At 73.3% G+C, this 54,932-nt stretch carries 54 protein-coding genes (2 of these 54 running past the window's edge); 27 read left to right on the plus strand and 27 right to left on the minus strand.

All coding sequences use genetic code 11. The features are described from left to right. Positions 1-294, plus strand: the final stretch of a protein-coding gene (locus AB0K28_RS37995; protein WP_364379940.1) for a SulP family inorganic anion transporter. 1,329 nt of this gene lie to the left of the window's left edge; only the last 294 of its 1,623 coding nucleotides appear in the window; the start codon falls outside the window, past its left edge; its stop codon occupies positions 292-294. 113 nt (positions 295-407) lie between these two features. Here AB0K28_RS37995 and AB0K28_RS38000 read toward each other — a convergent pair whose 3' ends face one another. Further along, positions 408-1,382: a WYL domain-containing protein gene (locus tag AB0K28_RS38000; RefSeq protein WP_364379677.1), complete on the minus strand. Its 975-nt coding sequence runs from the start codon at positions 1,380-1,382 to the stop codon at positions 408-410. Between the two features lie 126 nt (positions 1,383-1,508). Here AB0K28_RS38000 and AB0K28_RS38005 point away from each other — a divergent pair, with 126 nt between their 5' ends. Beyond that, entirely contained in the window at positions 1,509-1,904 is a 396-nt protein-coding gene (locus AB0K28_RS38005) for a RidA family protein (protein ID WP_364379680.1), read from the plus strand. A gap of 84 nt (positions 1,905-1,988) precedes the next feature. Here the strand turns inward: AB0K28_RS38005 and AB0K28_RS38010 are convergent, their stop codons facing one another. Both AB0K28_RS38010 and AB0K28_RS38015 read right to left on the minus strand, forming a co-directional pair. Next, positions 1,989-2,960 (minus strand): tyrosine-type recombinase/integrase, encoded by a 972-nt coding sequence (locus AB0K28_RS38010; protein ID WP_355423653.1) that lies wholly within the window; start codon positions 2,958-2,960, stop codon positions 1,989-1,991. Between the two features lie 10 nt (positions 2,961-2,970). Further along, a complete protein-coding gene (locus AB0K28_RS38015; protein WP_364379683.1) occupies positions 2,971-4,635 on the minus strand; it encodes an acetolactate synthase large subunit in 1,665 nt (554 codons plus the stop codon). 149 nt (positions 4,636-4,784) lie between these two features. Between AB0K28_RS38015 and AB0K28_RS38020 the strand changes: the two genes are divergently transcribed. Continuing rightward, entirely contained in the window at positions 4,785-5,789 is a 1,005-nt protein-coding gene (locus AB0K28_RS38020; protein ID WP_364379686.1) for an aldo/keto reductase, read from the plus strand. A 100-nt stretch (positions 5,790-5,889) separates the two neighbouring features. Here the strand turns inward: AB0K28_RS38020 and AB0K28_RS38025 are convergent, their stop codons facing one another. Continuing rightward, positions 5,890-6,924, minus strand: a complete 1,035-nt coding sequence (locus AB0K28_RS38025; protein ID WP_364379689.1) for an aldo/keto reductase — start codon at positions 6,922-6,924, stop codon at positions 5,890-5,892. 61 nt (positions 6,925-6,985) lie between these two features. Then, entirely contained in the window at positions 6,986-7,411 is a 426-nt protein-coding gene (locus tag AB0K28_RS38030; RefSeq protein WP_364379692.1) for a VOC family protein, read from the minus strand. Between the two features lie 198 nt (positions 7,412-7,609). Here AB0K28_RS38030 and AB0K28_RS38035 point away from each other — a divergent pair, with 198 nt between their 5' ends. Beyond that, on the plus strand, positions 7,610-7,993 hold the full coding sequence (locus tag AB0K28_RS38035) for a VOC family protein (protein ID WP_345385446.1): 384 nt from the start codon (positions 7,610-7,612) through the stop codon (positions 7,991-7,993). Positions 7,994-7,997: 4 nt separating this feature from the next. Here the strand turns inward: AB0K28_RS38035 and AB0K28_RS38040 are convergent, their stop codons facing one another. Next, positions 7,998-8,513: a hypothetical protein gene (locus tag AB0K28_RS38040; RefSeq protein ID WP_364379696.1), complete on the minus strand. Its 516-nt coding sequence runs from the start codon at positions 8,511-8,513 to the stop codon at positions 7,998-8,000. Between the two features lie 166 nt (positions 8,514-8,679). Here AB0K28_RS38040 and cseB point away from each other — a divergent pair, with 166 nt between their 5' ends. Together cseB and AB0K28_RS38050 are read left to right on the plus strand one after the other, a co-directional pair. After that, positions 8,680-9,366, plus strand: coding sequence for a two-component system response regulator CseB (gene cseB / locus AB0K28_RS38045; protein WP_345385444.1), 687 nt, complete (start codon positions 8,680-8,682; stop codon positions 9,364-9,366). After that, complete coding sequence (locus AB0K28_RS38050) at positions 9,363-10,625, plus strand: HAMP domain-containing sensor histidine kinase (protein ID WP_364379700.1); 1,263 nt, start codon at positions 9,363-9,365, stop codon at positions 10,623-10,625. Before cseB ends, AB0K28_RS38050 begins: the two co-directional genes overlap by 4 nt. Positions 10,626-10,638: 13 nt before the next feature. Here the strand turns inward: AB0K28_RS38050 and AB0K28_RS38055 are convergent, their stop codons facing one another. After that, positions 10,639-11,121, minus strand: coding sequence for a cation:proton antiporter regulatory subunit (locus AB0K28_RS38055; RefSeq protein WP_364379703.1), 483 nt, complete (start codon positions 11,119-11,121; stop codon positions 10,639-10,641). Between the two features lie 337 nt (positions 11,122-11,458). Here AB0K28_RS38055 and AB0K28_RS38060 point away from each other — a divergent pair, with 337 nt between their 5' ends. From AB0K28_RS38060 to AB0K28_RS38080, 5 genes are all read left to right on the plus strand, one after another. Further along, positions 11,459-13,165, plus strand: a complete 1,707-nt coding sequence (locus AB0K28_RS38060; protein WP_364379706.1) for a potassium/proton antiporter — start codon at positions 11,459-11,461, stop codon at positions 13,163-13,165. Positions 13,166-13,449: 284 nt separating this feature from the next. Further along, entirely contained in the window at positions 13,450-14,475 is a 1,026-nt protein-coding gene (locus tag AB0K28_RS38065) for a hypothetical protein (protein WP_364379709.1), read from the plus strand. Positions 14,476-14,510: 35 nt separating this feature from the next. After that, positions 14,511-14,843, plus strand: a complete 333-nt coding sequence (locus AB0K28_RS38070) for a YciI family protein (RefSeq protein WP_345385436.1) — start codon at positions 14,511-14,513, stop codon at positions 14,841-14,843. Beyond that, positions 14,840-16,120 (plus strand): sigma-70 family RNA polymerase sigma factor, encoded by a 1,281-nt coding sequence (locus tag AB0K28_RS38075; RefSeq protein ID WP_364379712.1) that lies wholly within the window; start codon positions 14,840-14,842, stop codon positions 16,118-16,120. Before AB0K28_RS38070 ends, AB0K28_RS38075 begins: the two co-directional genes overlap by 4 nt. 111 nt (positions 16,121-16,231) lie before the next feature. Further along, positions 16,232-17,002 (plus strand): alpha/beta fold hydrolase, encoded by a 771-nt coding sequence (locus AB0K28_RS38080; protein WP_364379715.1) that lies wholly within the window; start codon positions 16,232-16,234, stop codon positions 17,000-17,002. Positions 17,003-17,117: 115 nt separating this feature from the next. On the opposite strand, the gene AB0K28_RS38085 is transcribed toward AB0K28_RS38080, so the two are convergent. The 3 genes from AB0K28_RS38085 to AB0K28_RS38095 form a co-directional block, all read right to left on the minus strand. After that, positions 17,118-17,297 carry a hypothetical protein gene (locus AB0K28_RS38085; protein ID WP_364379718.1) on the minus strand — a complete coding sequence of 60 codons (180 nt, stop codon included), beginning with the start codon at positions 17,295-17,297 and terminating at the stop codon, positions 17,118-17,120. Positions 17,298-17,374: 77 nt separating this feature from the next. Then, a complete protein-coding gene (locus AB0K28_RS38090) occupies positions 17,375-18,529 on the minus strand; it encodes an alpha/beta hydrolase (protein WP_364379721.1) in 1,155 nt (384 codons plus the stop codon). A gap of 70 nt (positions 18,530-18,599) precedes the next feature. Beyond that, on the minus strand, positions 18,600-19,391 hold the full coding sequence (locus tag AB0K28_RS38095) for an aminoglycoside phosphotransferase family protein (protein WP_364379724.1): 792 nt from the start codon (positions 19,389-19,391) through the stop codon (positions 18,600-18,602). A 70-nt stretch (positions 19,392-19,461) separates the two neighbouring features. Between AB0K28_RS38095 and AB0K28_RS38100 the strand changes: the two genes are divergently transcribed. Then, positions 19,462-20,196, plus strand: a complete 735-nt coding sequence (locus AB0K28_RS38100) for an SDR family NAD(P)-dependent oxidoreductase (protein ID WP_364379726.1) — start codon at positions 19,462-19,464, stop codon at positions 20,194-20,196. Between the two features lie 29 nt (positions 20,197-20,225). Then, complete coding sequence (gene sigJ, locus AB0K28_RS38105; protein ID WP_364379729.1) at positions 20,226-21,167, plus strand: RNA polymerase sigma factor SigJ; 942 nt, start codon at positions 20,226-20,228, stop codon at positions 21,165-21,167. 4 nt (positions 21,168-21,171) lie between these two features. On the opposite strand, the gene AB0K28_RS38110 is transcribed toward sigJ, so the two are convergent. Beyond that, positions 21,172-21,891 (minus strand): helix-turn-helix domain-containing protein, encoded by a 720-nt coding sequence (locus AB0K28_RS38110; protein ID WP_364379732.1) that lies wholly within the window; start codon positions 21,889-21,891, stop codon positions 21,172-21,174. Continuing rightward, positions 21,885-23,087 carry a cytochrome P450 gene (locus AB0K28_RS38115; protein ID WP_364379735.1) on the minus strand — a complete coding sequence of 401 codons (1,203 nt, stop codon included), beginning with the start codon at positions 23,085-23,087 and terminating at the stop codon, positions 21,885-21,887. Before AB0K28_RS38115 ends, AB0K28_RS38110 begins: the two co-directional genes overlap by 7 nt. A gap of 129 nt (positions 23,088-23,216) precedes the next feature. On the opposite strand from AB0K28_RS38115, the gene AB0K28_RS38120 reads away from it, so the two are divergent. Continuing rightward, positions 23,217-23,846, plus strand: a complete 630-nt coding sequence (locus AB0K28_RS38120) for a TetR/AcrR family transcriptional regulator (RefSeq protein ID WP_345385420.1) — start codon at positions 23,217-23,219, stop codon at positions 23,844-23,846. 40 nt (positions 23,847-23,886) lie between these two features. On the opposite strand, the gene AB0K28_RS38125 is transcribed toward AB0K28_RS38120, so the two are convergent. The 7 genes from AB0K28_RS38125 to paaA form a co-directional block, all read right to left on the minus strand. After that, the gene (locus AB0K28_RS38125; RefSeq protein WP_364379738.1) at positions 23,887-24,813 is read right to left on the minus strand and encodes a 3-hydroxyacyl-CoA dehydrogenase NAD-binding domain-containing protein; all 927 of its coding nucleotides are present in this window, start codon (positions 24,811-24,813) and stop codon (positions 23,887-23,889) included. Continuing rightward, positions 24,810-25,565 (minus strand): enoyl-CoA hydratase/isomerase family protein, encoded by a 756-nt coding sequence (locus tag AB0K28_RS38130; protein WP_345385416.1) that lies wholly within the window; start codon positions 25,563-25,565, stop codon positions 24,810-24,812. Before AB0K28_RS38130 ends, AB0K28_RS38125 begins: the two co-directional genes overlap by 4 nt. A 41-nt stretch (positions 25,566-25,606) precedes the next feature. After that, entirely contained in the window at positions 25,607-26,683 is a 1,077-nt protein-coding gene (gene paaE, locus AB0K28_RS38135; RefSeq protein ID WP_364379943.1) for a 1,2-phenylacetyl-CoA epoxidase subunit PaaE, read from the minus strand. 8 nt (positions 26,684-26,691) lie between these two features. Continuing rightward, positions 26,692-27,183 carry a 1,2-phenylacetyl-CoA epoxidase subunit PaaD gene (paaD, locus tag AB0K28_RS38140; protein WP_345409217.1) on the minus strand — a complete coding sequence of 164 codons (492 nt, stop codon included), beginning with the start codon at positions 27,181-27,183 and terminating at the stop codon, positions 26,692-26,694. 146 nt (positions 27,184-27,329) lie between these two features. Beyond that, the gene (gene paaC, locus AB0K28_RS38145; RefSeq protein ID WP_364379741.1) at positions 27,330-28,310 is read right to left on the minus strand and encodes a 1,2-phenylacetyl-CoA epoxidase subunit PaaC; all 981 of its coding nucleotides are present in this window, start codon (positions 28,308-28,310) and stop codon (positions 27,330-27,332) included. Positions 28,311-28,322: 12 nt separating this feature from the next. Then, positions 28,323-28,616: a 1,2-phenylacetyl-CoA epoxidase subunit PaaB gene (gene paaB, locus AB0K28_RS38150; protein WP_364379744.1), complete on the minus strand. Its 294-nt coding sequence runs from the start codon at positions 28,614-28,616 to the stop codon at positions 28,323-28,325. Beyond that, complete coding sequence (gene paaA, locus AB0K28_RS38155) at positions 28,613-29,575, minus strand: 1,2-phenylacetyl-CoA epoxidase subunit PaaA (protein ID WP_345385411.1); 963 nt, start codon at positions 29,573-29,575, stop codon at positions 28,613-28,615. Before paaA ends, paaB begins: the two co-directional genes overlap by 4 nt. Positions 29,576-29,679: 104 nt before the next feature. Between paaA and paaZ the strand changes: the two genes are divergently transcribed. The 6 genes from paaZ (at position 29,680) to AB0K28_RS38185 (ending at position 37,311) form a co-directional block, all read left to right on the plus strand. After that, positions 29,680-31,725 (plus strand): phenylacetic acid degradation bifunctional protein PaaZ, encoded by a 2,046-nt coding sequence (paaZ, locus tag AB0K28_RS38160; RefSeq protein ID WP_364379747.1) that lies wholly within the window; start codon positions 29,680-29,682, stop codon positions 31,723-31,725. Next, positions 31,722-32,513, plus strand: coding sequence for an enoyl-CoA hydratase-related protein (locus AB0K28_RS38165; protein WP_364379750.1), 792 nt, complete (start codon positions 31,722-31,724; stop codon positions 32,511-32,513). Before paaZ ends, AB0K28_RS38165 begins: the two co-directional genes overlap by 4 nt. Positions 32,514-32,633: 120 nt before the next feature. After that, positions 32,634-33,161: an Lrp/AsnC family transcriptional regulator gene (locus AB0K28_RS38170; protein ID WP_364379752.1), complete on the plus strand. Its 528-nt coding sequence runs from the start codon at positions 32,634-32,636 to the stop codon at positions 33,159-33,161. A 214-nt stretch (positions 33,162-33,375) separates the two neighbouring features. Then, the gene (gene pdhA, locus AB0K28_RS38175) at positions 33,376-34,473 is read left to right on the plus strand and encodes a pyruvate dehydrogenase (acetyl-transferring) E1 component subunit alpha (protein ID WP_364379755.1); all 1,098 of its coding nucleotides are present in this window, start codon (positions 33,376-33,378) and stop codon (positions 34,471-34,473) included. Positions 34,474-34,484: 11 nt separating this feature from the next. Beyond that, a complete protein-coding gene (locus tag AB0K28_RS38180) occupies positions 34,485-35,534 on the plus strand; it encodes an alpha-ketoacid dehydrogenase subunit beta (protein WP_364379947.1) in 1,050 nt (349 codons plus the stop codon). Between the two features lie 358 nt (positions 35,535-35,892). Next, positions 35,893-37,311 carry a dihydrolipoamide acetyltransferase family protein gene (locus tag AB0K28_RS38185; RefSeq protein ID WP_364379758.1) on the plus strand — a complete coding sequence of 473 codons (1,419 nt, stop codon included), beginning with the start codon at positions 35,893-35,895 and terminating at the stop codon, positions 37,309-37,311. A gap of 21 nt (positions 37,312-37,332) precedes the next feature. Here the strand turns inward: AB0K28_RS38185 and AB0K28_RS38190 are convergent, their stop codons facing one another. Together AB0K28_RS38190 and AB0K28_RS38195 are read right to left on the minus strand one after the other, a co-directional pair. Further along, complete coding sequence (locus tag AB0K28_RS38190; RefSeq protein WP_364379761.1) at positions 37,333-38,523, minus strand: hypothetical protein; 1,191 nt, start codon at positions 38,521-38,523, stop codon at positions 37,333-37,335. Then, positions 38,520-39,620: a ThiF family adenylyltransferase gene (locus AB0K28_RS38195; protein WP_345385405.1), complete on the minus strand. Its 1,101-nt coding sequence runs from the start codon at positions 39,618-39,620 to the stop codon at positions 38,520-38,522. The genes AB0K28_RS38190 and AB0K28_RS38195 overlap by 4 nt, the downstream gene beginning before the upstream one ends. A 309-nt stretch (positions 39,621-39,929) precedes the next feature. On the opposite strand from AB0K28_RS38195, the gene AB0K28_RS38200 reads away from it, so the two are divergent. Beyond that, positions 39,930-42,965 carry a BTAD domain-containing putative transcriptional regulator gene (locus AB0K28_RS38200; protein ID WP_364379765.1) on the plus strand — a complete coding sequence of 1,012 codons (3,036 nt, stop codon included), beginning with the start codon at positions 39,930-39,932 and terminating at the stop codon, positions 42,963-42,965. On the opposite strand, the gene AB0K28_RS38205 is transcribed toward AB0K28_RS38200, so the two are convergent. Continuing rightward, on the minus strand, positions 42,962-43,663 hold the full coding sequence (locus AB0K28_RS38205; protein WP_345409216.1) for an aspartate/glutamate racemase family protein: 702 nt from the start codon (positions 43,661-43,663) through the stop codon (positions 42,962-42,964). The genes AB0K28_RS38200 and AB0K28_RS38205 overlap by 4 nt on opposite strands. Before the next feature lie 80 nt (positions 43,664-43,743). Here AB0K28_RS38205 and AB0K28_RS38210 point away from each other — a divergent pair, with 80 nt between their 5' ends. Continuing rightward, positions 43,744-44,664 carry a LysR substrate-binding domain-containing protein gene (locus AB0K28_RS38210; protein WP_364379768.1) on the plus strand — a complete coding sequence of 307 codons (921 nt, stop codon included), beginning with the start codon at positions 43,744-43,746 and terminating at the stop codon, positions 44,662-44,664. Between the two features lie 2 nt (positions 44,665-44,666). Here AB0K28_RS38210 and AB0K28_RS38215 read toward each other — a convergent pair whose 3' ends face one another. Further along, complete coding sequence (locus AB0K28_RS38215) at positions 44,667-46,859, minus strand: transglycosylase domain-containing protein (protein WP_364379771.1); 2,193 nt, start codon at positions 46,857-46,859, stop codon at positions 44,667-44,669. A 480-nt stretch (positions 46,860-47,339) separates the two neighbouring features. Here AB0K28_RS38215 and AB0K28_RS38220 point away from each other — a divergent pair, with 480 nt between their 5' ends. The 5 genes from AB0K28_RS38220 to AB0K28_RS38240 are packed head-to-tail and all read left to right on the plus strand — an operon-like array spanning position 47,340 to position 51,037. Beyond that, positions 47,340-48,053: an ABC transporter ATP-binding protein gene (locus AB0K28_RS38220; protein ID WP_364379774.1), complete on the plus strand. Its 714-nt coding sequence runs from the start codon at positions 47,340-47,342 to the stop codon at positions 48,051-48,053. Then, positions 48,050-48,739 carry an ABC transporter permease gene (locus tag AB0K28_RS38225; RefSeq protein WP_364379777.1) on the plus strand — a complete coding sequence of 230 codons (690 nt, stop codon included), beginning with the start codon at positions 48,050-48,052 and terminating at the stop codon, positions 48,737-48,739. The genes AB0K28_RS38220 and AB0K28_RS38225 overlap by 4 nt, the downstream gene beginning before the upstream one ends. A 4-nt stretch (positions 48,740-48,743) precedes the next feature. After that, entirely contained in the window at positions 48,744-49,838 is a 1,095-nt protein-coding gene (locus tag AB0K28_RS38230) for a sensor histidine kinase (RefSeq protein WP_364379780.1), read from the plus strand. After that, the gene (locus AB0K28_RS38235; RefSeq protein ID WP_364379950.1) at positions 49,838-50,446 is read left to right on the plus strand and encodes a response regulator transcription factor; all 609 of its coding nucleotides are present in this window, start codon (positions 49,838-49,840) and stop codon (positions 50,444-50,446) included. Before AB0K28_RS38230 ends, AB0K28_RS38235 begins: the two co-directional genes overlap by 1 nt. A gap of 33 nt (positions 50,447-50,479) precedes the next feature. Next, entirely contained in the window at positions 50,480-51,037 is a 558-nt protein-coding gene (locus AB0K28_RS38240; RefSeq protein WP_364379783.1) for a DUF488 domain-containing protein, read from the plus strand. On the opposite strand, the gene AB0K28_RS38245 is transcribed toward AB0K28_RS38240, so the two are convergent. The 4 genes in view from AB0K28_RS38245 to AB0K28_RS38260 are tightly spaced (each overlapping or abutting the next) and all read right to left on the minus strand, a layout consistent with a single transcriptional unit that may run on beyond the window. Continuing rightward, the gene (locus tag AB0K28_RS38245; RefSeq protein ID WP_364379786.1) at positions 51,007-51,327 is read right to left on the minus strand and encodes a DUF4387 domain-containing protein; all 321 of its coding nucleotides are present in this window, start codon (positions 51,325-51,327) and stop codon (positions 51,007-51,009) included. The genes AB0K28_RS38240 and AB0K28_RS38245 overlap by 31 nt on opposite strands. Then, a complete protein-coding gene (locus tag AB0K28_RS38250; protein WP_364379789.1) occupies positions 51,324-52,697 on the minus strand; it encodes an acyclic terpene utilization AtuA family protein in 1,374 nt (457 codons plus the stop codon). The genes AB0K28_RS38245 and AB0K28_RS38250 overlap by 4 nt, the downstream gene beginning before the upstream one ends. Further along, positions 52,694-53,659, minus strand: a complete 966-nt coding sequence (locus AB0K28_RS38255; RefSeq protein WP_364379792.1) for an NAD(P)-dependent oxidoreductase — start codon at positions 53,657-53,659, stop codon at positions 52,694-52,696. Before AB0K28_RS38255 ends, AB0K28_RS38250 begins: the two co-directional genes overlap by 4 nt. After that, positions 53,656-54,932 carry the 3' portion of an MFS transporter gene (locus AB0K28_RS38260; protein WP_364379795.1) on the minus strand. It continues 49 nt past the right edge of the window, so only the last 1,277 of its 1,326 coding nucleotides appear in the window; its start codon lies beyond the right edge, outside the window; the stop codon is at positions 53,656-53,658. The genes AB0K28_RS38255 and AB0K28_RS38260 overlap by 4 nt, the downstream gene beginning before the upstream one ends.

The raw sequence follows: 54,932 nt of genomic DNA on the forward strand, positions 1-54,932 counted from the left end.
GAGGTGTCGGCGGTGACCGGCGTGTCGGTGGTGGTGCTGCGCATGAGCCGGGTCACCACCATCGACGCCAGCGGCGCGCTCGTGCTCGGTGACGCCGTCGCCCGGCTGGAGCAGCGCGGCATCGCCGTGTACGTGTCCGGCATCCCCGACGGGCACCACCGGCCGCTCGAGGCGCTCGGCGTGATCGCCCGGCTGCACCAGGCGAGCCGCGTGTTCGCCACCACCGACGTGGCCATCGCAGCCGCCCGCGAACGCCTCCACACCACCGGCATCGTCCCCCGCCTGGCCGGCTGACTCCCTGCGGCCCGCGCCGGGCGATGTTCAGCCGGTGTGGCCAGCGGGTGTCCAGGCGGCCTGGCGCAGTCGGGCTTCGGCTGTCCAGGGCGGCGGGTTCGGTGCGGGGTGGTTCAGGCGCGGGGCTGGTAGCGGGTGGCGATGGCGGTGGCGCGGGCGTGGAGGAGGTCCCGCAGCCATTGCGGCTCCAGGGCCTCCGCCCCGGCCGCGAGCTGCCACAGCGCCCAGACGGCGTGCCTGCGGTCCTGAAAGGACGCCTCCAGCCGCAGCCACCCGTCCTCGCCGGTCTCCTCGCTGCGTACGGACAGGGCGGTGCCCACCAGCTCCTCGCGCCGCTCGGGATGCACCCGTACGACCACGCCGACCTGGTCGTCGCCATGCCGGAACCGGGTGCTGCGCTCCTGCCACGCCCGGTCCAGGTCCACCCGGTCGGGCCGCTGCGCGGGCTCGGCCAGCTCCTCGACGGCCAGCACCCGCGACAGCCGGTACGTACGGTCCTCGCCCGACCGGGTCGCCAGCAGGTAGCCTCGCCCGCGCACGGTGACCAGCCCGATCGGGTCCACCGTGCGCCACGACGGCTCCCGGTCGGGCGGCGCGTAGCGCAGGCGCAGCCGTCGCCCGCCGAACACCGCCCGCAGCACCGTCGCCACCACCGCGTCAGGCACCTCGTCGGAGGGCTGACGGCGCGCGAGCAGGTCGGTCTCCGGCTCGATGAGCAGGCGTTCCGCCGCGCCCGCCGCGGTGTCGCGGTAGCTGTCGGGCAGCGCGTCCACCACCTTGAGCATCGCCGAGGCGAGCGCCGAGCCCAGCCCGAACGCCTGTGCGCCGCGCCGCGACCCGGCGACCAGCAGGGCCAGGGCCTCGTCATGATTCAGGCCGGTCAGCTCGGTACGGAAGCCGGGCAGCAGCGCGAAGCCGCCGTGCCGGCCGCGTTCGGCATAGACGGGGACGCCGGCGGCGGACAGCGCCTCGATGTCCCGCAGCACCGTACGCGTGGACACCTCCAGCTCGCGGGCCAGCGCGGCGGCGGACATCCGGCCGTGCTGCCGCAGCAGCAACACCAGGGAGACCAAGCGGTCGGCACGCACGCCGAAACCCTACAGAGATACACGACACAAGATGTCGTGATTTGCCGGAAAGCTGATCACTGACGCGAACAACCGCGCCGGCGCTCACCCGCGTCGGCCGATCTTGTAGAAGGAGCTGACTCCACGATGGAACGCACGGCGGTCAACCCGTGGCCGTGGTCGCTGAACCTGGGCTACAACCAGGGCGAGATCGTCTCGGGGGAGACCAGGACGCTGTACTGCTCCGGGCAGACCGCGATGGACGCCGACGGCAAGCCGCAGCACGCCGATGACATGGGCGCGCAGCTCGCGCTCAGCCTCGACAACCTGGAGGCGGTGCTCGCCGAGGCCGGCATGTCGCTGGCGGACGTCGTCCGGTTGAACGTCTACACCACCGACGTCGACCGCCTCTTCGAGCACTACGGCGTCCTGGCGGGCCGCCTCGGCGCGGCGGGCGTGGCTCCGGCCACCACGATGCTCGGCGTCACCCGCCTGGCCCTCCCCGGCCTGCTGGTCGAACTGGAGGCCACCGCCGTCTCCTGACCCTCCCGCGCCCGCCCAGCCCCGGCGGACGCGCGCTTTCGACCGCCCCCGAGCCACCTGACCCGTTCAGGGGGAAAGCGCGGTTCAGGCCAGGGGGCGGGGTTTGGGGAGGTTGAGGCGGTCGACGGCTTCGCGGCGGGTGCGCTCCGGGCGGCGGTCGTAGCGGGCCGTGGTGGCGGGGCTGGCGTGGCCGACCAGGGCCTGGGCGGTGGCGAGGTCGACGCCGGCGTCCAGCAGCTCGCCGATGAACGTGCGGCGGAAGTCGTGCGGCGTGCGGCGAGCCGCACCGGCCGCCCCGAACCGGCGGGTCAGGATGTCGGAGATGCCCTGCCCGGTCAGCCCCACCGGCCGCCCGTCGCGCATCCGCAGCCGCCCGGCGGTGCTGATCGGGCTGAACAGCGCCCCCGGCGCGGTGCCGCGCACCGCCAGCCACCGCTCCACCAGCCCGATCGCGTCGGCGGTCAGGTAGACCAGGCGCTCCTTGTCGCGCTTGCCGCGCACCCGCAGCGAGCGCGCGCCCGGGTCGTAGTCGGCCAGCGACAGCCCGCCCAGCTCGGCGCGGCGGCACCCGGTCGAGTAGAGCACCGCGATCAGCGCCGCGTCGCGCTTGCCGGCCGGGGAGTCGTCGCACGCCGCCAGCGCCGCCCCCACCACCTCGGGCGGCACGTGGTGCCCGGCGGGCAGTCGGCTCTGCCGCACCGGAGCCAGGTCGGAGGCGCGCGCCAGGTCCTCGGCGCTGGTCTGCCCGAGCCGCCACGCCTCCTTCAGCACCCGGCGCAGCGCCACCAGGTGCTTGTTGACGTAAGCCGCCGACCAGCCCTGATCGGTGAGCATCGTCCGGATGCGCACGGTGTGCTCGTAGCGCAGCAGATGCCACGGCTGGCCCGCGCCCGTGGCGTGCTCGTCGCCGGTCAGCATGCGGGCCAGCCGGTCGAGGCAGCCGCGCATCGTGCGGCGCGACTCGGGGCTGGTCAGGGAGTCGAGATAGACGTGGTACGGGTCGCGCGCCGGCTCGACCGGCGGCGCCCCCGCGGCGGATACGGCGGGCAGGCTCACCCGGACGATCTTAGAAGGGTCCGGTCAGCTCGCCCAGCTTGTCGGTCAGCCCGAGGTTCGCCGAGTAGTCGACGGGCACCGCGATCACCGACACCACGTCGTCGGCCAGCGCCTTGCGCAGCGTCGGCAGCAGCTCGCCCGCACTGGAGATCCGGTAGCCGCGGGCGCCGAAGCTCTCGGCGTACTTGACGAAGTCGGGGTTGCCGAAGGCCACATGGGAGTCGCGGCCCAGCTCGAGGTCCATCTTCCACTCGATCAGCCCGTACGCGCCGTCCTCCCACACCAGCACCACGAACGGGATGCGCTCGCGCACGGCGGTCTCCAGCTCCTGCGAGTTCATCAGGAACGCCCCGTCGCCGGTCGCCGCCAGCACCTTGCGCCGCGGGTGGGCCAGCTTGGCGGCCAGCGCGCCGGGGACCGAGAACCCCATCGACGACAGCCCGTTGGAGACCAGCATCGTGTTCGGCTCGTACGTCGGGTACATGCGCGCCATCCACATCTTCACCGCGCCCGTGTCGGCCAGCACGATGTCCTCGCGGCCCATGGCCGCGCGGATGTCGCTCACCACGCGGCGGGGCGACAGCGGGAACCCGTTCTCCTCGCGCCCCTGCTCCAGCTCCTCGCGCAGCATGCGGCGGATCTTCTCGCCGGTGCCGTTCATGGTGAAGCGGCGGTGGACGGCGTCGCCGAGCGCGTGCAGCGAGCGGGAGATGTCGCCGTGCACGCCGACCGCCACCGGGTAGTGGTCGTCCACCTCGGCGGGGAAGCGGTGCACGTGGATGATCTTCTTGTCGCGGGCCGGGTTGATCTTGACCGGGTCGAACTCCTGCAGCTCGTAGCCGACCGTGATGAGCACGTCGGCCTCGTCGAAGCCGAAGTTCACGTAGTCGTGGCGCATGAAGCCGACCGCGCCGAGCGCGTGCCGGTGGTCGTCGGGGAAGACGCCCTTGCCGTTGAACGTGGTCGCCACCGGCAGCCCCAGCTTCTCCGAGAACCGCACCAGCGCGTCGGACGCGCCCGCCCTGGTGGCGCCGTGGCCGGCCAGCACGATCGGGCGGCGCGCGGTGGCGAGGATCTCGGCGGCGCGGGCGACCTGCGAAGGTGAGGGGTCCTGGGGGCGTACGACGTTGAGCGGCAGCGGCGCGAGCCCCTCGGGCAGCGGCGCCGACTCGACGTCCTCGGGGATGGCCAGGTAGACGGCGCCCGGCCGCTCGGTCTGCGCGGTCTTGAACGCCTTGCGGATCAGCTCGGGCAGCGCCTGCGGCGACGGCGCCAGCTCCGACCACTTCGTGATCGGCCTGAACAGCGAGACCAGGTCCACCACCTGGTGCGACTCCTTGTAGATGCGGTCGAGCCCCACCTGCGCCGTGATCGCCACCACCGGCGTGCTGTTGGTCGTGGCGTCGGCCACGCCGAGCTGCAGGTTGATCGCGCCGGGGCCGAGCGTGGCCGACGCGACGCCGGCCTTGCCGGTCAGCCTGCCGTAGATCTCCGCCATGAACGCCGCGCCCTGCTCGTGGCGGACGAGGACGTAACGGATGGAGGAGTCGTTGAGCGCGTCGACGAAATGGATGTTCTCCTCGCCCGGGATGCCGAAGACGTATTCGACGCCCTCGGCCTCCAGAGCCTGCACGATGAGCTGGGCCGCCGTCCGTTGCGTGGCCTGCGCTGACATGCGAAACGCCTTCTTTCCTCTGTGGCTGCACCCGTCACAGCACGCCTCGCCGCCGGTTCATTCCGCCCCCTCCGGCCGGGCCTGTGACCGGCCGTCATGGCATTGACAGTGCCTGGAACGCGCTTCTCGCCCGGGAGGACAGTGGAGGCATGACGACGACTCACCTCGGTACGCGCCGGCTCGGCCGTACCGGTCCTACTGTCACCTCGCCGGGGCTCGGCTGCATGGGGTTGTCCGGCTCTTACGGTCCTGTGGACGACCGCCAAGGCGTCCGGGTCGTGCACGCGTACCTGGACGCCGGCGGCACGCTGCTCGACACCGGCGACTTCTACGGCTCCGGACACAACGAGCTGCTCATCCGGCGGGCGCTCGGAGAGCGGGACCGCGACGACGTCGTGCTGTCGGTCAAGTTCGGCGGTATGCGCGACCCGTCCGGGCAGATGAGCGGCATCGACGGGCGTCCTGCCGCCGTGGGCAACTTCCTGGCCTACTCGTTGCAGCGGCTCGGCACCGATCACGTGGACGTGTACCGTCCCGCCCGGCTCGACCCGTCCGTCCCGATCGAGGAGACGGTGGGGGCGATCGCCGAGCTGGTCCAGAAGGGATACGTGCGGCACATCGGGCTCAGCGAGGTCGGCGCCGGGACCATCCGCAGGGCCGCCGCCGTCGCGCCGATCTGCGACGTCCAGATCGAGTACTCGCTGTTCAGCCGGGGCGTCGAGGACGAGATCCTGGCCGTCTGCCGCGAGCTCGGCATCGGCGTCACCGCGTACGGCGTGCTGTCGCGCGGCCTGATCGGCGGCAGCGGCACCGTCGCGGGCCTCCGGGCCGGCTCGCCCCGCTTCCAGGGCGCCAACCTCGACCACAACGCCGCTCTCGCCGGCCGCCTCCAGGACCTGGCCGCCGCCAAGGGCGTCTCCGTCGCGCAGCTCGCCATCGCCTGGGTCGCCGCGCAGGGCGACGACATCGTCCCCATCGTCGGCTCCCGCACCCCGGACCAGGTCACCACCATGATCGCCGCCGACGCGGTGACGTTCACCGCCCAGGAACTCGCCCTGATCGAGGACCTCGTCCCCCGCAACGCCGCCAAGGGCGACCGCTACCCCACAGCCCTCATGGCCGCCCTGGACAGCGAACGCCCCAACCCGAACTGACCCGCCCCTCCGGGGACCGCGGGCGGGTTCAGCGGCGAGCGAATCCAAGACGCGCCGGCTCAGGGCGGGAGTTCCGGGCGCTCCCCTCCTTTCACGTGCCTCAGGCGGCTGGGCGGTCGGCTTCGGGGCGGCGGCGGAGGGTGGCGTCGGTGAGTGCGGGTGGGGGATGGGCGACGTCGATGGGGCCGAGGTCGGTGCCCGGGGGGACGATCTCGTCGATGCGGTCCAGCAGGTCGTCGCCCAGGGTGACCGAGGCGCCGGCCAGGAGGTCGTCGAGCTGCTCCATGGTCCGGGGGCCGATGATCGCCGAGCTGACCCCGGGGTGGGCGATCGCGAACGCCATCGCCAGATGCGTCAGCGGCAGCCCGGCCTCCTCGGCGAGCGGGATGAGCCGCTCGACGGCGTCGAGCTTGCGCTCGTCGGTCATGTGCCGGGGCACCCAGCGCAGCCGCGCCCCCGAAGGGCCGGAACCGCCCTTGCGGTAGCGGCCGGTGAGCAGCCCCATCGCGAGCGGGCTCCACACCAGCGCCCCCATCCCGTGGCGGCGGCACGCGGGCAGCACCTCGCGCTCGATGCCGCGGTTGAGGATGGAGTACGTGGCCTGCTCCGTACGCGGCCGGTGCAGCCCGCGCCGCTCCGCCGTCCACTGCGCCTCGACGATCTCCGACGCGGGCGTGTTGGACAGGCCGATCGCCCGCACCTTCCCGGCCCGCACCAGATCCGTCAGAGCGGACAGCGTCTCCTCGATGTCGGTGTCAGGGTCGGGGTGGTGGATCTGGTAGAGGTCGATGTGGTCGGTACGCAGCCGCCGCAGCGACTCCTCGACCTCGGCCACGATCCACCGCCGCGAGCTCCCGCCCCGGTTGGGCCCCTCGCCCATGACGCCGTTGACCTTCGTGGCCAGCACGACGCCGGCCCGCCTGCCCTGCAGCGCCCTGCCGACGATCTCCTCGGACTCGCCGCCGGGCCCGTACACGTCGGCGGTGTCGATGACGTTCACGCCCGCGTCCAGCGCCCGGTGGATCATGCGGACGCACGCGTCGTGATCGGGGTTGCCCGTCTGCCCGAACATCATCGTGCCCAGCGCGTACGGCGAGACCTGGATGCCGGTACGGCCGAGGGGTCGCGTTCTCATCACTTGTGTCCTTCGTGAAGAAGGGCGGGGGGGGGGACGCCCGCCGCCCTGGAAGCCGTGGTCAGGAGGGGATGTAAGGGGGGAGGACGTCCAGCACCCACGTGACGCCGAAGCGGTCCTTCACCATCCCGTAGACCGTCGCCCACTGGGCGGGCCCCAGCGGCTGCACGACGGTGGCGCCCTCGGCGAGCTTCTCCCAGAAGCCGGTGATCTCCTCGACGTCCCCGCCCCTGACCGAGACGAAGAACGGCTTCTCACCCGGCTCGTACGGCAGGTGCCCCGGCACGTCGTAGGCCATCACGCGGAACCCGTTGCCCGCGCTCACCTGCCCCCACATCACCTGGTCGGCCTCGGCCTCCTCCGTCACGTTCCCGGCGTCCTTGTAGGTGATCACGGCCAGGTCGCCGCCGAACACCGACTGGTAGAAGGTGAGCGCCGCGCCGGCGTCGCCCCGGAAGTTCAGGTGGGTCACAACATCGATGGACATGGACGTTCCTTCGTCGCTCGTTCCTGCTGGTGTGACCACCGTTCCAGGGGTAGCGGACAAGGTGTGGCCGCTACTTCCGCCGCAATTCCGGTCGCGTCCGCGCGGGCCGCTCCGCTACGATCCCCGGACCGTTGTGACGCCCGAAGGCCAGGAAACGGACTGTTCGGGGGTCTCTGACCGAAGGTGGGGTGTTGTCGCGTGGCGTCACGGATCAGCGAACTGGTGCTCGCGTGCCGCGATCCCGAGCTGCTGGCGCGGTTCTGGTGCGAGGTGCTGGACTTCGTGGTGCTCGACCGGGAGGACGACGGCGCCATCGAGATCGGGCCGCGTGAGGGGTTCGGCGGGGCGCAGCCGACGATCATCCTCAGCCCTCAGGAGGACCTGTCGCCGGCGCACACGTACCGGCTGCACATCGACGTCAACGCCACCGACCGCGATCAGGACGCCGAGCTCGAACGCCTGCTGAAGCTCGGCGCCCGCCGCGCCGACGTGGGCCAGAGCGGCGAGGAGCCGTGGCACGTGCTCGCCGACCCGGAGGGCAACGTCTTCTGCCTGCTCAGGCGCCGCCTCGACCCGCTCTGACGGCTCAGCGGACGGGCCGGTGACGGCGCTGGTAGGAGAAGGCCACCGCGTACGTCAGCGGCCCCCACGCCAGCAGCGGCAGGTAACAGACGATCAGGATCGCGTGCCCGGTGGCCGACAGGAACGGGAAACCCGAGCCGAGCCCCAGGATCGCGGCCAGTGCCGCGTACCCGCAGAAGAGCGTGATCAGCGTGGCCCCGGTGTAGGCGGCGGCGAGCACGGCGCGCGGGCGCATGCGCCGGCCGCCCACCAGCGGCACCCACCGGGGCGGCACGTCGCCCCAGGGCTTCACCAGCCCGATCGTCAGCAGGGCGGCCAGCTCGCTGACGACGCTGAGGCCGATGATGTACGCGGACTCGCCTGCGGGGATGGGGGGCCGGCCGGCGACGTACCCGATGGGCAGCCCTGTCACCAGGGCGACCCGCCACAGTCCTGACGGCAAGGTGACGAGGGCGATCGCGTGCGCGGCCCGTGCCGCCCAGTGCGGCACCGGGCGGATCGCCGTGGAGGTCATGGTCATGAGGACAGGCTCCTGGGCGCGGAGCGGGTGGCGCCTCCCCCTGCCGGGGGAGCATGGCCGCCCGGGCGGGGGAGGCCGCTGATACACGGCCGATACACCGCCGATACGGGGCCGAGCGGCAGCCGATGCTGAGAACAGTGCACTTCGCTGGATATCGTGCTTTTTCATGACATCCCTGCTGCTCGTCGAGGACGACGCCGTCATCCGCGAGTCGGTCGGCCTGGCCCTTGAGCGCTACGGCTACCGCGTGAGCACCGCCGCCGACGGGCTGAGCGGCCTGGAGGCGGCCCTGGCGGGCGGCCACGACCTGCTGCTGCTGGACGTCATGCTGCCCGGGCTCGACGGCATCAGCCTGTGCCGCAGGGTCAGGGAGTCCAGCCAGGTGCCGATCCTCATGCTGTCGGCCCGCGGCGACGGCCTCGACATCGTGGCCGGGCTGGAGGGCGGCGCCGACGACTACGTGGTCAAGCCGATCGACCTGCCGGTGCTGGTGGCCAGGATCCGCTCGCTGCTGCGCCGGGCCGCGGCCGCCCGGCCGGAGCCCGAGCCCGCCGGTGGGCGGCCTGCCCCGCTCAGCTTCGGTGACCTGACCGTCGACACCGCCGCGCTGGAGGTCAGGCGCGCCGGCGAGCGGGTCGAGCTGACGCCGACCGAGCTGCGGCTGCTGCTGGAGTTCGCCGCGCATCCGGGGATCGTGCTGGAACGGGCCACCCTGCTGCGCACGGTCTGGGACTACGGCTGGGACGGCGACAGCCGCGTGGTCGACCTGTGCGTCCAGCGGCTGCGCAGGAAGATCGGCACGGACCGCATCGAGACCGTACGCGGGTTCGGCTACAAGCTGAGCGCCACGTGAACCGGGCCGCGCTGACCTGGCGGATCGCCAACCCCGCCTCGCTGCGCTGGAAGATCGCCGCCCTCGTCACGCTCGCCTGCGCCGTCGTCGCCCTCGTGGTCGGGCTGCTGGTGCACCAGGCCACCTGGGACCGCTCCCTGGCGACGGGACGCGGCGAGGCCGAGATCGCGCTCGACCAGGCGCTGGCCGACCCGGCGGCGAACCTGGTGAGCGTCGCCGGGCTGCCCCGCGAACTCGCCGCCCAGGTGCGGCCCGGCCGGCGCGTCACCTGGTACGGCACCGACCATCGCGACGAGCCCTGGATGTGGGCCGTCCAGCCGTACGGCGACGGCGAGAACGCCGTGCTGGCGCAGATCTCGATGGGCTCCGACCTGCTCAGCCTGCACGCGCTCGACCGCGACATGATCAAGGCCGCGCTGCTCGCCCTGACCGGGGTGGTGCCGGTCTCGGTGGGCCTCGCCGAGCTGGCCAACCGGCGGCTGCGGCGCGTCGCGCGTACCGCACGGCGCATCGCCGACGGCGACCTGGACGCCCGCATCACCGCCGGCCCGCCGCGCCGGTCCGGCCGGGACGAGATCGCCGACATCTCGGCCGCCGTGGACTCCATGGCGGCCGCGCTCCAGCACCGGCTCCAGGCCGAGCAGCGCTTCACCGCCGACGTCGCCCACGACCTGCGCACCCCGCTGATGGGGCTGGTCGCCGCCGCCGGGCTGCTGGAGGAGGGCCAGGCGGCCGATCTGGTACGCGACCGCGTCCAGGTGCTGCGCTCGCTGGTGGAGGACCTGCTGGAGGTCTCCCGCCTGGACACCGGCGCGGAGGTCGCCGACCGCGTCCGCGTGCCGCTGGCCGAGCTGGCCGCCGAGTCGGCCGCCCGGGTGGGCGTGGAGGCGCGGGTGCTGGCCGAGGGGCGGCCCGAGGCGAGGACCGACCCGCGCCGGCTCGACCGCATCCTCGCCAACCTCGCGCTCAACGCCCACCGCCACGGCGCCCCGCCGGTCGAGATCGTCGCGGGGGACCACGTCATCGAGGTCCGCGACCGGGGGCCGGGGTTCCCGCCCGAACTCCTGGCCGAGGGGCCGCGCCGCTTTCGTACGGGCGCCGCGGAGCGCGGGCACGGCCACGGGCTCGGGCTGGAGATCGCCGCCGGCCAGGCCCGCGTGATCGGCGCCGAGCTGACCCTGACCAACGCCGCCGACGGCGGCGCCGTCGCCACCCTGCGCCTGCCTGCGTCCGAGGAACACCACCCGCCCGAAGGCTGACGCCTTGGCGCGCTCAGCCCCCGGCGAGGATGCCGGCGACCGCCTGGACGCTGTCGGCGCTGCCCACCACGACCACCACGTCGCCCGTGTCCAGCACGAAGCCCGGTGCCGGGCTGGCGACGATCTGCGCCTTGCGCACCACCGCCACGATGGAGGCCCCCGTGCGGGTGCGCACCTGCGCGTCGCCCATCGGCCGCCCCACGTAGGGCGATTCGGTGCCGATCGGCAGCTTCTCGCTGACCAGCCCCTCCACTTCCCGGTGCAGGTCGTCGAGCCGCCGGATGATGCGCGGCGCGCCGAGCAGCCCGGCCAGCGCGTCGGCCTCGTCGTCGTTGAGCGTGACGGTCTCGCACGCCTGGTCGGGGTCGTGTGGATCGTAGATCACCAGGTCGCGGCGGCCGGTGCGGTGGGAGACGACGGCGACGCGCCGCCCTGAGCTCGTCGTGAACTCGTGCCGCAGTCCGATTCCTGGCAACGCTGTCTGTTCGATCTCCACCGGTCACCTCACGTCCGTCCTGCGCCGCACCGTTCGGGAGCGCTCCGGCGCGTGGCGCGGGCGTCCCAGAACGATCCTTTCCGAGGATGACAGATTCGCGTAAGTGGACGGCAGGTGCGATTTCCGGAGCTTCGGACGTCTTTTCGGGGTACGACAGACCCCGCGCCCATCGACACGCGAATGCACCGGCCGCGCCGCACCCCCACCGGCCGGTCCGCCCGTGAAGATGGAGGAGCCGTCCCTGCGACAGGAGGAGTCCGCCGATTCAGCATGATTTGCGTGCAATGAGTAATGATCGCCACATAACTGCTCCAACGATGCCATGTGGGGGTTCACGATGAGTCTGCAGCAGCTCTACGGGGTTTTACTGGCCGGTGGCCTGGTGTTGCTGGCGAGCATCGCCGCGGCGCGCACGGCCAGCCGGCTCGGTCTGCCCGGCCTGCTGCTGTTCCTCGCGCTCGGGGTGCTGCTCGGCGAAGACGTGCTGGGCATCGACTTCGACGACGCGCAGCTCGCGCAGACCCTGGGGACGTCGGCGCTGGGCGTCATCCTGGTCGAGGGCGGTCTGAGCACCCGGTGGTCCGACATCAAACGGCTGATGGTGCCCGCCGGACTGCTGGCCACGCTCGGCGTGGCGGTCAGCGTGACGATCACCGCCGCGGGCGCGCACTTCCTGCTCGGCCTCAACTGGCAGCTCTCGCTGCTGCTGGGCGCGATCGTGTCCTCCACGGACGCCGCCGCCGTGTTCTCCGTGCTGCGCGCGCTGCCGCTGCCGCGCCGCGTGGCCGGGATGGTGGAGGCCGAGTCGGGCTTCAACGACGCGCCGACGGTCATCCTGGTGCTGGTGTTCTCGACGGCGTTCACCGACCTGCCCGACCCCGCCTCGATCGCCACGCAGATCTCGTACGAGCTGGCGGTCGGCGCCGCGATCGGGCTCGCTTGCGCCTGGGCGGGCACGCTCGCCCTGCGCTACGTCGCGCTGCCCGCCACCGGCCTGTACCCGCTGGCCACCGTGGGCATGGGCATCATCGCCTTCGCCGCGGCCGGGGCCGTGCACGCCTCCGGGTTCATCGCCGCGTACCTGGCCGGGCTCGTCCTCGGCAACGCCGTACTGCCGCACCGCGCCGCCACCCGGTCGTTCGCCGACGGCATCGGCTGGCTGGCGCAGATCGGCCTGTTCGTCATGCTCGGCCTGCTGGTCACCCCGCACGAGCTGGCGAGCGCGCTGATCCCCGCCGTCCTCATCGGCCTGGTGCTGATGCTGGTCGCCAGGCCGGTGTCCGTGGCCGCGTGCCTGACCTTCTTCCGTACGGGCTGGCGGCATCAGGCGTTCATCGCCTGGGCCGGGATGCGCGGCGCGGTGCCCATCGTGCTGGCCACCTACCCGATCGTGGCCGAGGTGCCGGGCAGCCGGCACCTGCTGAACATCGTGTTCGTCCTGGTCATCCTCTACACCCTGGTGCAGGGCCCCACGCTGCCGCTGGTGGCCAGGCTGCTCAAGGTCATCCAGCCGCACCAGGCCAAGGAGGTCGAGATCGAGGCCGCGCCGCTCGACGTCCTCGCGGCCGAGCTGCTCACGCTGACCGTCCCGCCGGGCTCGAAGCTGCACGGCGTGGAGATCTTCGAGCTACGGCTGCCGAAGCCGTCGATCGTCACCCTCGTCATCCGGGGCGGCGACACGCTCGTCCCCGAGCCGGACACCCGGCTGCGGGAGGGCGACGAAGTGCTCATCGTCACCACGCCCGCCACCCGTACCGAGGTCGAGCGGCGGCTGCGCGCCGTCGGCAGGGGCGGCCGCCTCGCCCACTGGCACGGCGAGGACGGCGAGCCCGACAACGGCCACGCACCCGCGACGTCCCCGGAATCGCGTCCCGCCCCCGCCGCCACACCGGCGCCCGGCCGGCGGCGGGCGGGCCTGCGCTGGCGTACCCGCCTCGCCGGCGGCCGCCGGCGCCACGTCCGCCCGGTCGCGCCCCCGCCCCCGGAACCGGGCGACGACCTGCTCCCCGGCACGGAATCGGAGTCCGACCCCGCCGTCACATGACACCACCCCGCGCCCGCCTGCCTGGGGCGAGGGGCACGCTCGCCCGAGACGCCGGCTATGCGCAGGCCCGTCCGTGGCGCCGGCTATGCGCAGGCCCGTCCGTGGCGCCGGGTATGGGGCCGTCGCCCACCCCCACCCCCGCCCCCCGCCCTCGCAGCGGGCGGGCGGGAGCTGGGGAGGTGACGAGCGGGACTTGTGGCGGTGTTTCGATGACATATCCGGTCCAGGCCTATTACCGTGTCGTGCTGAGCCGGACACGCCTTGTAACCCCCCGGAGACGCCACATGCGCATCGCAGCCGCGATCCTCACCTTCTTGCTCGGCCTCACCCTTCTCCCCTCCGGCCCGGCGGCCGCCGCCACGGCGCTGCCGGGCGGCAAGTCGACGTTCGTGGTCTCGCAGGGCCATCTCAAGGCCGCCTCCCAGCAGAACTGGCTACGCCTGGGCAACTACACCTTCGCCAGGAACGGCACCGTGAACGCCGGCTTCTACCTGTGGTGGCAGCGGAGCCCGAAGGCCAGGCAGAGCACCGGCACCGCCCCCGACGCGAGCTGCAGCACCAAGGCCGGCGGCAAGTCCACCCGGGTGCGCGGGTGCAAGGTGCTCACCGCCGGCGGCTTCACCGGCGGCCCGAGCGAGCGGCGCACCGGGACGTACTCGGTGGCGGGCGACGTGCTCACCATCAAGTGGAAGATCGCCCAGACCTGGACCGAGCAGTGGTACGTCCGCAAGTCGCCCGACGGCAAGCTCGCCCGCCTCGACCTCAAGCGCAGCACGCTCGCCACGCACGGCTACGGCTACGGCAGCAACGCCTCCTACGCCACCCGCCGCGCGATGAGCTCGGTGAAGGCGTTCCCCAGCTCGCTCAGGCAGGACCTGACGAGCTGGGCGGGCGGCAAGCTGGTCAGGTCGGCCAACCAGCCGTTCGGGCTCTCGTCGTTCCGCCAGTGCTCCGGCACGACCTCGTGCCTGACGTACCTGCAGCCCTCGTCCAACAGCGCCTGCCAGAAGGAGGGCGGCTGCCCCAGGTACGGCGGCGGGACGAAGGCCAACATCTCCTCCATCCAGTACTACCTGACGATGATCTCCAAGACCGACCGCCGCGACACGCTCTGGCACTGGTGCACCTGCCTGGCGATGGAGCGGGGCCAGTTCTGCTACACCGGGAACTCGCACGTCAAGCCGCTCATGCAGATCATCGACGACTCGGGGGCGTTCCGCGGCTGGGTCGGCGCCGAGGCGTCCTTCTCGACGGACGGCTCCCGCGCCAAGGACATGCTGGCGGTGCTGCGCATCTCCGACTTCCGCTGACCCCGGCGGGCGGCCGGGGGTTTTAGGCTGACCGGATGAAGTACCTGCTGCTGGTCTGCGGGGACGAAGAGTCCTACCAGGCGATGCTGGCCGATCCGGGCTTCCTGCCCGACTGCAAGGCGTGGGCCGCGGCGCGCGGCGACGGGCTGATCGCGACCGGAGGCCTCGAACCCCCGGCCGACGCCACCACGGTGCGGGTGCGCGACGGCGAGGTGCTGATGACCGACGGTCCCTTCGTCGAGTCGAAGGAGGTCGTCGCCGGGTTCAGCCTGATCGAGTGCGCGTCGCGCGAGGAGGCCATGGAGGCCGCGCGGACCCACCCGGTGGCCCGCCACGGCACGATAGAACTCCGCGCCCTCCAACCGTGACGCCACAGGAACCGGCGTCGGCGGGCGTCCAAGAGACGGTGGCGGCCCTGTTCCGCGAGGAGTGGGGCCGCGTCGTGGCGACCCTGATCCGGCAGACCGGCGACTGGGACCTCGCCGAGGAGTGCGCCCAGGACGCCTTCACCCAGGCGCTGACCCGCTGGCCGGCGGACGGCGTGCCGCCGGCCCCCGGCGCCTGGCTCACCACGACGGCCCGCAACAAGGCGATCGACCGCCTCCGCCGCGCCTCGACAGGCGCCGCGAAGCTCCGCGAACTGGCCGCCCTGCACGCCACCACCCTGCTCGATTCCGGCGGACCCGCCGGTTCGCGCGGCGGCGGCCCGGGGACCGTCGTCGAGGACGATCGGTTGCGGTTGATCTTCACGTGTTGTCATCCGCGCCTGCCGTTCGAGGCGCGGGTGGCGCTCACCCTGCGGACGCTGGCCGGGCTCACGACGGCGGAGATCGCGCGGGCGTTTCTCGTGTCCGAGGGCACGATGTCCAAGCGGATCACCCGCGCCAAGCGTGCTGTCCGCGACGCGGGGCTGCCCTTTCAGGTGCCGCCGGCCGAGGAACTGACGGAGCGGCTGCCGGCCGTGCTCGGCGTGCTCTACCTGCTCTTCTCCGAGGGGTATGCGGCCGGCGCGGGCGACGAGTCGATCAGGCGGTCGCTCACGGACGAGGCGATCCGGCTGGCGCGGCTGGTGCACGGGCTGCTGCCGGGCGAGCCTGAGGCGGGCGGGCTGCTGGCGCTGATGCTCCTGCACGACGCCAGGAGCGCGGCCCGCGAGGACGGCGGGGAACTGGTGCCGCTGGAGGAGCAGGACCGTTCACGGTGGCGGCGCGAGCAGATCGACGAGGGCGTGGCGCTGCTCGACGAGGTGCTGCGGCAAGGCGGCGCGGGCGCGGGGCCGTACCGGATCCAGGCCGCCATCGCCGCCTGCCACGCGACCGCGCCGTCGTTCGCCGAGACGCCCTGGACGGAGATCGCCGCCCTGTACGGCGCGCTCGAACGCCACGTCCCCTCCGACATCGTCCGCCTCAACAGGGCCATCGCCGCCGGCATGGCCGACCCCGCCCGTGGCCTGGCCATGACCGAGCCGCTCGGAGCCCGCCTCGACGGCCACCACGTGCTCCACGCCGCCCGCGCCGACCTCCTGCGCCGCCTGGGCCGTGCGGAGGAGGCCGCCGAGCACTACCGGCGGGCCGTGGAGCTGGCCCCCGACGGCCCCGAGCGACGGCACCTGACCCGTCGGCTCGGGGAGGTCGCGCACGTCTGAGCGGCACGCGATCCGCCGCCTGCACGAACCTTTTCCGGGAGGGATGTCCGTCTGGGCGGTTCCCGTTCGTAGGCAGGGCGGAAACAGTCGTCCTCTACGAAAGGCATGACCATGAAGACCACCCGTTCGGCCGACGGCACCCCCATCGCGTTCGACGTCATGGGCGACGGGGAGCCCGTCGTGCTGGTGAGCGGGGCGTCCTGCACGAGGGGCGTCCACGAGCCGCTGGCCCGGCTGCTGGCCGGCGAGCGTACGGTGATCAACTATGACCGGCGGGGCCGGGGCGACAGCGGCGACACCTCGCCCTACGCGGTGGAGCGCGAGGTCGAGGACCTCGCGGCGGTCATCAAGGCGGCAGGGGGCGCGGCGGCGGTGTTCGGGAACTCGTCGGGCGCGGTGCTGGCGGTGCGTGCCGCCGCGGCCGGCCTGCCGATCACGAGGCTCGCGCTGTGGGAGCCGCCGTTCCAGCTCGACCCCGGCGCGCCCGCCCGCGCCCGCGCGTACGCGGACGAGCTGGCGGCCTGCCTGGACGGCGGGCGGCCGGGGGACGCCATGGCGCTGTTCCTGCGCTCGGTCGGGATGCCGGCCGAGGCGATCGAGGGTATGCGTCGCGCTCCCATGTGGCCGTCCATGGAACAGATCGCGCCCACGCTCGCGTACGACGCAGCCGTCCTCGGCGACGGCGGCCTGCCGCCGGGCCTCGCCGCCGTCACCGCGCCCGTCCTGGTGCTGACCGGCTCCCGCACCGGCCCCTGGGCGGTCGCCGCCGCCCGCGCCCTGCTGGACGCGCTGCCCGAGGCGCGGCACACGGTGCTCGACGGTCAGGACCACAACGTCTCCTGGGAGGTCCTGGCACCCCATCTGATCGGCTTCCTCGGCTGACCCGGCTCGGGCGGGGGCGGTGCCTGAAGGGGCTGCCCGCGCCGGCTCAGATCACCTGCACCGGATGGGACACGATCGCGCCGAACAGATACCCCAAGGTATTGAAGGGCGTGGTTTACGGGCTGCACGGCGCCGGTCGAGTCAGCGGCGCGGGCCAGCAGCTCCGTGCGGCCTGGACGCGGGTGATCCGGCCGCGGCCCGACCACGACCTGCCGTGCAGCCGGTACGCCGCCGGTGCGGGGAGCGGGCGGAGCAGGGCGCGCCTGCCCGGCAGGTCCTCTGGTCCGTACGGCATGCGACCACACTTCCTAATTCCAGGTGGCCCTATCAGTAGACATGGAAAGTGTTCCGGTCAGGGAAAACGAGCGGAGATCACGGGTTCTGGAAGGTGACCTCGGGATTGGCGGCGGTCGGCCCGTCGAGCAGCGGCCGCTTCGCGCCCTGCAGATGACGGTCGAAGAAGGCGCCCACGTACGAGGTGGTGATCTCGCCCGACCGCTTGCCAGGCAGCGGCGCCTCCGGGTCGGTGATCCCGGCCTGAGCGCCCAGCACGGGCACGTCGATGAAGGTGAAGTGGCCGGAGTCGGCCACGGTCAGCCAGCGCTTCCAGCCGTCCAGCCGCCGCCAGTCGCGCGGCCAGGACGTGTCGGTGGAGCCGGGGGAGTGCCCCGCCTTCGTGCCGAGCATGAGGAACGGCCGCTTGGCGAGCCCGCTCTTGGGGACGGGCGCGAAGAACGTGCCGTCCATGTTCACCCCGGCGCGCACCCGGCGGTCGGCGGCCATGAGGGCGGCGGCGGCGTTGCCGCCGATCGAGTGTCCTGCCGCGCCGATGCGCTTCCCGTCGATCATCGCCGCGCGCTTCCACCCGGAGGCGCGGGTGACCCGGTCGATCACGAACGACAGGTCGGCCGCCCGGCCGGTGGCGACCTTGGCCATCATGCGCCTGCTCGCCGCGTCGGACGGGGCCTGCTCGACCGCGTCGCACGCGGCGCAGGTCAGGGTGCGGCCGCCGGGGAACGTCGTGCCGAACGACTCGTAGGCGTGGTCCACCAGCGCGACCACGTTGCCGCGCGAGGCCAGCTCTTCGGCGAGCATGGTCAGCGTTGCCCGGTTGAGCGAGAATCCGGGCGACAGCACCACCAGGGGGTGCCGTCCGGCGGCCGGCCGGGCGCCGGTCCGCGCGTTGGTGCGCACGCCGGTGACCTGCTCCGGCTTGAACACCTGGTCCAGCTTCTGTGACTTGAGCAGCGCCGCGGCTTCCGCGGTCGTCATGTAAGGGGCCGCGCCGCCGCCGGAACGTGCCGGGTAGTACATCGAGACCATCAGCTCGCGCGAGCGGGCCGACGGCATCCAGGGGTCGCGCCGCCCGGTGTCCTTCAGGTGCAGGACGTCCCGCCCGACCTGGTACGCGCCGGTCGGCCGGGGAATCGCGAAGGTCACCTCGGCGGTGCCGGCGGCCTGCGCGGGGAGCGCCGACGCGGTGAGGGGCAGGGTGAGCGCGAGCAGGGCAACGGTGGTTCTGTTCATGGCGAGTACGGTACGGACGGGCCCAGGCCGCTCGACATGCTCGAAAGACGGGCACGCACCCTTACTTTCGTCAGGGTCTGAGCCGCCCGGCCACCTCCAGCCACCGCGTCACCTCGGAGGCGCTGAAGTGGCGGATCGCCCAGTCCACCAGGCGCAGGCTCATGTGCGCCCAGCAGCGCAGCGCCACCCGCTCGGGCACGTCCACGTGCAGGCCGGGGGCGCGGTGCGCGAGGTCGAAGCGGAGCGTGAACAGGTCGAAGCCGGCGTCGCCGCGCGTCGCGCCGTCCCAGTCGATCACGCCGGTGATGGCGCCGTCCGCGTCGACCAGGACGTTCTCCGGGTGGAAGTCGGTGTGCACGAGGTCGTCGCCGTCGAGGACGTCGCCGGGGAACGCCCTGCCGACCTCTTCGATCTGGTCGAGCAGGCGGCGGGTGCGGCCGTCGTAGGAGCGCAGCGAGCCGTGCAGGCAGAAGCCGGGCCCGTCCTCCAGCAGGAACAACCGTAGCGGCGGCAGGTCGGAGCGGCCCGCGAGCACCCCACGGCACCGCCGGTTGATCTCGATCATCTGCTCGACCAGTTCCGCCGTGGCCTTCTCCGGGACACGGCCCGGCAGCAGCTCCTGGACCAGGAGGGGCGGGTGGACCAGCTCGTACGCGGGCGCCGGCACCCCCGCCGCCCGCGCCATCTCAAGCAGCGGGCCGACGTCGGGCCCCCGGGTCAGGACCGACCGGCGGCCGTCGGGCCAGCGGACGTAGGCCGCGCCTACCTGCCCGCCGGGACACGGCCCCTCGTAGGCGAGCGGCACGGGCAGGTCGCGCAGGGCCTGCTGGACGTCGAGCTTCGGTACGGGCGGCAGCGTCACGATCTCTCCTCAGCCGGGTGACCTCACTCACAGCCGTCACAACCGGGCGGGCCATCTCGTCTTTGAGTGCATGGAACGAACGAGTGTAGTGATCACCGGTGCGAACAAGGGGCTCGGCCTGGAGACGGCCAGGCGGCTCGGCGAGATGGGCTGGCAGGTCTTCCTCGGCTCCCGCGACGCAGGACGGGGCCGCGCGGCCGCCGAGAAACTGGCCGCCGACGGCATCGAGGTCGTCGTGATTCCCTTGGACGTGACCTCCGACGAGTCGGTCGCGGCGGCCGTGAGCCTGGTCCGTGAGCACACCGATCACTTGGACGTGCTGGTCAACAACGCGGGCGCGCCGGGCAACGTGCTGCCGCCCGCCCAGGCCACGGCCGATGAGCTGCACGCCGTCTACGACACCAACGTCTACGGGCCGGTCCGCGTCACCCACGCCTTCCTGCCCCTGCTGGAGGCGTCGGACAACCCGCGCGTGGTGAACGTCGGCAGCGGCGGCGGCTCCTTCGGCGTGGTCACCGACCCCGGCCAGCCGGTCTCGAAGATGCACGAGCTGGCGTACAGCTCGTCGAAGGCCGCCCTCAACATGATCACCGTCCGGTACGCGCAGGCGCTGCCGCACATCAAGTTCAACGTGCTCACCCCCGGCGAGATCGTCAACCGGGCCTACACCGCCACCGACATGAACCACCACACCGGCACGCTCACCGTCACCCAGGGCAGCGACCCGATCATCAGGCTCGCCACCCTCGACGCCGACGGGCCGAGCGGCGTCTTCATCGACCGCCTGGGACCGGTGGCCTGGTGAGCACCGGACATTTCGGGAAGGGTACGGATATGTCGCGAGCGGACGATGAGGGCTACCGGCCCCTGCTGTTCTCCATCGCGTACGGGATGACCGGATCCGTCGGCGACGCCGAGGACATCGTCCAGGACGCCTACCTCCGACTCACCAGGGCCCGCCAGGCGGGCACCACGGTCGCCGAGCCGAAGGCGTACCTGACGACGGCCGTGACCCGGCTCGGCATTGACCACCTGCGGTCGGCGCGGGTACGGCGGGAGACGTACGTGGGGGACTGGCTGCCCGAGCCGGTCGTCGTCCCCGGCCTCGGTGCGGGGCTCACCTCAGGCCCCGCCTCTGGGCCCGCCGAGCACGCCGAACTGTCCGACTCGCTGTCGATGGCGTTCCTCGTGCTGCTGGAGGCGCTCTCGCCGGTGGAGCGGGCGGTCTTCATGCTGCGCGAGGTCTTCGGGTACGGCTACCCCGACGTGGCCCGCGTCACCGGCAAGACCGAGGCGAACTGCCGGCAGATCTTCGCCCGCGCCCGCCGCAGGATCGCCGAGGGGGCACGGGAACCCGGCGGGCCGCTCGCCCCCGCGCGGCGGGCGGAGGGCGCCGAGCTGGCCCAGCGCTTCTTCGAGGCCGCGTCAGGCGGCGACCTCGACGCGCTGCTCGACATGCTGGCCCCCGACGTGGTGCTGCACGGGGACGGCGGCGGCAAGGTGCCCGCGCTCTCGTGGCCCGCGACCGACCGCCTGCGGGTCGCGCGGCTGCTCCTCGGCGGCCTGCGCCGGTTCAGGGCGCTCGGCGTCACGCTCAGTCTCGCCTGGGTCAACGGCCGCCCGGGAGCGGTCCTGCACGACTCCGAGGGACGGGTGGCGAGCGTGGTCGAGCTGTCGATCGCGGACGGGTACGTGCAGGCGATCCACTCGGTCGCCAACCCCGACAAGCTGCACCACCTCGGCCCGGTCTCCGACGTGGGCCTCCGGAACCGCTGACGCCTCACGGGTCAGGCGGGTCAGCGGGGCCGGTGGGGCCGGTGGCCTCCATGGCGGCGGGTGGGGCCGGAGCGGTGGCGGGAGCCGTCCAGAGGCCAGTCAGGGCGTCGATGAGGCTGGTCGCGGTGGCGTCCCAGGTGGGGCTGAGCGGGTCGCCCTCGTTGAGCGCCCGCTCCCGCTCGGCCAGCGCGTGCACCAGGAGGAGGCGGCTCATGTCGGCGCGGTGGCGGCGCGTCCCCTCCGGGACCCCGGGCAACAGCCGGAACATGCCGGCCAGGCTCGTCCGCATGGACGGCGTGGAGACGGCCTCGTCGATGACGATCTGCCGCATCGGAGGCACGGTGTTGATCTGCGCCATGCACTGGGCTCGCACGCTCGGCACGCCCAGCGCCGCCAGGTGGTCGGTGGCCGGGCGGACCAGGCACGAGATCCAGTCGCGCAGCTCACCCGACTCGCCCATCTCGGCCAGCAGCCGCAGCCGCCGCCGCTCCAGGTCGTGGGTGTAGCGGCGGACGATCGCGCGGACCAAACCGGCCTTCGACCCGAAGTGGTAGCCGACCGCGAAGTTGTTGGCCTGGCCCGCCGCCTCGCTGATCTGCCGGTTGGACACCTCGCCGACGCCGCGCTCGGCGAACAGCCGCTCCGCCGTGTCGAGCAGCGCCTCGCGCGTGTCCCTGGCCCGCACCCCGCGGCGCTCGGGCGCGGGCCCCGAGGACGTCACCATCGCACCGGTACCTCCTCCAGCCCCCCGACCACCAGCCCCTCGCGACGGCGCAGCTCGGCGGCGGGGACGGCCGGCTCCAAGCCGGGCAGCCGGTCCAGCAGCACCTTGAGCACGGCCTGCAGCTCCGTGCGGGCCAGCGCCTGCCCGAGGCAGGAGTGCGGGCCGGCGCGGAAGGCGACGTGGGGGTTGGGTGAGCGGTCGAGCCGCATCTCGTCCGCCTCGTCGAACTGCCGCTCGTCACGGTTGGCCGCGGCCATGCTGCACACGACGGTGGTGCCCTTCGGCAGCGTCTGGCCGCTCACGGAGACCTCTTCCGTGAGGTAGCGGGGCATGCCGAAGCCGGGGTTGGCGTCGAAGCGCAACGCCTCCTCCACGGCGGAGCGGATCAGTGTGCGGTCGGCCAGCAGCGCCTCCCAGCGCCCGCGGTCGGCCAGCAGCATCGACATCATCTTGCCGATCATATTGGCGGTCGTCTCGTGCCCGGCCACCAGCAGGCCCCTGGCGGTGCCGATCAGCAGCTGCTCGGTCAGCCTGCCGTCCAGGCCCTCGACGATCGCGAGCAGCTCGCTGATCAGGTCGTCGCCCGGCTCCTTCCGCTTGGCGTCCACCAGCGCCACCAGGTACGCGTCGAACTCGGCCTGTGCGGCGTCGATCTCCTCCTGGGTGAACCTGGTCATGCTGAGCATCGTGTCCGACCAGTACGCGAACCTGTCGCGGTCGCCGTCGGGCACCCCGAGCAGGTCGCAGATGGCCCACACCGGCAGCGGGAACCCCAGCGCGGACACCAGGTCCGCCGGCGCGCCGCCCGCGATCATCTCCTCGACCAGGTGCTCGGCCATCGCCTCGATGCGCGGCCGCATCGCGGTGACCCGCTTGGCGGTGAACGCCTTGCCGACCAACTGCCGCCAGGCGCGGTGCTCATCGCCCGTCATGCTCCTGCCCCGGTTGCCGAACACGCCGCCCGACTCGTTGGCGGTCACCCTGGCGGCGTCCGGCGCGTCGAGCTGGCGGGTGAAGCGCGGGTCCGACAGGACCTGCTTGACGTCGTCGTACCTGGTCAGCAGCAGCGCCTGGTCGCCGCTCGCGAGCCTGATCGGGGCGACGGGGCAGCCCGAGCGCAGCTCCGCCCATTCGGGCGGCGGCTCCAGGGCGGTGGGGTTGGCGAACGGGTAGTCGGGAACCTGCTGCGCGCTCACACGTCCTCCCAGAGGTGCTTGTGAGGCCCAGCTAAGTCAATCCGCTTAAGTAAATCAAGTGATTGAGAACGGTGTCCGTACGTGGCGGTCCCGGCGATGCGTGGGGCGGACGCGTGAGATGCTGCATTTGTGACCACGACTGAGCAGGCCGAACCGGCCCCACGCCGCCGGCGGGGCCGTCCCGGCTATGACCAGTCCGCGATCCTGCGCGCCGCCGTCGAGATGTTCAACCGCCGCGGCTACGACGCCACCAGCATGGGCGACCTGGCCAAGGAACTCGGGCTGACCAAGCCGGCCATCTACCACCACGTGACCAGCAAGGAGCAGCTGCTCGGCCAGGCGCTCGACGACGCGCTCGACGAGCTGACCGCCGTGGTGACCGAGGCGTCCCGTGAGCCGGGCGGGCGCAGCGCGTACGAGCGGCTGCGCGAGGTCGTGCGGCGCAGCGTCGAGGTGCTCGTCGCGCACCAGCCGTCGGTCACGCTGCTGCTGCGCGTCCGGGGCAACAGCGAGGTCGAGCTGGCCGCGCTCGAACGGCGCCGCTGGCTCGACGACCGGCTCGCCGCCCTGGTGGCCGACGCGGTCGCCGAGGGCGCGCTGCGCGACGACGTACCGCCCGCGCTGGTCAGCCGCCTGCTGTTCGGCATGGTCAACTCGCTCGCCGAGTGGTACCGCCCCGACGGCGCCTACGACCAGGCGATGGTCGCCGCCGCCATCACCTCCATCGCCTTCGACGGCCTGGCCAAGCACGAAACGTGACCGGCCGGCCTGATCAGGGGAGTGGCCTGGTCAGGCGGTGTCACCAGGTGTAGAAGCCCTGGCCGGTCTTGCGGCCGAGGTGGCCTGCGGCGACCAGGTCGCGCAGGATCCGGGGCGGCTCGAAGCGCGGGCCCAGCTCGCGGGCCAGGTGTTCGGCGATGGCCAGCCGCACGTCGAGCCCCACGATGTCCGTCGTGCGCAGGGGCCCCACCGGGTGGCGGTAGCCGAGGGTCATCGCGGTGTCGATGTCGGCCGCGCTCGCCACGCCCTCTTCGAGCATCCGCATGGCCTCCAGCGCCAGGCTCACCCCGAGCCGGCTGCTGGCGAAGCCCGGCGAGTCGGTCACGGTGATGGGCGTCTTGCCGAGCGCCGCCACCCAGCCCTGAGCCCGGGTCAGCAACCCGGACTCGGTCGTGGGCGCGGCGACGATCTCGACGAGGTCGCTCACCGGGACCGGGTTGAAGAAGTGCAGGCCGAGGAAGCGTTCCGGGGCGGCCAGCCCGGCGGCGAGCCCGGTCAGTGACAGGCTGCTGGTGTTCGTGGCGAGCACCGCGCCGGGCGCCCGCTTCTCGGCGACGGCCAGCACCTCCGCCTTGAGCGCGGCATCCTCGGGCACGGCCTCGATGACCAGCTGACAGCCCGCCAGGTCGCCCGGGTCGGTCGTGATCCGCAGCCGGGCCAGCACGGCCTCCTGCGGCTCACCGAGCGTGCCCTTGGCGGCGGCCTTGCCCACGCTGCCCTCGACCCTGGCACGAGCGGCGGCGGCCGTCTCCTCGCCGCTCTCCACGACGACGACGGCGCTGCCCGCGACGAGGAACGCATGCGCGATGCCCGCTCCCATGCGGCCCCCGCCGAAGACACCGACGTCACCCGGCAAGGCGCCGGGCCGGTCGGTCGGCCGGTCGGTGGGCTGGTCGGTGGGCCGGTCGGTGGGCGGGTGGGCGTGGTCCGGGTGGTCGGTGGTCATGGGCGCGGTCCCTTCCGCTCGCGGCGTTCCAGGAACGCCGTCATGCGCGCGTACTTCTCCTCGGTCTCGAACAGCACCGCCTGCGCCACGTCGTCCACGAACGGGTGCGCCTGGCGCGGCGCGTGGAAGACGGCCTTCATCAGGCGGGTCGCGAGCGGGGCCTGGGCGGCGATGCGGTCGGCCAGGCGGTGCCCGGCGGCGAGCAGGTCGTCCGGCTCGGCGACCTCGTGCAGCAGCCGCACGTCCCTGGCCTCCTCGGCCGTCAGTACGCGGCCGGCGAGCAGGATCTCCTTGGCCAGCGGCTCGCCCACCAGCTCGGCCAGCCGCCAGGCAGCGCCGGCGGCGGCGAGGATGCCGAGGCCGGTCTCCGGGTTGCCGATCCTGGTGCGGGGCGTGCCGATGCGGAAGTCGCAGGCGTAGGCCAGCTCGGCGCCGCCGCCCAGCGCGTACCCGTCGAGGAGGGCGATGGTGGGCATCGGCAGCCGGTGGACCCGGTCGAAGATCTTCGAGTTGATGCCGCGCAGCGCGTCCTCGCGGCCACGTTCACGCAGCTGGGCGATGTCGGCGCCGGCCGCGAACGTCCCGCCCTCGCCGACGAGCAGCACGACCTTCGGGTCCGCCTCGACGGCGGCGCACGCCTCGTGCAGCGCGGCCACCAGCTCGCGGTCGATGGCGTTGCGCACCTCGGGCCGGTTGAGCCGCCACACCACCCGGTCCGCGCCCTCCTCGATGAGAAGACTCGGCCCGCTCATGCCCGCTCCCCGCAGCTGGAAGTTGTCACGTGGGCTCCTGTTCAGGCGTCGTAGTCGACGGTGACGTGCTCGCCCACCGGATACGTCTGACAGGTCAGGACGAATCCGGCGGCCAGCTCGGACGGTTCGAGCGCGTAGTTGCGCCGCATGTCCACCTCGCCCGACCGTACGACGGCCCGGCACGTCCCGCACACGCCGCCCTTGCAGGCGAACGGCAGGTCCGCCCGGGTGGCCTGGGCGCCGTCGAGCAGCGTCGTCTCCCGGGAGACGGTCGAGGTGGTGCGCAGCCCGTCGAGCACGGTCGTCAGCTCGGTGGTGGCGCCGGGCGGGGCCGAGTCGTCCCTGTGCGGCGGGGGCGGCGGCGCGTCGGCGTAGAACAGCTCGACGTGCACCCGCTCGGCGGGCACGCCCAGCTCGGCGAGCACCGGCCTGGCCTGCTCGATCATCTCCAGCGGCCCGCAGAGCCACACGTGGTCGAACACCTCGACCGGGACGAGCGAGGTGAGCAGGCGGCGCAGCCGGTCGCCGTCGAGCCTTCCTGACAGCAGCTCGACGTCGCGCGGCTCGCGGGAGAGCGCGTGCACGACCTGGAGGCGGGGGCCGTAGCGGTTCTTCAGGTCGCCCAGCTCCTCGGCGAACATGACCGTGCGGCTGGTGCGGTTGCCGTACAGGAGGGAGACCTGGGCGCGGGGGTGGGTGAGGACGGTCGAGGCGATCGACAGCAGCGGCGTGATGCCCGAGCCGGCCGCCACGCACAGGTGGCGCTCGCCGCCGTCCGGGTCGGCCTGCCAGGAGCCGGTGGGCGGCTGCACCTCGATGACCGTGCCCGGCCGTACGTCGTGGACCAGCCAGGAGGAGAACAGGCCGCCGGGGATCTCCCTGACCCCGATGCGCGGCGCGGCGCCCGCCGGGGCGCAGATCGAGTACGAGCGCCGCTCCTCGCGTCCGTCGGCCATCCGGCGCAGGGTGAGCGACTGGCCGGCCTTGAACGCGTACGTGTCGCGCAGCTCGGGCGGCACCTCGAAGGTGATCGCGGCGGCGTCGTCGCACAGCCGGTCCACCGCCGCCACGGTCAGCGGGTGGAAGACGGCGGCCCTGGACGGCGCGGTCGCCGGCATGGTCATCGTTAAATCTCCTTGACGTGCTCGAACGGTTCGAGGCAGCCCGTGCAGCGGTAGAGGGCTTTGCAGGCGGTGGCGCCGAACTCGGAGGTGAGCCGGGTGTCCGCCGAGCCGCAGCGCGGGCAGCGCGGTGCCGCGCGCTTGGGGCCGAGGGTCAGCAGCACCGGCCCGGTACGCCGGGGCGCGGGGCCGGGCGGCGACAGCCCGGCGTCGCGCAGGGCGGCCCGGCCGCGTTCGGAGATCCAGTCGCTCGACCACGGCGGATCCAGCACCACCCGCACCTCCACCCGTTCGAACCCGGCGTCCTTGAGCCGGTGGACGAGGTCGTCGCGCATGGTCGCCATGGCCGGGCAGCCGGTGTAGGTCGGCGTGATCGAGGCGACCACCACCTCGCCGCCGCCGCCACCGGCGTCCCGCGTCACCTCGACACCGCGCAACACGCCCAGGTCGGCGAGGGTCAGCATCGGCATCTCAGGATCCCGCACCTGCCTCGCCACCTCGACCGCCGCGTCCGCCCGCGCGGCCGCGCCGTCACGCGCTCGCTCGGCCGTCTCGGCAGGCTGCCGCGTGGCCGCATCCTCGCGCGCCCGCCCAGCGGGCGGCCCGTCGCCCGGCGTGGACCCCGCGCGGGGCCGAGCGGGGGTCACCAGCGCCCCATCGGGTGGGCGCGGGCGACCACCTGCATCTCGGTGAGCAGTCTGCTCAGGGCCTCGGTGTGCAGGCCGTGTCTGCCGGTGCGTCCGGCGACGCCGGCCAGCGGCGCCCGCTCGGGACGGTCGACGCCGCTCACCGCGAGCACCTGGTCCAGGACGGCGTCCACCTCGCCCGCCAGGGACGACGGGTCCACGCCCACCCCGGCGTCGGCCAGAACCCGTTCGAGCGGGTGGGCGGTGACCAGCTCGGCCCGCAGCGGCCACAGCGCGTCGAGCGCGGCCAGCAGCCTGCGGTGCGACTCCTCGGTGCCGCGCGCCAGCGTGAGGAACCAGCGCCCGGCCCAGTCGCGGTGGTAGGCGACCTCCTTGACGCCCTTCCCCGCGACGGCGGCGAGCACCTGGTCCCGGCTGGCGCGCAGCCGTTCGAACAGGGCGAGCCGAGCCGCGGAGAACAGCAGCAGCCGCACCACCACGTGCGCGAAGTCCCCGTTCGGCACCTCACAAAGCCGCACGTTGCGAAAGTCGCGGTCGTCGCGGAAGAACGCCAGCGCGTCCTCGGCCGGCACCGGCGAGCCGTCGGGCAGCGCCGGCACCACGCCGGGGTCGGCCGCCGCCGCCCGCGCCAGCAGCAGCCGCGCCTGCCCGAGCAGGTCGAGCGCCATGTTGGCGAGCGCGATGTCCTCCTCCAGGTCGGGCGCGCGGCTGCACCACTCCGACAGCCGCTGCGACAGGACCAGGGCGTCGTCGCCGAGCATGAGGCAGTACGCGGCCAGCGCGGCCGGGTCCACCCCCTCGGGCACGGTGGTGTCGACCCCGGCCAGCGGGTCCTCGAAGTCGGTGCCGAAAGCCCACTGAGCGGAGTCACCGCCCTCGATCAGGCCGTCGAAGATGCTGCCGTGTTCGCTGCCGTGTTCGCTGCCGTGTCCGCTGCTGTGTTCACCGCTGTGTCCGCTGCGGGGTTCGTCGCTCATGAGCAGGTCCGATCAGATGTGCGGGACGTCGCCCGGGATCTTGTAGAACGTCGGATGCCGGTAGACCTTGTCGCCGCTGGGCGCGAAGAGCGGGTCCTTCTCGTCGGGGGACGAGGCGGTGATGGCGTCGGCCCGTACGACCCAGATGCTGACGCCCTCGTTGCGGCGGGTGTAGACGTCGCGGGCGTGCCGCAGCGCCATCTGGTCGTCAGGGGCGTGCAGCGAGCCGACGTGCACGTGGTTGAGCCCGCGCTTGCCGCGGACGAACACCTCGTACAGCGGCCATTCCCGGCGGTCGGCGCTCATCGGGCGACCTCCTGCTGTGAGCGCTCGGCGAAGGCGATGGCGGCCTCGCGTACCCAGGCGCCCTCCTCGTGGGCGGCCCTGCGGTGTGCCATGCGCTGGGCGTTGCACGGCCCGTCGCCGCGCAGCACGGCGGCGAACTCCTCCCAGTCGGGCTCGCCGAAGTCGTGGTGGCCGCGCTCCTCGTTCCAGCGCAGATCGGGATCGGGCAGCGTGACACCGAGCGCCTCGGCCTGCGGGACCGTCATGTCCACGAACTTCTGCCGCAGCTCGTCGTTGGAGTTGCGCTTGACGCCCCAGGCCATCGAGCGCGCGCTGTTGGGCGACTGGTCGTCCGGCGGCCCGAACATCATCAGCGACGGCCACCAGAACCGGTCGACCGACTCCTGCACCATGGCCCGCTGCTCGTCGGTGCCGCGCATCATCGTCATCAGCAGCTCGTACCCCTGCCGCTGGTGGAACGACTCCTCCTTGCAGATGCGGATCATCGCGCGGCCGTAGGGGCCGTAGGAGGTGCGGCACAGCGGCACCTGGTTGCAGATGGCGGCGCCGTCCACCAGCCAGCCGATGGTGCCGACGTCGGCGTACGAGAGCGTCGGATAGTTGAAGATCGAGGAGTATTTCTGCTTGCCGCTGAGCAGCAACTCCGTCAGCTCGGCCCGGGAGACGCCCAAGGTTTCGCACGCGGAGTACAGATAGAGCCCGTGCCCCGCCTCGTCCTGCACCTTGGCCAGCAGGATCGCCTTACGGCGCAACGAGGGGGCGCGGCCGATCCAGTTGCCCTCGGGCTGCATGCCGATGATCTCGGAGTGGGCGTGCTGGGCGATCTGGCGGATGAGCGTCCGGCGGTAGGCGTCGGGCATCCAGTCGCGCGGCTCGATGCGGTCGTGGCGGGCGATGGTCGCGTCGAACCCGGCTTGCAGGCGGGCCTCGAGGTCCGGCTCCGCTGGGGTGGTCGTCATCTTTCCTCCGACGCCTCGGGCTCATTTACTTATCGCTCGGTCAGTAATAAGGTCGCACACAGAGGGGTGCCCGCGCAAGGTCGCGCCCGGGGAGAGGAGACAGTGTGAGCACGCTGCTGGAGAGCTATGCCGCGGGACGGTGGTTCCGCGCGGCCGACGAGGGAGAGCCGCTGCTCGACGCGGCCACGGGCGAGGAGGTCGCGCGCATCTCCAGCCGCGGCCTCGACGTCGGCGCGATGGTCGCGTACGCCAGGCGGACCGGCGGTCCCGCCGTGCGCGCGCTCACCTTCCACGAGCGCGCCGCCCTGCTCAAGGCGCTCGCCAAGCACCTGCTGAAGCGCAAGGAGGAGCTGTACGCCCTGTCCGTACGCACCGGCGCCACCTCTCGCGACACCGCCATCGACGTGGACGGCGGCATCGGCACCCTGTTCAGCTACGCGAGCAAGGGCGTGCGCGAACTGCCCAACGACACGGTCTTCCTGGACGGGGGCCTCGAACGCCTCGGCAAGGGCGGCACGTTCGTCGGCCAGCACCTCTACACCTCGCGGCCGGGCGTGGCCGTGCAGATCAACGCCTTCAACTTCCCGGTCTGGGGCATGCTGGAGAAGCTCGCCCCCGCCTTCCTCGCCGGCCTGCCCTCGATCGTCAAGCCGGCGAGCCAGACCGCGTACCTCACCGAGCTGGCCGTCCGCATGATCATCGAGTCCGGCATCCTGCCGGAGGGCGCGCTGCAGCTCCTCGCGGGCAGCGCGGGCGGGCTGCTCGACGAGCTGACCGTGCAGGACTCCGTCGCCTTCACCGGCTCCGCCCACACCGCCGGCATCCTGCGCCGCCACCCCAACGTGCTGGACGGCGGCGTCGTGCTCGGCGTCGAGGCCGACTCGCTCAACTGCTCCGTCCTCGGCCCCGACGTGCGCGCGGACGACCCCGAGTTCGACCTGTTCATCAAGGGCGTCGTCACCGAGATGACGGTCAAGGCCGGGCAGAAGTGCACCGCCATCCGCCGGGTGCTGGTGCCCTCGGCCATGGCCGGGCAGGTCGAGGAGGCGCTGGCCGCCCGCCTGGCCAAGGTGAGCGTCGGCGACCCGCGCAACCCCGACGTGCGCATGGGCGCGCTGGCCGGGCTCGCCCAGCGCGAGGAGGTGCGCAAGGCCGTCGAGGCCCTGCGCGCGAGCGCCGACGTCGTGTACGGCGAGCCGGCGGGCGGCGCCTTGCTCGACGGCGACGCCACCCGCGGCGCGTTCATGACCCCGCTCCTGCTGCGGGCCAGGCCGGGCGCCACTGAGCCGCACGACGTCGAGCCGTTCGGGCCGGTCAGCACCGTGCTCGCCTACGACGGCCTGGACGAGGCCGTCGCCCTGGCCGCCCGCGGGCGCGGCAGCCTGGTCGCCTCCGTCGCCACCCACGACCCCGAGGTCGCGAGGTCCGTGGTGCTCGGGCTCGCGCCGTGGCACGGCCGGGTCCTGGTGCTCGACCGCGACGACGCCAAGGAGTCCACCGGGCACGGCTCGCCGCTGCCCGTCCTCGTCCACGGCGGGCCGGGCCGGGCCGGCGGCGGCGAGGAGCTGGGCGGCATCCGCGGGGTGCTGCACCACATGCAGCGCACCGCCGTCCAGGCCTCGCCCGACCTGCTCACCGCCGTCACAGGACGGTGGACGACCGGCGCCGCCCGCGCCGCGAGCGACGTGCACCCCTTCCGCAAGTCGCTGGCCGAGCTGCGGATCGGCGACACCATCGCCTCCGCGCCGCGCACGGTCACACGGGAGGACATCGAGCGCTTCGCCGAGTTCACCGGCGACACCTTCTACGCCCACACCGATCCCGAGGCGGCCGCCCGCAACCCGCTGTTCGGCGGCATCGTCGCGCACGGCTACCTGGTCGTCTCGCTGGCCGCCGGGCTCTTCGTCGACCCGGCGCCCGGCCCGGTGCTGGCCAACTTCGGCGTGGACGCGCTGCGCTTCCTCACCCCGGTCAAGGCCGGCGACGGCATCGCGGTGACGCTCACCGTCAAGCAGATCACGCCGCGCAGCAACGCCGACTACGGCGAGGTGCGCTGGGACGCCGTCGTCACCAACCAGGAGGGGCAGCCCGTGGCCACGTACGACGTGCTCACCCTGGTCGCCAAGACCTGGGACGGTGACGCCCGGTGAACGGCGCCGCCGTTCTCCTCGAACGCGACGGCGCCGTGGCGACCGTCACGCTGAACAGGCCCGAGCGCCGCAACGCGCTGGACGCCAAGACCAAGCTGCAGCTGCGCCTCGCGCTGGAGGACGTCGCCGGTGACGCGTCCGTCCGCGCGGTGCTGCTGGCCGGGGCGGGACGGGCGTTCTGCGCCGGCCAGGACCTGGCCGAGCACGCGGCGGCGCTGCGCGAGAACGCGGCGCACGCGTTCGACACCGTCGAGGAGGACTACGCGCCCGTGGTGCGGCTGCTCGCCACGATGTCCAAGCCGGTCGTCGCGGCCGTGGGCGGCACCTGCGTGGGCGCCGGGCTGGCCCTGGCGCTCGCCTGCGACCTGCGGGTGTTCGCCGAGGACGCGGTGCTCGGCACGGCGTTCGGCGCGATCGGGCTGACCTGCGACTCCGGGCTGTCGGCCACGCTCACCCGGTCGGTCGGCGAGTCGCGGGCCAGGGAGCTCGTGCTGCTCGCCGAGCCGTTCACGGCGCGGCAGGCCGTCGAGTGGGGCGTCGCAGGGCGGCTGGTGCCGCAGGACGAGCTGGCTCCGGCCGCGCGCGAGCTGGCCGAACGGCTCGCGGCCGGGCCCACCCTCGCGTACGCCGAGTCCAAGCGGCTCATCGCCGACTCGTGGGGGCGCGACCTCGGGGCGACGCTGGCCGCCGAGGCGCGCGCCCAGGCCCGCCTGGGCCTGACGGCCGACCACGCCGGCGCCGTGGCGGCGTTCCTGTCGAAACGCCGCCCCGCCTTCGACGGCCGCTGACCCCACCGTCCGAGCCACGGCCTGGGCCGCCGTCCGGGCCACGGCCTGAGTGACGGCCGCTCGCCGGGGCAGCGCTTCGGCAGGCGGCCACCTGGAGACCTTCGGCAAGGAGTGAGGGGCATGGAGAGCCATCCGTCCACGGCGACGAGCGTTCCGGCCGGTGAGGAGTGGCCAGAACGGGCCGCCGCGGCGCTCGACGACGTGGACCGCGCGATCATCGCCGAGCTGCGGCGCGACGGCCGCATGTCCGTGCGCACCCTCGCCGAGCACGTGCACATCTCCCGGGCCAGCGCGTACGCGCGGCTGACCCGGCTCATGGAGGACGGCGTGATCACCGGCTTCACCGCCGAGATCGCACCGGCCAAGGCCGGGCTGGGCACCAGCGCGTACGTGTCGATCACCATCGAGCAGAACTCCTGGCGGCAGGTGTCGGCCCGGCTGCGCGAGATCGCCTACGTCGAGCACTTCGCCATGGTCGGCGGCGACTACGACGTGCTGGCCCTGGTCAGGACGCCGGACAACGCGGCGCTGCGGCACGTCGTGCTCGAACGCATCCAGGACATCCCGGGCGTCCGCGCCACCCGGACCTGGCTCGTCTTCGACGAGGCCCGCGGCCAGGGCGCCCACTGGAGCCGAGCCCGGGGGTAACGAGGGCGGCGGGTGAGGGCCGGTGGATCAGGGGTGGCGCGGGTGGCGGCAAAACGTCCGGCTGGTCATGCTTCCTCCGCTGGCCAAATCGACAAATGGCCGCGAGAAGCGTGGTTTGCAGCCATTTGTCGCCTATCGCCGCCGATGTCTTGAACGAATGGCTCGCTACGCGGACGCTTCTCTTGTCCACCGTCCAGAGAAAGCGAGCGTCGCCATGTCTCATCCCCAGGTGGTCGACGGTCTCCTCCCCGCGCCCGTCCCCGTGCGTTTCGTCGCCGAGGACGGCACCGCCGTCGATCCCCCCGCCGCGTACCCGATGCCGGCCGGCGAGCAGCTCACGGAGGCCTACCGCCGGATGGTCATCGGCCGCCGCTTCGACCGCCAGGCGACCGCGCTGACCAAGCAGGGCCGCCTCGCCGTCTACCCCTCCAGCCTGGGACAGGAGGCCTGCCAGATCGGCGGGGTGCTCGCGCTGCGCGACGACGACTGGCTGTTCCCCACCTACCGCGACAGCGTGGCCCTCGTCTCCCGCGGCCTCGACCCCGTCGAGGTGCTCACCCTCCTGCGCGGCGACTGGCACTGCGGCTACGACCCCGCCGCCGTCCGCGTCGCCCCCCAGTGCACGCCGCTCGCCACCCAGACCATCCACGCGGTCGGCATGGCCGAGGCGCTGCGCCGCAAGGGCGAGGACGCGGTCGTGCTGGCCTTCATCGGCGACGGCGGCACCAGCGAGGGCGACTTCCACGAGGCGCTCAACTACGCCGGCGTGCTGCGCTGCCCGGTCGTGTTCCTGGTGCAGAACAACAAGTACGCCATCTCGGTGCCGCTGGCCAGGCAGACCGCCGCGCCCGCGCTGGCGTACAAGGGCGTCGGGTACGGGGTGCCGTCCGAGCAGGTGGACGGCAACGACCTGGTCGCCGTGCTGTCGGTGCTGACCGAGGCCGTCGGGCGGGCCCGAGCGGGCGGCGGCCCGTTCCTGGTCGAGGCGCACACGTACCGGATGGACCCGCACACCAACGCCGACGACCCCACCCGCTACCGCGACGCCGAGGAGGTCGCGCGGTGGGAGTCGGCCGACCCGCTGGCCCGCCTGGAGACCTATCTGCGCGGCCGGGGCCTGCTGGACGACGCCGGCGTCGCGGCCGCCGCGCAGGCCGCCGACGCCTACGCCGCCCACGTCCGCGACCGCATGAACGCCGACCCGGAGACCGACCCGTTCGAGCTGTTCGACCACGTCTTCGCCGAGCCCACGCCGCAGCTGCGCGAGCAGCGCGAGCTGCTGCGGGCCGAGCTGAGCGCCACGGAGGAGTGACGATGACCGCCATGCCCGTGTCCGCACCAGGACCCGTCGCCGCGTCCAAGCCGACCTCTGTGGCCCAGGCACTCAACGCCGCCCTGCGCGACGCGCTGCGCGAGGACGAGCGGGTGCTCGTCTTCGGCGAGGACGTCGGGCCGCTCGGCGGGGTGTTCCGCATCACCGACGGGCTGACCGGGGAGTTCGGCGAGGAACGCTGCTTCGACACCCCGCTCGCCGAGTCCGGCATCGTCGGTCTCGCGGTCGGGATGGCGATGGGCGGCTTCCGTCCCGTCGTCGAGATGCAGTTCGACGCGTTCGCCTACCCGGCCTTCGAGCAGATCGCCTCCCACGTCGCCAAGACCCGCAACCGCACCCGCGGCCGGGTGTCGCTGCCGATGGTGATCCGCATCCCGTTCGCCGGCGGCATCGGCGGGGTCGAGCACCACTGCGACTCCAGCGAGGCGTACTACGCCCACACCCCAGGGCTCAAGGTCGTCACGCCCGCCACCGTCGAGGACGCGTACTGGCTGCTCCGCGACGCCATCGACGACCCCGACCCGGTGATCTTCATGGAGCCCAAGAAGCTGTACTGGGCCAAGGACGACTTCTCGCCCGCCGAGCGGCGCGCCCCCGGCTTCGGGCGGGCCGTGGTGCGGCGCGAGGGGAGTGACGCCACGCTCGTCGCGTACGGGCCCGGCGTGCCCGTCGCGCTCCAGGCCGCCGAGACGGCCGCCGCGGAGGGCCGCTCGCTGGAGGTGGTGGACCTGCGGAGCATCGTCCCGTTCGACGACGAGACCGTGGTGTCGTCCGTACGCAGGACGGGGCGGTGCGTGGTGATCCAGGAGGCGCAGGGGTTCGCCGGGGTGGGGGCCGAGATCGCGGCCCGCGTACAGGAGCGGTGCTTCCACTCCCTGGCCGCGCCCGTGCTGCGGGTCACCGGCTTCGACATCCCGTACCCGCCGCCCAAACTGGAGCACACTCACCTGCCCGACGTGGACCGGGTGCTCGACGCGGTGGACCGGCTCCAGTTCGACGACCGGCCCGACCTGCTGCACCTCAGCAGGGAGGCGTCTTGACATCCTCCCGCTCTCGAAGGAGGGGGAGTCCCACGGTCGCCCACGGGTCTTCCCCGCTTCACAGCCGGTCGCCCGCGAGAGGACTCTCGTCGAGGTCTTACACCAGCTCCACAGGCGTTCCAGCTCTCCGCCAGCCCGGCGGCGAGCACGTTCGACACGGTCACCGTGGACGGCTCGCCGCCCTGCGGCAGCGGGCGCGACCACACGATGTCCGACGGGGCGTCCATCTTCAGCCACCGATCGCGCACGTGTTCGATGATTCCGGTCTGTCCGGCAGCCGATCGCCTCTCCCCGTCCTGTTCCGCAAGCATCCAATTCCCTCCTCGCCTGCGGGCGGGGGCTTCCCCGGAGGTTTCTGATGACGGCCACCGGTACGCGGCAGGTGTTCCGCCTGCCCGACCTCGGCGAAGGGCTGACCGAGGCCGAGGTGCTCGACTGGAAGGTCGCCGTCGGCGACACCGTCGAGGTGGACCAGATCGTGGTCGAGGTCGAGACGGCCAAGGCGGCCGTGGAGGTGCCGGTGCCGTACGCGGGGACCGTCCTCGCCCTGCACGCCGCCCCCGGCGCCGTCCTGTCGGTGGGCGAGCCGCTCATCGAGATCGGCGGCGCAGCACCGGCCGAGGACCCGGCGGCGTCCCGGTACCGCGAGGAGGAGCGGGCCGGCAGCGGCAACGTCCTCATCGGCTACGGCACCGGCCACCACGGGACCTCCCGCCGCCGTCGCCGCCCCGCCCAGCTCAAGGCGCCGGCCCCCGACGCCCGCCCGCTCAAGGCGCCGGCCGAGGACGCGCGGCCGCTCAGGAGTGCCGCAGGAGAGGCGCGCCCGCTTCAGCCCTCGGCTGCGGACGCGCGCCCGCTCAAGACGTCCTCGGCGGGCCCGCGTCCGCTGAGGCAGGAGGCGGCGAGCTCCCGGACGCCGGGGCAGGCGCCGCGGGTCATCTCGCCGCTGGTGCGCAGGATCGCCCGCGAGCACGGCATCGACCTCGCCCAGGTCACCCCCACCGGCCCCCGCGAGGTGATCCTGCGCCGCGACGTCGAGCAGGCCATCGAGCGAGCGGGCGCGGCGAGCCCCGCCACCCCGCGACCGCTGGAGCGCATCCCGCTGCGCGGCGTCCGGCGGGCCGTGGCGGAGAAGATGAGCCGCAGCCGCACCGAGATCCCCGACGCCACGACCTGGGTGGACGTGGACGCCACCGACCTGGTCGCGGCCAGGGACGCGCTCCGCCGCACCCGCCCCCAGCTCGGCATCGGCCTGCTGGCCCTGCTCGCCCGCATCTGCGTGGACGGCCTGCGCCGCTTCCCCGAGCTGAACTCGACGGTGGACACCGACCGCTCGGAGATCGTCAGGTACGGCCACGTCAACCTCGGCTTCGCCGCCCAGACCGACCGCGGCCTCGTCGTCCCGGTGGTCCGCGACGCCCACCTGATGACCACCGCCCAGCTCGCCGCCGAGCTGACCCGGCTCACCGGCCTGGCCAGGGAGGGCAAGCTGCCCCCCGAGTCGCTGACGGGCGGCACGTTCACGCTCAACAACTACGGCGTCTTCGGCGTGGACGGCTCCACCCCGATCATCAACCACCCGGAGGCGGCGCTGCTGGGCGTCGGCCGGGTGATCGACCGCCCGTGGGTGCACGGCGGCGTCGTCACCGCCCGCAAGATCGCCCAGCTCTCCCTGACGTTCGACCACCGGGTCTGCGACGGGGGAGCGGCGGGCGGCTTCCTGCGCCACGTCGCCGACTGCGTGGAGAACCCGGCCATCCTGCTCGCCGACACCTGACCCCCGCCGACCCCCGGGGGGTCAGCGCCGTACGTGCTCGCGGACCGCCAGGCCGGCCGCCATCACGTACGGGCCGAGCAGCAGCGCGACGCAGAGCAGCGCGTACCAGAAGGCGGGGTTGAGCGGCCCGAGCACGAACCGGCCGGCCGCCCACCCCAGCACGCTCACCACCACCGGCAGGACGAAGACCACGAACCAGGCCAGCACCACGGCGAACCCCGCCAGCCACACCCACCGGAACCACCGCCCCGCCCTGAGGTCGGCGGGCGAGGCCCGGACCACCTCGGCCGCCTGCGCCCGGGTGAGCCGGCCGAACGCGTGCCGCAGCAGCAACGTCTTGACCCGCCACAGGTCGCGGCAGCCGAGGGCGTGGACGAGCACCCCGTACAGGTCGGTGCGCAGGAAGATCATGCACTGCCACAGCAGGCCCGCCAGCTTCACGAACACCCAGGCGGCGAGCGTGGCGTCCACCACCGGCTCCGGCGACCACACCCCTTTCTGGATCAGCAGGCGGGCGGTCAGCAGCGCGGCGAGCACCACCACGTCCACCGCCATCCCGCCGAGCAGCGGCCCGAAGCGGCGGCGGCGCGGCACCGACCACAACTGCGACAGGTCGGTCTCCAGGACGAGCAGCATCATCCGCCGGTCCACCCCGAACCTGGCCGTGAGCCCCGCCGCACGGGCGGCCAGCCAGTGCCCGCCTTCGTGCAGCGCCGTCGAGACCAGCACGAACGGCATCAGCAGCAGCGCGCTCAACCCGACGTCGTCCAGCACGAACGCGTCCTCGGCCGGGTCCGGCAGCAGCGACGGCGAGGTGATGAAGACCGCCAGGCAGAACAGCGCGAGCACGACGTAACAAGCCCACGCGACCTCCCCGAAGAAGGGACGGGCCACGCGCGTGCTCACCCCCGCCAGCCAGCGCCGCATCTGGATCGGCGCGGTCCTGACGGCTCGGCGCTCGTCGTCCGGCCGGTCGTCCAGGAACCCCAGCTCGGCCAGGGTCGCCATGAACGCGGGCAGATCGACGGGCTCGCCGGCGAACGCGGCGGCCTCGGCGGCGGCCTCCTCCTCGGTCGCGCCGCGCAGCAGCGCCGCGACCACCACGCCGCCCACGGCGGGCATCGCCACGAACATGCCGGTGGCCGGGTCGCCGACCAGCACCTCCTCGCCCTCCCCGACCACCGTGAGCGGGCGCAGCCGTACGGTGGTCACGGGACGCGCCCGGCGTCGTTCTGCGGGGCCGCCGCGCACGCCGGGCAGGCGGGGTCGCGGGGGAACGGCTGCCGCACCGGGACCAGCCCGTCCAGCAGGTCGAGCACCACGCGCGCCCCCGCCGCCCGCGGCGGCTCGACCTTCGTCAGATACCGCATGACCTCGTACGCGACCAGCGACCCGACCTGCATCGCCATCGGGCCGGTGAGCCCGTTCGCCAGCCGCAGCCCGCGGGTGAGCCGCTGGGCCACCGCCGCGGTCGTCCGCTCGCCGGGGTTAGGCAGGTCGGACTCGTCGCAGCGCAGGCAGGCGCTCCTGCCGGGATCGACCGAGAAGTAGATGAGCTGGGTCCGCGTCATGCCACCGGCCACCAGCGGGACGCCCGCGCGCAACGCGGCCTCGTTGACCCAGAGGTTCGCGTCGGGGGCGCCGTCCAGGCCGCCGGCGATCACGTCGGCGTCGCCGGTCAGGTCCTTGAGGTCGTCTGGGCCGGAGATCCACCGGTCCACGGCGCGGACCTCGATGTCCGGGTCGTACTCGCGGACCCACTCCGCCGCCCGCTCCACCTTCGACCGGCCGACGTCGGCGCGCCGGTAGAGGAACTGGCGGGCGAAGTTGCGCGGCTCGATGTCGTCGCGGTCCACCAGCGTCAGCGCGCCGACGCCGAGCCCGGCCAGGCACTGCACGAGGGCCGAGCCGCCGCCGCCCGCGCCGAGCACGAGCACGTGGGACGCGCGCAGCCGCCGGACGAACTCCGCCCGCGACGTCCCCAGCCGGGCGAACGCCCCGAAGAACGTCAGATTGGAGAAATGCCGCTCGTCGGCCTCGGGATCGCCCAGCAGCCGCTCGTCGGCGTCCTCGACCAGCCCCAGGGAGTCGAGCCCGGCCAGCCCGTCGCGCACGTCGTCCGCCGTGACGGGGACGCCGCGCGCGGTCAGCGCCGCGCTCAGCTCGTCCGCCGTGGCCGGCCCCCTGGCCAGCTCATCGAGCAGCGCCGCGACCCGCCCGCCCGGGTCGGCCAGCGTGTACGCCTCGCGCGGGTCGTGCACGACCACGAGCTCGTCGCCCAGGGACTCCCAGGCGCATTCCTTCACCATCACCCGCATCGTTTCCCACCGGATCGTTCGTCATCGGCCGGCGGCAGCTCGGCCGGCCGTCATCGGTCGTCGGGATGGAGCCGCCGGGAGGCGGCGGACCGCCTCCCGGCCGGCTGAGAGGCGATGCCTCAGGTCACGAACTGCGTCGCCTTCACGGCCTCGACCTTGCGAACCTCGATCTTCATCTACGGCACCTCCTTCCTGGCTCCCCGGCGGGATGTCGTCGATCAACTTCCTCCTCTCGCCGACAGAAAGCCCATAAAGTCGCCATAGAGAAGGACGAAACGGCTGATCGTGGCAGGGAGGACGGTGGACTTCACGATCCTCGGACCGGTCAGGGTCCTCGACGAGGGACGGCCGATCCGGCTGGCCGCCAGGGCGCGCGCCGTGCTCGGCGTCTTCCTGCTCCACCCGGGCACCGTCCTGTCCAGGGACCGGCTGATCGCCTCGGTGTGGGACGACCCGCCCCGCTCCGCCGTGCCGAACCTGCAGCAGTACGTGACCGCGCTGCGCCGCGCCGGGATCGGCGTCGAGTCGGCGCCGTACGGCTACCTGCTGCGGCTCGACCCCGACCGGCTCGACCTGCTCACCTTCGACGAGGCCGCGCACCGGGCGCGGCTGGAGGCGGCCCGCGGCGACCTGGCGGCCGCGCACCGCCTGTTCGGCCGGGCGCTGGCGCTGTGGCGCGGCCGGCCCGCCGAGGACGTGCCGCTGGCGGCGACCGTCCAGGCCCGCATCGCCGAGCTGGAGGAACGCCGCGAGAACGCCAGGCTCGCCTGGATCGACGTCCGCCTGCGGCTCGGGCTGCACGACGAGCTCGTGGGCGAGCTGGCCCCGCTGGTGGACAGCGCCCCGCTCAACGAACGCCTGTGGCACCGCCTGATGCTCGCGCTGCACCGCGCCGGCCGCCGCGCCGAGGCACTGGAGGCGTACCGCCGCGCCCGCTCGACCCTCGTGAACGAACTGGGCATCGAGCCGGGCCACGACTTACGCACCCTCCACACCGCCCTCCTCAACGACACCGACCCCATGCCTCCAAGCACCGTCCGCGCCGTTGGCGAGGCCGGTGAGCCTGGGGGCGCCGCCGGCCACCGTGCGGGCGCTTCCTGCGGTGCCGGCCGCGCCCTTGGCGAGGATGGTGGTGTCGTCCGTTCCCGCGACGCAGGCGTTTCCTTGAGCCGGGAGCCCTCCTGGGCGGGGGCCTGCTCGCTTCCTGCGGACATCGCTGACTTCGTCGGGCGTGAGCGGGAGAGCGCTGAGCTGGTCGCGGCGCTCAAGGGTGGTGGGGGTGCGCCGCCGATCGTCACCGTCTCGGGGCAGCCGGGCGTGGGCAAGAGCACGCTGGCGGTGCACGTCGCGCATCGGCTGCGCGAGCGGTATCCCGACGGGCAGTTGTTCGTGCGGCTGGCGGGGGCGTCGGCGGCTCCGCGCGACGCGTCCGACCTGCTGGCCGAGCTGCTGCGGGTGCTCGGCGCCGACTTCGCCGCCCTGCCCACCGGCGTCGAGGAGCGGGCGGCGCTCTACCGGGCCAGGCTCGCCGACCGCGCGGTGCTCGTGCTGCTCGACGACGCGGCCGCCGAGGACCAGGTGCAGCCGCTGATCCCCGGGACACCCAGGTCCGCCGTGCTCGTCACCTCCAGAGGCCCGCTGCCCGCACTGCCCGGCGCGACGTCGTACGCGCTGGACGTGCCCCCGCTCGCCGACGCGCGCGACCTGCTGGCCGGCGTGGCGGGGGCGCAGCGCATGGCCGGCGACCCCGAGGCGGCCGAGGCGATCGTGCGCTCCTGCGGGCGGCTGCCGCTGGCGCTGCGCATCGCCGGCGCCCGCCTGGCCACCCGCCCCGCCTGGCCGCCGGCCGAGCTGGCGCGCCGGCTCCGCACCGCCTCACCGCTCAACGAGCTGCGCTCCGGCCCCCTGGACGTGCGCGCCACGTTCGAGGCGAGCTACGCCGCGCTGTCCGAGCCCGCGCGCAGAGCGTTCCGCCTGCTGGGTGCGGTGCCGGCGGACGGGGTGGCGGCCTGGACGGTGGCCGCGCTGGCCGGCGTCTCCGCGCACGACGTGGACGCGTCCCTGGAGGAGCTGGCCGCCGCCGGCCTGATCACCGCCGGTGACGGCGACGCCGCGGCCGCCCCCCGCTACCGCATGCACGACCTGCTGCGCGGCTTCGCCGGCGAGCTGTTCGCGACCGAGGAGAGCGCGCGGAGCAGGACGGCGGCGCTGCGCCGCGCCACCGCCGAGGCGTGCGCGCGCACCACGGAGGCGGCCCGCGAGCTGCCGCCGGCCTTCGCCCCGCCGCCGCCCGGGCTGCCCGCGAGGACCCCGCCCTGCCCCGAGGGCGGCGCCTGGCTCGCCGCGGAACGTGCCGTGCTCGTCGCGCTGGCCGTGGCCGCGGCCCGGACCGGCCTCGTCCGGGAGGCGGCCCTGCTCGCCCAGGCGCTGGCGCCGTTCCTCATCGTGCGCGGCTTCCACGACGACGCCGTACGCCTGCTCGGCACGGTCGCGGAGGCCGCCGCCGAGGCCGGCGACACCGCCGCCGAGATCAGGATGCGCCTGATCCGCGGCGACGCCGAGGTGGACCGCAGGCGAGCGGGCGCGGTCGCGGAGGAGTTCAGGATGCTCCTCGCGCGCGGCTCGGAGACGGGCGACCGGCACGCCGCCGCGTACGCGCTGCTCGGGGTCGCCGCCACGCTGGAGTCCGACCTGGGCTCCGCGCTGGCCGCCGCCACGATGGCCGCCGAGCGGTTCGAGGCGCTCGGCGACGAGCACGGCCTGCTGGCCGCCTGGACCGAGATCGCCGGGATCCAGTTCTACCTGTCCCGCTACGACGCGGCGGCGGCGACCCTGCGGCGGGCCCTGGCCAGGGCCGAGGGCCACAGCGCCGTCAAGAGCGCCATCAAGAGCGCCGTCAAGAGCGCCGTCCACAGCGCCGTCCATCGGGCCCGGTTCCTGCGCTCGCTCGGCATCGCCTGCTACGAGACGGGCCGCGCCGACGAGGCGATCGGCCACTACCGGGCCGCCATCGACCTCAGCAGGGAGCTGCGCTGGAGCTACGGCGAACGGGTGACGCTGCGCCGGCTGGCCCAGGCCGAGGCCGCGCTCGGCCACTACGACACCGCCGTCGCCCGGCTGGCCAGGTGCGCCGAGATGTTCGAGGACGCCGGGGACGCGCAGGGGCAGGCGATGGTGGCGTACGCGCTGGGCGAGATCAGCCGCCGTCGCGGCGACGAGCGGGCCGCGCTGGCGCACTTCACTGCCTGCCTCGACCGGCTCGACCCGCTCAACGAGCCGGTCTGGACGGCCCGCGCCCGCGACCAGGCGGCCCGCTCGCGCGCCGCGCTCGGTTAGCCGGGCGGCTCGCTCAGGGCCAGGTCGAGGGCGGTCTCCACGTGGATCCGGGTGGAGTCGAACACCGGGACGGGGCTGTCGTCCTGGCCCACCAGCAGGGTGATCTCGGTGCAGCCGAGGATGACGCCCTGCGCGCCGCGCCCGGCCAGCTCCGCGATGATCTCCCGGTACGCCGCCCGCGAGGCGGGCTCCACCCGGCCCAGGGTCAGCTCCTGGTAGATGACGTCGTGGACGAGGGTGCGGGCCGGCTCGTCCGGCACCAGGATGTCGATGCCGTGATCGCGCATCCGCGCCCGGTAGAAGTCCATCTCCATGGTGAAGCGGGTGCCGAGCAGGCCGACCCTGGTGAGACCTGCCGCTGCGACGCGACGCGCGGTGGCGTCCACGAGGTGCAGGAACGGCACGCCGACGGCGCCTTCGACGGCGTCCGCCACCTGGTGCATGGTGTTCGTGCATAGCAGCACGAGGTCGGCGCCCGCCGACTCCAGGCTCTTGGCCGCCCCCGCCAGCAGCTCGCCGGCGCGGTCCCACGCGCCCTCGCGCTGCATCGCCTCGATCTCGGCGAAGTCGACGGTCAGCATCACGCTCCTCGCGCAGTGGTGACCGCCGAGGCGGCGGCGGGTCTCCTCGTTCAGGATCTTGTAGTACTCGGCGGAGGACTCCCAGCTCATGCCGCCGATCAGGCCGATGGTTCGCATCACGCGTCCCACCTTGCCGCGTGCTCCTGCTCTTAGGAAGGCTTGAACTTCTTGGCGCTGACCCAAGTAATACTTAAGGCATGGACGCGAACCGGTTGCTCATCTTCCGGGAGATCGCCCGTACCGGGTCGATCGCGGGCGCCGCCAGGGCGCTCGGGTGGACGCAGCCTGCCGTCAGCCAGCACCTGCGCCACCTCGAACGACAGGCGGGGGCGCCGCTCGTGCTGCGCCGCCCGCGCGGGGTGCAGCTCACCGAGGCGGGCAGGGCGCTGCTGCGCCACGCCGACGCGATCGCCGCCCGGCTGCAGGCGGCCGAGGAGGACCTCGACGCGCTGGGCCAGCGGCGGGCCGGCACGGTGCGGCTGGCGGTGTTCCCTTCCGCGGGGGCGACGATCGTGCCCGACGCCATCAGCCTGCTCGGCCGCCGCCACGCCGGCATCGACGTACGGCTGCGCGAGGCCGAGCCGCCCCAGGCCCTCGCGCTCCTGGAAGCCGGCGAGGTGGACGTCGCCGTCACCTTCACCCACACCGCCGACCCGATCGCAGGGGAGCAGGGCGCGGGGCCCGGGTTGGTGCGGGTGGTGGTCGGGGGTGATCCCGTGCGGCTCGTGCTGCCTGACGATCATCCCCATGCCGGCCCGCCCGGGGCGCCGGTCGACCTGAAAGTGCTGGCGGGGGAGAAGTGGATCGCCGGGTGCGAGCGGTGCGCCGCGAACCTGCGCGAGGCGTGCGGCGCGGCCGGGTTCGCGCCGGACGTGCGGCACGGCACGGACGACTACGTGGCGGCCCAGGCGCTGATCGCCCGCGGCCTGGCCGTCGGGCTGCTGCCCCAGCTCGCCCTGGACGCCGCGCTCCACCCCGGCGTCGCCGTACGCCCGGCGCTCCAGCTCCGCTCGCGCACCCTGCACCTGACCTATCACCGGGAGGCCGGCCAGATCCCGGCGGTCGCCGGCGCCCTGCGGGCCCTGCTCGACACCACGGCCGGCCGGCGAACCGCCTGACCTCAGCCGCCGGCCTCGCCCAGCGAGTCCTCGGGCAGCGCGGGATCGCCGCTGTCGTTCAGCGGATCGTCGCCCTGGTCGGTCGGCGTGTCGTCGGGCTGACCCGAACAGGCCGGGTCGTCCGCGCAGGCCGGGTCGGTGGGGGCGTCGTCGATGCCGTCGTCCACGTCGTCCTGGACGCCGTCGTCCACGGAGTCGTTCACGCCGTCGTCCACGCCGTCGTCAGGACCGTCGGTGGGCTCGTCCGACGGGTCCTTGGTCGGCTTGGGGTCGGGCGCGGTCACCAGGTCGTGCTCCTGCCCGGTGAACGACGGCGGCGGGAACTCCTCCACCGGCTTGCCGGCCATCGCCACCGCCATGAAGTCCCGCCAGACCTTGGTGGGCGTGCCGGCCCCCTCGATGCTGCCCAGCGAGACCTCGCGCTGCAGCACGTACCCGTTGGGATCCCGCAGGGCCTTCCCGGTCTTCGGGTTCGTCTGCGGCACCTCCTTGTACATCCCGACCGCCGTGGACAGCTGCGGAGTGTAGCCGACGAACCACGCCTCCTTGTTCTCGTTGTTGGTGCCGGTCTTGCCGGCGATCGGCCGGCCGCCGGGCAGCGCGGTGCCCCTGGCCGTGCCCGACCTGACGACCTGCTGCATCGCGTACGTCGCGTCGGCCGCGCTCTCCGGGCTGATGACCGGCTTGGGCGGGTCGACCTCCTTCATCACGGTCTTCCCGTCGGCCGTCTTGACCGCGACGACCACGTGCGCGTCGTGGTGCACGCCGCCGTTGGCGAAGATGCCGTACCCCGTCGCCTGCTGCACGGGGGTGACCAGGCCCGCGCCGATGGACATGCCGTACGCGTGGGTCTCGATCGCCTCTTCGAGGTTCTTCTCGCTGATCCCGGCGTCCTCGGCGATCTTCGCGACCTGTTCGAGCCCCACCTCCTGCGCCATGGTGGCGAACGCGGTGTTCACCGACTGGGCGGTGGCCTGGTCGATGGTCACGGCCGCGCCGAGGTCGTGGGAGTTGCGGATCGGCTTGGTGCCGGGCAGCGTGACGGGGCCCTTGCCGGAGACGCGGCTCTTGAGGCTGTAGCCCCGCTCCAGCCAGGCGGCCAGCACGTACGGCTTGAACGCCGACGCCGCCTGCTTGTAGGCGTCGAAGGCGTTGTTGGTGAAGCTCTTGAGGTAGTCGTGGCCGCTGTAGAAGGCGATCACCCGGCCGTTGCGCGGATCGACGGCGGCCATGTTCGCGCGGATGTGCTTGTCGCCGAGCGCCCGCAGGTTGCTCTCCACCGCCTTCTTCGCGGCCAGCATGAGCTTCCTGTCGAACGTGGTCGTCACCCGGTAGCCGCTGATGCTCAGCGCCTTCTTGTCGATGCCCCGCGAGGCCAGCTCCCGCTGGACGATGTCGACCATGTAGCCCTTGATGCCCTTGAAGGTCTCCACCTTCTGCTGCCGGGCCAGCTTGGGGAACTTCGCCGTCTTCGGCAGGTCGCCGTACCGCGCCGGGTCGACCTTCGCCATGCCGTCGATGGTGTACGCGAACCGCTCCCGCGTCAGCGCCCAGTTCTTCTCCTGCTCGGCCTTGTCGAAGCGGTCCGGCTGCTGGGTGCGTCCGGCCAGGTAGGCGGCCTCGGCGGGGGTCAGCTCGTCGACGTCCTTGTCGAAGAACGCCTGGGCGGCGGCCTGGATGCCGTTCGCACCCCGCCCGATGTAGATGGTGTTGAGGTAGTTGGCGAGGATCTCGTCCTTCGACATCTCCTGGTTGGCGCGGATCGAGACGAAGATCTCCTTGACCTTCCGCTGCACGGTCCGCTCCTGGCTGAGGCCGTCGTAGTAGCCGCGCGCCATCTCCTGCGTGATCGTCGAGCCGCCCTGCACCTGCTGGCCGGTGAGCGTGCTGTACGCCGCGCGCATGATGCCCGAGATCGAGAAGCCGGGGTCGGTGCGGAACGACCGGTTCTCGGCGGCGATGAAGGCGTCCTGGACGTGCCGGGGGATCTTCGAGATGGGGACGATCTCGCGCTTGGTGCCGAGCCTGGCCAGCTCGGTCTTGCCGTCCCGGTAGTAGAGGATGCTGCCCTGCTCGGTGGCGTGCTCCTGCGTGTCGGTCGGCAGCGGCGTGTTCGCGTACGCCACCATGATCATCCCGAACAGGCCGGTCACCAGGACCATGATGCCGAGCACCACGGCCTTCCACCCGGGCACGAACCGCCGCCACCCGGTACGCCGCCGCCCGCCACCGCCACCGTCACCGCCACCGCCGCCGTCACCCTGCCGCGGCTCCTCGCCGGCCGCGTCCGCCCGGCTCGGGGCGGACGCGCGAGAGGGGGACGCACCAGGGGACGCACCAGGGGCGGAGGCAGGAGAGGCGGACGTAGGTGGGGTGGACGGGCGGCGACTGGACGGGCGCCGCCGCCTGCTCTGACGCGCCGCGGGCCGGGGCCGCTCCTGGGCGTCGTCCGGCCGTCCGGACGGCTCCGGTTCGTAGCTGTCGTAACTCACAGGTCCCTATTCACTCATCCGGCGACAAGATCCGCAGGAGAAATGCGACATTTTGCCTACCCCCCCTAACGGTTAGCCAAGAAATAGCGGTCACCCCTCCAGGTGTCAACTCACCCGAACGGAGGATGCCGGGTGACGTGACGGGCGATGCCGCCGCGAGCGGGGCGGCGGGAGCCTTGAGGCATGGAAGCCATCGAGGTCAAGGACCTGCGCAAGGTGTACGGGAGCACCCCGGCCGTGGCCGGCGTGACGTTCACGGTCCACGCCGGTGAGATCTTCGGGATCGCCGGCCACAACGGGGCGGGCAAGACGACCACCGTCGAATGCCTCATCGGCCTGCGGAGGCCCGACGGGGGCAGCGTGCGGGTGCTGGGGGAGGACCCGGCGCGCCGGCGCCGCGCCGTGGCGCAGCGGATCGGCGTGCAACTCCAGGAGGGCGCGCTGCCGGAGCGGATGAAGGTGGCCGAGGCGCTGCGGGCGTACGCCGCCTTCTACCGCGCCCCCGCCGACTGGCGGCAGGTGATGGAGCGCTGGGGGCTGGGCCCGCTGGCGCGCCAGGCGTACGGCGACCTGTCGGGCGGCCAGAAGCAGCGGCTCATGCTGGCCCTGGCGCTGGTCGGCGACCCCGAGGTGGTGGTGCTCGACGAGCTGACGACCGGCCTCGACCCGGTGGCCAGGCGGGAGACCTGGCGGCTGGTGAACGACCTGCGGGCGTCCGGCACCACGGTGGTGCTGGTCAGCCACTACTTCGACGAGACCGAGGCGTTGTGCGACCGTCTCGCGATCCTCGCGCGCGGCCGCGTCCAGGCGGCCGGCACCCCTGCGGAGATCATGGCGGCCACCGGCACGGGGTCGCTGGAAGAGGCGTACTTCGCGCTGGAAGGAGCGGACCGATGAGAGCCTTCACCGCACTGGTCACGACGGAGCTGCGGCTGCTGCTGCGCGACCCCGCCTCGGTGTTCTTCATGATGGCCTTCCCGCTGATGCTGCTGGTGCTCAAGCGCGGCGACAGCGGCGCGGTGCCCGGCTACGTCGCGATGATCGCGGCCATCGGCGGCATGGGGGCGCTGCCGGGGGTGGTGGCCTCCTACCGGGAGCGCAAGGTGCTCAAGCGGCTGGCCACCACGCCGGTCTCGCCGCTGCTGCTGCTCGGCGCGCAGCTCGTGGCCCAGGTGACGGCCGCGCTCGCCGGGTCGGCGCTGCTCATCGTCACCGCGATCACCGCGTTCGGGGCCGCGGCGCCGCGCAGCGTGCCGCTCCTGGCGCTGGCGTTCGTGCTCTGCTCGGTGACGGTGTGCGCGCTCGGCTTCGTCATCGCCGCCGTCGTCGGCAACGCCAGAGGCGCGAACCTGGTCGGCATGCTGGTCATGTTCCCGATGATCTTCCTGGCGGGCGCGGCGGTGCCGCGCAGGGCGCTGCCGGACTCGCTGCGGCAGATCGGCGACTTCCTGCCGCTGACCCCCGGCGTGGACGCGCTCACCAGCGCCTGGTCGGGCACCGCCGCGCTCTTCCCGATGATGATCCTGGCCGGGATAATCGTCGCGGGCACGGCTGCGGCCGCGGCGCTGTTCCGATGGGAGTGACGAGGTGAACGTCTGGGAGGCGCGCTGGCTGCGCGCCTTCCACGTGCTGTTCTACGCCTGCCTGGCGCTCGGCCTGGTGCTGTCGTTCGGGGCCGGCTCCGCCCCTGGCCCGCTGCCGCTGGCGCTGCTCGCCGCACTGGCCGGCTGGCACTGGTTCTTCGTCGGGCGCAGGCCCGAGCGGCTCGGCCGGCTCAACCCCATGGCGCTGCACGTCGCGGTGCTCTGCGGGCTGTACGTCGCGCTGGTGACGGCCGACCGCTCGTTCGACGTGGTGATCTTCGGGCTGATGCCGCAGCCGTACCTGATGCTGCCCGCGCCCTGGTCCTACGCGGGCGCGGTGGCGACGATCCTGTGCACGTTCGCCGCCAGGGGCTACCTCGACGACCCCGGCGCCCTGTGGCAGCTCGCCGGCAGCTCGGGCCTGGTGGTGGCGATCGGGCTGTTCGTCGCGTACGTCTCCCGCCAGAGCGCCCAGAACCGCACGGTCGGCGTCCTGGAGGAGCGGGCCAGGCTGGCCAGGGAGATCCACGACACCATCGCCCAGGGCCTGAGCGGCATCATCACCCAGCTTGAGGCCGCCGAGCAGGCCATCGAGGACACCCCCGACCTGCCGGCCGTACGCCGCAGGATCGCCCTCGCCAAGGAACTCGCGCGGGACAACCTCCGCGAGGCCCGCCGCTCGGTCGACGCGCTGCGCCCAGGCCCGCTCCAGGACGCCTCGCTGGAGACGGCGCTGGCGGAGGTCGCCGCGCGGTGGTCGCGCGCCCACGGCACGACCGCCGGCGTGGCCGTCGAGGGCACGCCCAGGCCGCTGCCGCCCGAGGTGACCGCCACCGTGCTGCGCACCGCGCAGGAGGGCCTCGCCAACGCCGCCAAGCACGCCCGCGCCGGCCGGGTGGCGATCACGCTGACCTACATGGACGACGAGGTGACGCTGGACGTGTACGACGACGGCACCGGCTTCGACCCAGAAGCAGGCACGCGGGGCTACGGCCTGGCCGCCATGCGCGAGCGGGCCGACGGCGTGGGCGGCACGCTGACGGTCGAGTCGGCCCCGGGAGAAGGGACGGCCCTGTGCCTGCGCATCCCCTCAAACTGATGATCGTGGACGACCACCCGGTGGTCCGCGACGGCCTGCGCGGCATGTTCGACGGCATCGCCGACATCGACGTGGTGGCCGAGGCGGCCGACGGGTTCGAGGCGCTGGCCATGGCCAGGCGGGCCCGGCCGGACATCGTGCTGATGGACCTGCGCATGCCCGGCCTCGACGGCCTCGGCGCGATCCAGCGGCTGCGCGCCGACCATCCGGAGATCAAGGTGATCGTGCTGACCACGTACGACACCGACGCCGACGTGGCGCGGGCCATGGCCGCGGGCGTGGCCGGTTACCTGCTCAAGGACGCGCCCAGGGACGAGCTGCACCGCGCCGTGCGCGCCGCGGCGGCCGGCGGCGCCGTGCTCGCCCCCTCGGTCGCCTCCGCCCTCATCGGCCGCCCGCCCGCGCAGGACCCGAGCCCGCGCGAGCTGGAGGTGCTGCGCCTGGTCGCGCGGGGCGCGGCCAACAAGGAGATCGCGCGGACCCTGCTGATCAGCGAGACGACCGTGAAGACCCACCTCAAGCACGTCTTCGCCAAGCTCGGCGTGGACACCAGGGCCGCCGCCGTGGTCGTGGCCCTGGAACGCGGCCTGATCGGGCCCCCGCGCTAGCGTGGAGGTGTGCTCCTCGGGGGAGGCGACACGATGACGAACCGCGTCCGCACGCTCGGCCACTCCAACCGCACCTTCGGCGAGGTGCTGGAGATGCTGCGCGCCCACGACGTCACCTGCCTGGTGGACGTCAGGTCGTACCCGTCGTCGCGCAAGTTCCCGCAGTGGAACCAGCCCGCCATCACCGCCGCGCTGCCCCCGGACATCGGCTACCGCTGGATCCGCGAGCTGGGCGGGCGGCGGCACACGCCGCAGGGCGTCCCGAGCCCCAACGGCGCGTGGGAGGTCAAGGCGTTCCGCGACTACGCCGACCACATGGCCACCCCCGAGTTCCGGCGCGGCCTGGACGAGCTGCTCCGGCTCGCCGAGCACGAACGACCGGCGATCATGTGCAGCGAGGCCGTGCCATGGCGCTGCCACCGCCGGCTGATCACCGACGCGCTGATCGTGGCCGGCGTCGAGGTCGTGCACCTCATGTCCGCCACGTCGGTGCGACCCGCGCAGCTCAACGAGCACGCGCGGGTCCGCGACGGGCTGCTGACGTACCCGCCGCCCGGCGATCAGGGCACCAGCGCCGCCAGCGGTACGTGATGCTGGCCCGCGTGGATGTCGCGATCCAGCGGGCTGCCCTGCGGGGTCGGGCGGGGGAAGGAGATCTTCACCACGTTCAGCGCCGGGATGCGGAAGATCCGCACGTCGGCCGGGACGAGGGCGTAGAGGCGGGCGATGACCTCCTCGTTGAGGAAACCCTCGTCGGCCACGATCGCGTAGCCCGCCGCGTCGCGCATGAACAGCTCCATCGTCACCCAGAACGGGCCCGCGTTCTTGGAGCGCACCTCCAGGGCGAGGTCGCCCAGCGTGGGCCTGCGGTCGTCGGTCATCGGGAGACCCCCTCGGGCAGCTCGATGCGGAACATCTCGGTCGGATCGTCCACGGCCACCACGTGGTTGAGCACGAACGCGTACGCGGGGCCGCGCTCGGTCTCGGCCGGCGACGTGGGGAAGGCCAGGCTCGGCAGGTAGTCCATGCCGGGCGTCGGCAGGTGCAGCATCAGCGGGTTCGCCACCTTGGCGATGGCCGTGGCCGTCGCCTGGTCAGGCGCGTTGACCAGCAGCATCACCCCGACCTCGCGGGGCGGCGCGGACGAGGGGTCGAGGTCGCCCAGCACGGCGTTGTAGCCGTAGGGGCGGATGTCCACGACGTAGGCGTCGGGGTCGAGGCCGAGCGTCTGGCGTACGCGGGCGGTGAGCACCTCGTGCAGCAGCGCCAGCCAGGCGTCGATGTCGCCGAGGATGAGCGGGTCGCGGATCGCGGTGAACGACATGGTCTCGTAGCCGGTGACGCGGGCCCCTTCGAGCTTGATCGTGTGCGGGGCGGGCTCGAATCGCGACCCCTCCACGCGCACCCGGCGGTCGTCCAGAGCCGTGTACGTGGCCTCGTCCACCACCAGCGTCCCCGCGGGCTCCCGCATCCGGTACGGATCCACCGTCTCGTACAGCATGTGCGCCGCCACCGACGTCGGCGTGCACGCCACGGCCGGGTCCAGCGGCTCGATCGTGAAGCCGCCGTGATCGACGGTGGCGAGCACCCCGCCGGAGCGCGGGTTCGTGGTGCACTGCCCGCCGCATTCCACGATCTTGGCCGCGTGCCAGGCCGGGCCCGCCGGCAGGCCCTTCATCAGCGGGTACGCCGCCGCGAGCGCGGTGTCGGTGGCCCGCCCGGCGAGCACGACGTCCGCCCCCGCCGCCAGGGCCGCCACGATGGGCTCGTGCCCCATCATGCCGACGATGTGGGTGCAGCCGTCGAGCGTGGCGGCGTCCAGGTCGCCCATGGGCGGCAGCGGATGGACGCGCCCCTCGTTGAGCCGCTCCTTCAGCGCGTCGGCCCGCTGCTCGCTGTAGACACGGGCCACCTTCAGGCTCAGCCCCTCCTCGCGCAGGATCGTCCCGGCGATGCCGGCGACCCAGTCCACGCCCGAGTCGGTGCCGCTGGTGCCGCACGAGCCGACGATCAGCGGGATGCCCGCGCCGGCCGCGGCGCGCAGCAGGATCCGCAGGTCGCGGGCGACGGCCGCGGCGGTCGTCTTCGGCGTGCCCGAGCCCAGGTAATAGGGGCCCGAGTCGGTGGAGCCGGCGTCGAGGGCGATCACGTCGGCCCCGAGCTCGATCCCGCGGTCGATGGACTCCGGCGGGAATCCCGCCCCCAGCATTCCGCTGGGCGCCAGGACCCTGATCGCCTCGGTACTCGTCATGATGTCCTTTCTGTAAGCACATGGGCGTTGAGCGAGGAACGGGGATGTCCGCGCAGCGCGGCCACGAGTTCGCGGGCGCCGTCGACGCCCGCGGCCCTGCGCGCCTCGGCGGTCTGCCCCGCCAGGTGGGAGTAGACGGTGATGCCGGGCACGCCGCGCAGCGGGCTGCCGGGCGGGAGCGGCTCGGTCTCGGCGACGTCGAGCGCCGCGCCGGCGAGGCGGCCCGCGCCCACGGCGGCGGCCAGGGCCGCCTCGTCCACGATGGGGCCGCGGGCGGTGTTGACGAGGTGCGCGGTGGGCTTCATCAGGGCGAGCGCGGCGGCGTCGATCAGGTGCCTGGTGGCGGGGGTGAGTGCGGTGTGCACGGACAGGAAGTCCGACTCGGCCAGCAGCTCGGGCAGGGCCACGAAGCGTACGGAGGGGTCGAGATCGTCCTTGACGCCGGTCGTGCAGAGCACGCTCATCCCGAACGCCCGCGCGAGCGGCGCCACGGCCCTGGCCGCCGCGCCGTAGCCGAGCAGGCCGAGCGTCTTGCCGCGCAGCTCGCGACCGTCGTCGCGGGGCCAGCGGCCTTCCTGGACGCCGGTCGCCACGGGGACCAGCCGGCGCGCCTGGGCCAGCAGCAGGCCCATCGTGTACTCGGCGACCGCGTTCGCGTTGACGCCGGGCAGGTTGCTCACCGAGACGCCCGCGCGGGTGGCCGCCTCGACGTCCACGGAGTCGTACCCGACGCCGGTGCGGACGACCGCGCGCAGGGCGGGCGCGCGCGCGAACACCTCGGCCGTCATCGGCTCGTTGGCGATCAGCGCGCCCGCGCAGCCGGCCAGGATCGTGACCAGCTCGTCCGCACTCCGGGGGCCGCGCAGCGGATGGTGCCGGGTGGTGTGGCCGGCGGCGCGCAGGAACAGGTCCACCTCGTCGCCGGGCGCCAGGTAGTCGGTGGTGATCAGGATCGTGCTCATCGTGCGCCTTCCTGTAGGCCCGCCGCCCGCCGCCGCCGGTCGATGTGGACGACCAGCACGGCGGCGGCGGCCGACAGGATCGCGATGTGCAGGAGCAGCAGGTGCCAGCCGGTGAGGTCGACGGCCAGGCCGACGAGCCCGGGCCCGGCGATGCCGCCGCTCGCCCAGCCGACCGTGTAGAGGCCGCTGTACGTGCCGAGCACGCGGCTCGACGGCGCCAGGTTCCACAGCACGACGACCGCGTTGATGGTGAACGCCGCCGCGCCGGCCGCGGCCACGCACATCGCGACCACGGTCACCGTGGGGTCGCGGAACAGGGACGCGAAGGCCAGGGCCAGGGTGAAGACCGCGATCCCGGCGGCGATCACCCGCAGCCGCCCGAACCGCTCGGCGAGGAACGCGGCGGGGAAGGCGGCCGCGATGTACGCGATGCCGCTCGGCAGTGTCAGCCCGCCCGCCTCGCCGTCGGACAGCCCGAGCACCTGCACGCCGTACGGGGTGAGCAGCGAGCGCGAGGAGAACCAGGCCGAGGCGAAGACGAACACGGCGACGATCAGCAGCACCCGGCTCCGGTCGGGATCGACCAGGACGTCACGGATGATCGACCACATCCGCACCTTGACGGCCGCCTCGCCGTTCGCCGCCTTGCTCGCTTCGGCGTCCTCGGCCAGCGCCGCCTGGTAGGCGGGGGAGCGGCTGTCGCGCACCCGCCAGACCAGCACGCCCGCCGCCATCAGCATGAGCGCGGCGGGGACGGCGAAGGCCAGCTTCGGATGGTCGTCCACCAGCAGCAGGCTGACCAGTGCGGCCACGATCGTGGTCAGCGCGGAGGCGGTCTTCACGGCGGCGTTGGCCCTGCTGCGGCGTTCGGGCGCGATGAAGTCCGGCATGAGCGACTCGCTGACCGGCCGGAAGCTGTTCATCACCAGCGCGTACAGGAAGATCACCAGGATCAGCCAGCCGAGCGAGGTGGCGTGCGGGATGAGCAGGAACAGCCCCGCGCCCACCGGCATCAGCACCGCCAGGTACGGGATGCGGCGCCCCCAGGAGGTGCGGGTGTTGTCGGACCTGTTGCCCATGTAGGGCTGGATGAAGACGCCGAGCAGGTTGTCCATGCCCATGAGCAGGCCGATCACGGCGGCGCTGGCGACGTGGTCGCGCAGCAGCTCGGGGACGCGGTTGTCGTAGAAGTTCCAGGTGGACTCCTGCGCGAAGACCGCTAGAGCCACATAAAAGGTGATTCTTCGGGTGCTTGTGGGACGGCCTTCGGCTC

This window comes from Nonomuraea sp. NPDC049504, from assembly GCF_040676845.1.
Lineage (GTDB): Bacteria > Actinomycetota > Actinomycetes > Streptosporangiales > Streptosporangiaceae > Nonomuraea > Nonomuraea salmonea.

Coding starts and splice junctions, on each gene's coding strand:
- AB0K28_RS38005 (WP_364379680.1), top strand. CDS start 1,509: ATGGAACGCACGGCGGTCAACCCGTGGCCGTGGTCGCTGAACCTGGGC.
- AB0K28_RS38015 (WP_364379683.1), bottom strand. CDS start 4,635: ATGTCAGCGCAGGCCACGCAACGGACGGCGGCCCAGCTCATCGTGCAG.
- AB0K28_RS38020 (WP_364379686.1), top strand. CDS start 4,785: ATGACGACGACTCACCTCGGTACGCGCCGGCTCGGCCGTACCGGTCCT.
- AB0K28_RS38025 (WP_364379689.1), bottom strand. CDS start 6,924: ATGAGAACGCGACCCCTCGGCCGTACCGGCATCCAGGTCTCGCCGTAC.
- AB0K28_RS38030 (WP_364379692.1), bottom strand. CDS start 7,411: ATGTCCATCGATGTTGTGACCCACCTGAACTTCCGGGGCGACGCCGGC.
- AB0K28_RS38040 (WP_364379696.1), bottom strand. CDS start 8,513: ATGACCATGACCTCCACGGCGATCCGCCCGGTGCCGCACTGGGCGGCA.
- cseB (WP_345385444.1), top strand. CDS start 8,680: ATGACATCCCTGCTGCTCGTCGAGGACGACGCCGTCATCCGCGAGTCG.
- AB0K28_RS38060 (WP_364379706.1), top strand. CDS start 11,459: ATGAGTCTGCAGCAGCTCTACGGGGTTTTACTGGCCGGTGGCCTGGTG.
- AB0K28_RS38065 (WP_364379709.1), top strand. CDS start 13,450: ATGCGCATCGCAGCCGCGATCCTCACCTTCTTGCTCGGCCTCACCCTT.
- AB0K28_RS38070 (WP_345385436.1), top strand. CDS start 14,511: ATGAAGTACCTGCTGCTGGTCTGCGGGGACGAAGAGTCCTACCAGGCG.
- AB0K28_RS38080 (WP_364379715.1), top strand. CDS start 16,232: ATGAAGACCACCCGTTCGGCCGACGGCACCCCCATCGCGTTCGACGTC.
- AB0K28_RS38085 (WP_364379718.1), bottom strand. CDS start 17,297: ATGCCGTACGGACCAGAGGACCTGCCGGGCAGGCGCGCCCTGCTCCGC.
- AB0K28_RS38090 (WP_364379721.1), bottom strand. CDS start 18,529: ATGAACAGAACCACCGTTGCCCTGCTCGCGCTCACCCTGCCCCTCACC.
- AB0K28_RS38100 (WP_364379726.1), top strand. CDS start 19,462: ATGGAACGAACGAGTGTAGTGATCACCGGTGCGAACAAGGGGCTCGGC.
- sigJ (WP_364379729.1), top strand. CDS start 20,226: ATGTCGCGAGCGGACGATGAGGGCTACCGGCCCCTGCTGTTCTCCATC.
- AB0K28_RS38110 (WP_364379732.1), bottom strand. CDS start 21,891: ATGGTGACGTCCTCGGGGCCCGCGCCCGAGCGCCGCGGGGTGCGGGCC.
- AB0K28_RS38125 (WP_364379738.1), bottom strand. CDS start 24,813: ATGACCACCGACCACCCGGACCACGCCCACCCGCCCACCGACCGGCCC.
- AB0K28_RS38130 (WP_345385416.1), bottom strand. CDS start 25,565: ATGAGCGGGCCGAGTCTTCTCATCGAGGAGGGCGCGGACCGGGTGGTG.
- paaE (WP_364379943.1), bottom strand. CDS start 26,683: ATGCCGGCGACCGCGCCGTCCAGGGCCGCCGTCTTCCACCCGCTGACC.
- paaC (WP_364379741.1), bottom strand. CDS start 28,310: ATGAGCGACGAACCCCGCAGCGGACACAGCGGTGAACACAGCAGCGGA.
- paaB (WP_364379744.1), bottom strand. CDS start 28,616: ATGAGCGCCGACCGCCGGGAATGGCCGCTGTACGAGGTGTTCGTCCGC.
- paaA (WP_345385411.1), bottom strand. CDS start 29,575: ATGACGACCACCCCAGCGGAGCCGGACCTCGAGGCCCGCCTGCAAGCC.
- AB0K28_RS38170 (WP_364379752.1), top strand. CDS start 32,634: ATGGAGAGCCATCCGTCCACGGCGACGAGCGTTCCGGCCGGTGAGGAG.
- pdhA (WP_364379755.1), top strand. CDS start 33,376: ATGTCTCATCCCCAGGTGGTCGACGGTCTCCTCCCCGCGCCCGTCCCC.
- AB0K28_RS38180 (WP_364379947.1), top strand. CDS start 34,485: ATGCCCGTGTCCGCACCAGGACCCGTCGCCGCGTCCAAGCCGACCTCT.
- AB0K28_RS38185 (WP_364379758.1), top strand. CDS start 35,893: ATGACGGCCACCGGTACGCGGCAGGTGTTCCGCCTGCCCGACCTCGGC.
- AB0K28_RS38195 (WP_345385405.1), bottom strand. CDS start 39,620: ATGGTGAAGGAATGCGCCTGGGAGTCCCTGGGCGACGAGCTCGTGGTC.
- AB0K28_RS38205 (WP_345409216.1), bottom strand. CDS start 43,663: ATGCGAACCATCGGCCTGATCGGCGGCATGAGCTGGGAGTCCTCCGCC.
- AB0K28_RS38210 (WP_364379768.1), top strand. CDS start 43,744: ATGGACGCGAACCGGTTGCTCATCTTCCGGGAGATCGCCCGTACCGGG.
- AB0K28_RS38220 (WP_364379774.1), top strand. CDS start 47,340: ATGGAAGCCATCGAGGTCAAGGACCTGCGCAAGGTGTACGGGAGCACC.
- AB0K28_RS38225 (WP_364379777.1), top strand. CDS start 48,050: ATGAGAGCCTTCACCGCACTGGTCACGACGGAGCTGCGGCTGCTGCTG.
- AB0K28_RS38235 (WP_364379950.1), top strand. CDS start 49,838: ATGATCGTGGACGACCACCCGGTGGTCCGCGACGGCCTGCGCGGCATG.
- AB0K28_RS38240 (WP_364379783.1), top strand. CDS start 50,480: ATGACGAACCGCGTCCGCACGCTCGGCCACTCCAACCGCACCTTCGGC.
- AB0K28_RS38245 (WP_364379786.1), bottom strand. CDS start 51,327: ATGACCGACGACCGCAGGCCCACGCTGGGCGACCTCGCCCTGGAGGTG.
- AB0K28_RS38250 (WP_364379789.1), bottom strand. CDS start 52,697: ATGACGAGTACCGAGGCGATCAGGGTCCTGGCGCCCAGCGGAATGCTG.
- AB0K28_RS38255 (WP_364379792.1), bottom strand. CDS start 53,659: ATGAGCACGATCCTGATCACCACCGACTACCTGGCGCCCGGCGACGAG.